This is a genomic window from Bacillus sp. FSL M8-0049, from assembly GCF_038593355.1.
Classification (GTDB): Bacteria; Bacillota; Bacilli; order Bacillales; family Bacillaceae; genus Bacillus; species Bacillus safensis.
Map to the genome: position 1 here is coordinate 1,837,838 of NZ_CP151986.1, position 57,671 is coordinate 1,895,508.

Consider the following 57,671-nt stretch of genomic DNA (forward strand, 5'->3'; position numbering starts at 1 on the left):
GCTTCTTACATGCAGGACAGTAAAGCCGATCGGCTTGCCTACTCTTATGATGCAACACCAAATTTTCAGCATATGCCAGATGTCATCGTAAGCCCGCATACGGCTGAGGAAATCCAGCAAATTGTCCGGCTCTGTGCCTCATATAACATACCGATCGTGCCAAGAGGATCAGGAACGAACCTTTGTGCAGGCACATGTCCCACTCAAGGCGGACTTGTGCTGCTGTTTACAAGAATGAACCAATTAATAGAAATAGATGAAGAAAACCTGACAGCAACGGTGCAGCCTGGTTTGATCACACAGGAACTCATTCGCCAAGTAGAGGCGAAAGGCCTCTTCTATCCACCTGATCCAAGCTCTATGAAAATCTCTACATTAAGCGGAAATATTAATGAAAATTCAGGTGGTCTCCGGGGATTAAAGTATGGAGTGACGAGAGATTATGTACTTGGACTTGAAGTCGTTCTGCCAAACGGTGACATCATCAAAACAGGCGGCAAGCTTGCAAAGGACGTGGCCGGGTATGATATGACCCGTTTGTTCGTAGGTTCAGAAGGAACGCTCGGGATTGTCACTGAAGCCACGCTGAAGCTTTTGCCGCTTCCAGAAACAAAACAAACGATGCTTTGCTTATATGAAAGTTTAGAGGAAGCCGCCGCTTCAGTGTCGGCGATTATTGCAGAGCGTATCATCCCCGCCACATTAGAATTTATGGATCAGCCAACCCTGGAAGTCGTTGAAGACTTTGCAAAAATCGGTTTGCCGACTGACGTTCAAGCAGTGCTGTTAATCGAACAGGACGGCCATCCTGAGGCGGTTTCCCGTGATATTGAGCGCATCGCAAAGGTTTGTCAGCTGCACGGTGCAAAAGAAGTGAATATCGCACATTCTGAAGAAGAGGCCAATGCCCTTTTAACAGCGAGACGATCTGCTTTATCAGCTCTCGCCCGGTTAAGCCCGACGACCATTTTAGAAGATGCCACAGTTCCCCGGTCTGAAATTGCCAGCATGGTGCGGGCGATCGAAGACATTGCGAAGGAGTACAAAGTGAAAATCTGTACATTTGGTCATGCAGGTGATGGCAATTTGCATCCTACTTGTGCAGCAGATGCAAGAAATGAAGAAGAAATGAAACGGGTGGAAGAAGCCTTTCAGGCCATTTTTGAAAAAGCAGTCTCACTTGGCGGCACCATTACGGGTGAACATGGCGTAGGTCTTATGAAAGCCCCTTACTTAGAACTAAAGGTTAAAAAAGAAGGCATTGCGGCAATGAAAGCGATCAAACAAGCGCTTGACCCGGAAAATATCATGAACCCTGATAAAGTGTTTGGAAAAGCCGCAAGAAAGCGGGTGGTGGTCTCATGAGTTCTAAACAAACAGAGATTCAGCAAGCATTTCAGCAGCAAATGGACGAAAAAGAGCTGCTCAATTGCATGCGCTGCGGATTCTGCCTTCCTTCCTGCCCGACTTATATTGAATCTGGTCAGCAAGAAACACACTCTCCCCGCGGCCGAATTGCTTTAATGAAGGCGGTGAGAGACGGCGTCATTGAGCCAGATGAAGATGTCGAGCATTCGCTGAATCTTTGTCTTGGCTGCCGTGCATGTGAACCGGTCTGCCCTTCCGGCGTTAAATATGGACGGTTACTTGAAGATGCAAGAGACATCATTCAGCAGCACAAAAAACAATCCATCCCTGTCAAACTTGTAAGACGTGTAGTGTTTAAAGGTCTCTTTCCTTCACAGAGCCGAATGCGGAAAGCGGCAGGACTTCTTCGATTTTATCAAACATCTGGTCTGCAAACGGCAGCCCGCAAAACTGGCATGCTGAAGGTGCTTCCACCGCACTTACGCCTGATGGAACAGGCGCTTCCAAAGGTGCCGCGTCAACAGAAAAGCCGTTTGACGGAATACAAAGCCGCCGGCCCAGCGAGAAAACGGGTCGCCTTTTTTACTGGCTGTTTAATGGACACGGTTTTTTCCAGTACAAACGAAGCAACCATCCAGCTTTTGCAGCTGGCAGGCTGTGACGTCTTCGTTCCTCCTATTCAGACGTGCTGCGGAGCGCTCCATGGCCATAGCGGTGAAAAAGAACAAGCGAAACAGTTAGCAAAGCGGAATATTGAAGCTTTTGAAGAGATAGATGCGGATGCCATTGTCATGAATGCGGGCGGTTGTGGCGCTTTTTTAAGTGATTACGATCATTTGCTTTGCGATGATCCGGATTTTCAAAAGCGAAGTGAAGCCTTCTCAAAGAAAATCACGGATATATCAGACATTTTAGTGGAGCTGGAATTTCACCGCCGCATGCCGCTTGCTTTGCCAGAGCAAGTCATCACCTACCAAGATTCATGTCATTTGCGGAACGGAATGGGTGTACAGCATGCGCCAAGGGTGCTGATGAAGGCCATTCAGGGTGTATCATTTAAAGAAATGAAGGATGCGGGCCGGTGCTGCGGCTCAGCTGGTATTTACAACATTTTGCAGCCAAAGATGTCGATGCAAATTTTAGATCATAAAATGACAGAAGCCAGCCAAACAAAGGCGGCTGCCATCGTTACATCTAATCCAGGCTGTCAGCTGCAAATGGCAGCAGGCATCAAACGCTCAGGGCACTCGCCGAGCATGCGCGCGGTCCATTTAGCTGATTTATTATTAGAAGCCGTTCTATATGGAAAAAAAGCGTCCAGCCCATCAAGCTGAACGCTTTTTTTCATGCATATCTTTAGACAATTGGTTAGATAATAGAGGCAAATCGCCGAAGGAGCTGGTTCAAATGCTGAAGAAAAACAAACAACAAAAGGACCCGAATTCAGTATTTGAAGCATTGTCACGTTCTGCTGATTTTACAAATGAGCTGTCTCGAAATGGAGATTTTCTGTATAGGATTTCCTTTTTTCGTTCATTGATTAATGGACATCTTCTACATGAACAAATTCTCCCCTCCCTCAAACAAATGCATCTGACACCCACTCTTGAAGAGTTGAAAGAACGAATTCCCATTGAGCAGGCTGTCATCACGAGCGATCTTCAAAAAGTGGAAGAAGCCCTTCACCGGGGCAACATTGCCATTAGACTTGAGACAGACTGGGGCAAAACGCTTCTTTTGCCGATTGAAGAAAAGAAAGGCAGACAAGTAGGTCCGCCTGAGATTGAATTTGGGATTATTAGTGCACAGGAAGCATTTGTAGAGTCTTTAGATACCAATTTAAATTTAGTCAGGCGGCGGCTGCCAACGCCTAACCTAAAAGTTGAGGAAAAGACGGTTGGTACGCTGTCTCAAACAAAAGTAGCCGTGTTATATATTGAAGAAATCGCCAACCCGGAAAACATCGAAACGGTTCTTCAGCGAATTGAGGACGTTAATTATGATCAGATTTTAGATGCGAATTACCTTGCTCAAATGCTTTATGATGTGTCCAATACGATCTTTCCGTTGTTTTTGAATACAGAAAGACCCGACCGCGTGTCTTCAGGTTTATCAGAAGGGAAAATTGCCATATTAGTGGATGGTTCGCCTCATGTCTTGCTTGCCCCGACTATTTTACTTGAGTATTTTTCCACTATGGAAGACTACAATATGTCATGGATTGCGGCTTCTTGCTTTAGGCTGTTACGCATATTTGCTGTGATATTTTCCATTTTTGCGACACCTTTATATGTAGCCGTTTTAACCTTTCATTATGAGCTGATCCCAAAGGATTTATTAGAAACGATTGTGTCCTCGCGCTATCTTGTGCCATTTCCTCCGATCATTGAGGCACTATTTTTAGAGATTTCGATTGAATTACTAAGAGAGGCTGGATCCAGGCTTCCGACAAAGGTAGGACAAACACTCGGGATTGTTGGCGGGATCGTCATTGGACAGGCGGCGGTGGCAGCGGGCTTAACAAGTAATATCCTGCTGATCATTGTGGCATTGTCTGCTCTAGCTTCCTTTGTCACCCCGATCTATAAAATGGGAAATGCCATCCGGCTTTTGAGGTTCCCTTTTCTATTTGCAGCACAGGTTTGGGGAGCCTTAGGAATTTCACTGATGGGCGCTTTTCTGATCACCCATTTGATGAAATTAACCTCTATTGGGCAGCCATACCTTGAACCCATTTATCCACCTCGTCTAGCTGATTTAAAGAGCAGTTTGATTCGCCCTCAGCTTCGCTTTTTGAATAAAAGGCCGGATAATTTACGCGGACAAAATAAAACCATTCACCAGCCAAAGCCTAAGCAAGGCCGGAAGGGGAAAAATGATTTTTATGAATAAGGAAGTGAAGGCATGAGCTCTTCTTCTGTCAAAGAGAAATTTAAAATATCCCCTTTTTTTGTGTTTTTTCTCATTAATGCCAATCAAGTAGGTGTCGGCATTTTAAACTTTCAAACGAACCTTGTCCGTTCCATGAATAATGACGGATGGATCGCCATTCTAATTTCTGGCATCAGTGTCAATGTGATGATCTTTCTGATTTACTTGATGTTTAAAAAGGCTCCTTCGGATGAATTTGTTCATATTACAAAATTCGTATTTGGTAAATGGATTGGGCAATTATTCAATATTCTCTACATCTTATACTTTTCATGTTTGTCGCTTACTGTCCTCGTCCATTATATGGATGTAATCCATGTGTGGCTGTTTAAAGAAATTCCGGGTTTTTTGTTTGCTGCTGTACTGCTTGTGCTAGTGTATTACATTCATACCGGCGGCTTTAGAACCATTGCAGGATGGGCGTTTTTTAGCATTATACTCACATATTGGATGACGTTTATTTGCTTTTACGTCATGAAATATAGTCACATTCGCTTTATGTTTCCAATGTTTGATCATACATTCTCGCAACTGGTAATGGGTCTCAAAGATGCCTCCTTACCCATGTTTGGTTTTGGAACGCTGCTTGTCTATTATCCCTTTATTAAAAAAGCACAAACGTCACAAAAATTTGCCCACATGGGAGCATTATTCACGACATGCTTAAATTTACTTGTCTTTCTCGTATCCATTGCGTATTATTCGAGTGCTCAGCTTAAATTAACAAAATGGCCAACATTGACGTTAACAAGCATTGTGAAACTTCCCTTCATTCAGCGCTTTGAATTTATTGAAGTGTCTCTTTGGCTGCTTCTTATTATTCCAAATATCGCGATTCCATTATGGGCTGCGAGCCGAATGGCGAAACAAGTATTTCATACAAGCCAGCGCGTCAATTTAATCGGTCTCAGCATTCTCATTCTAATCATGTTTTCGTTTTTTGCCGGTGCAACTTCTTTTGAAACCTTTAATCAATGGGTGGAATATAGCGGATTCATTCTGATCTATGGATTGATTGTCTGTATGGTCATTGGACTGATGCTGAAAAAAAGGTGGGTGAAAAAACGAACATGAAACAGTATGTACTCATAGGTCTCATGTTGTTTAGTCTTTTGTTAACTAGCTGTGCACAGCCCCGGCTATTAGATGAATTAAATATCTCTCAGGCGGTAGGATTTGATTTAATGGAAGATGGCGAAATGAAGGGCTTTTTTGTCTTTCCCGTCTTTAAAAGTGAAGAGCAAGGCAGCTATCAAATATTAAGTGCAAAGTCAAACACGATTAGTAATATCCAATTTCTCGTGTCAGAAAAATCGCCTTTTCCGGTGGTTATGGGCCAGGTGCTCGTTATTTTAGTCAGTGAAAAGTTAGCAAAAGAAGTCGGCATGATCGATTTAATGAATTACATTTATCGTGATCCTATTATTGGTTCACGCCAAGTGTTTGCGATTGTTGGCGGAGAAGTCGAAGAATTATTATACACAAAAATGAATCAAACGAACTTAAATATAGGTGTATATCTCTCTGATCTGTTAGCGCAAAATATGCGAAATGGCAATGAGCCGGTCACAAATCAGCATATTTTTATGAATCAGATGATGGCAAAAGGGGTCGATGCTTATCTCCCTTACATTGAAAGAACAAGCAATGCCATCAAGGTCTCGGGCGTTGCTCTATTTGATCAAGAAAAAATGGTGGGTCATATTCCAGGAGAAGACACGTTCACATTTAAAGCGATGATTGAAAATCATAAAAATGGCATCTATGAGTTTCAATTGCATGATCGAGCAAAGACTCATGTTGTCATTGAAAATATCAAATCACATGTGTCTTACCAGATCAAACCGACGAAAAACCTAACAAAAAAGCCTCATATCACGATTGATATCAAACTAAAAGGCGAATTAAAAGAATTCATGAAGTCCAAAAAAATTGATAAACCGAATATATTGGACCAAGTCGAAAAAGAAGTTGAAAAACGTATCACTCAGCAAGGAGAAGATCTTGTACAGTCCTTTAAAAAGCAAAACATAGACCCGCTTGGACTGGGCCTTAGGTATAGATCAAAAGACAAGGCAATGACACCAGAAAAATGGCAAGACATTTATCCTGATGCGGATGTAAAAGTGAAATGCCGCATGAAAATTGTTCAAACGGGAGTCAGCCAATAAAAAGGCTTATTCAAATATGTCTTGTTTGTTCTCCAAGATTTTGGACACTTTCATTTTCACTCGTGGAACCTGATCTTTTTGATTAACATCATGTAAAATCTTCTCTACTTCATTTTTATCAGTTTTAAGGATTTTAGGTGAAAATTGTTCCACTAGGGCCGGTCTATTTCCTGCACAGTTTGCCATTGTATCTAGTGCAATTAAGCTGAAAGGCCTTCCTTTGTTTAGCCAAGATTTCATTCTTTCCCAGGTTGGACAGCTGACGGCTGCCAGCCTTCCCCACTGATCGTGAAATGGGTGCAATTTGACTCCATCCAATCCAATATTTTGTGAGAACGGAAACGGTGCAGGCAAATAAAAGCCTCTAACGGCAATTCTTTTTCACTGATCGATTTCATTTTTTTCAATATATGGTGTAATCCCTCATCTTCTGGCAAACAGCTGGCTGCTGCCCACGAAAGCGGATAAAGGAATTCTTCGTCCGCCTGATTCAAAAGTTCCCTTACCCATTCAGCGGCAACTGTACCTAGAACATCAGCTGCGATTTCTAACATTCGTGATTTCACTTCAGCATGCTCCGTTTCATAAAACCTACTATGAACGAAATCCAAGATTTTTTGCTGGTCGTGCTGTTTCAGCGCATCGATGACATCATCCTCAAGAAACCATCTAGTAATTGAAAAGTCTATTAAAGACGCCAAATCATGCCTAACGACGTGTAATGTTGGTGCTTTCTCACTTTTGGTGACGATGACGTCCTTCTCTGATTGGAAAGCCTGTCCATCCTCTCCATAAAAATCATCGTGCAGTAAAAATTGATTTGGAGAATGGAGAACGGCTAAGTGATACCATTCAATAGGTCGTAATGAATTGGTGAGTAGTCTTTCGTGGCATTGATGGCATAATTGATAAGGCTGTTTCGGTTCATCAGACGCTTCTACAACATTCATTTCGTTTTTTTGACAGGCTTCACATAAAGTAGTTGTCCCCACCATTTTCACTTCCTTTTACTGCTAATGATTGTCATTCGAGAAAGAGCGGGAACCATTTGAGCATAAGTTAATATAAAGATTATTCTTTCTACATTGATCCATGTTGAATCAATTGAAAAAATGACAATATTCTAATCTTCATCCTTTACATCGGGGTCTTCCGGAATCGGTTCATTTAAGATCTCTTGGACGAGCTCTTTATATTGTTCGAGCTGCTTTAAATGCGTTTGAAACTGCCCTTGATAAATAAGATAAGATTCCCCGTCAAATACGCAACGGATCTTTTTTTGCTGGATTAATTTTTTAATATACGCTTCTGATACTTCCAAGTATTCAGCTGTTTCTGCAATTGTTAAATACATGTTTGTGCACCACCCGTTCGTTTCATCTAGCAAATTATATCATGTTCTGCTGAAAAAACGGATGCAGCCTATTCTTTTATGGTGACTATTTTTCACATAGCAAGTAGATCGTCTAAATGCCGGCAAATATGGTATGATAAAATCTGCTAGACGAGAGCTTTTTAACATAGACTTGATGAAAAAGGCAGGTTCAGTGGTGTCTGTATGAGCCGCAAGCCATCCTGGCATATATAGAAAGCATACTCATGAGAAAAGCAAAACAAGCATAGGCTCTTATAAGGATACTTGAAGAAAAATCGTATTTAAAGGCAGAGTGAAATGAATGGGAACCTTTTTTAATGAAATTTTAACCTGGCTGACAAGCCTTGGTTATGTAGGTGTAGCACTAGGGCTGATGATTGAAATCATTCCGAGTGAAATTGTACTTGCCTATGGCGGATATATGGTGTCAACAGGCACAATTGGTTTTGTAGGAGCTGTGATTGCCGGCGTCATCGGTGGTACGCTCGCCCAGTGTTTTATTTACTGGATCGGTCTGTACGGCGGAAGACCTTTTTTAACAAAGTATGGAAAGTATTTGTTCATCCATGAACATCATATCGCGACTGCAGAGCGCTGGTTTGACCGGTATGGAACCGGTGTAGTTTTTACCGCCCGCTTTATCCCTGTTGTCCGTCATGCCATCTCGATTCCAGCGGGTATTGCCAAGATGCCTTTTTTGAAATTCGTTTTCTTGACAGGATTAGCTGCCATCCCTTGGTCTATCTTATTTATCTATCTTGGCATGCAGCTTGGGACAAAATGGGATCATATTCAAAGTGTTGCTCATGCTTATACAACCCCTATTATGGTCATTGCCATTGTCCTGATTGTTCTCTACTTTGTACTCAAAAAAATTCGGACGAATCGAAAACGGACAATCTAACCAAAACGCCTTTCACTGATCTGGTGAAAGGCGTTTTTTTATGAGTGTGCTGATTGTTTTTCCATATATCGAGATAGCTCTATTATCATTGCACCCATTCTCTCAAGTGACGGGGCAAGAATTCGGTCTATTCCCTCTTCTTTTAAAGCTTCAGCAGTGACTTTCCCGACGGCTACTGCAAGCACGTGCTGCTCGAATAATGCTTGCAATTCTTCTTTTCTTCCCCATTCTGCAGCTAGTTTGAAAAAGGCGTGAACTTGGACAGCGGTTGTAAAACAAACGGCATGAACTTGTCCATCTTTCATTTCTTTCAGCAGCGTTTCAGCTGCCTCTGGTTCAGGAGGTGTGTGCTGATATGGTAAAAGCGGCAAAACATCTGCCCCTTTTTCATGTAAAAACTGAATGAGAGCTGGTGCATTTTCACCATGAAGCTGCACCATCACACGTTTGCCTTGAAATTCCTTGTCTTCAAGCTTTGAAATCAAGTCACGAACTGTACCGTCTTCATCAGAGACCTCAGGCTGAATTCCGCGTTTTTTCAAAGCAGCAAAGGTTTTGTACCCTCTTGAAGCAATATGGGCATTTGATAGAATGTTCATAAATTCTTTACCAAGCTGCAGCTCTTCTGCACTCTCAATCAATGTATCTGTACCGATGCCTGTTGTCAAGATCACCCAGTCGGCCCCTTGTTTCACAAAGGTTTCTATGCCTGGCTTTAATTCCTCTTTGGCTAAAAATACGGTTCCTTGAAGAGAGCGAATAACGGCTTGTCCCCCTTGCTTTTCGACAAGTGTACGCATTTCTTCTGTTTTTCTCGTTCCACAAATGGCAATCGTTTTTCCAGATAAGCCCTTCCTCATTTTATCCCTCTTTTTCTATCACATTTGATATGTATTAAATATAGATTTATTTGGAAGACGATGCAAGTGTCTACTAAAAAAGAGCTTGACGTTTCTATCGAATTCGAGTATCTTTTGTAAGTGCAAATTGTAGGAGGTCATTATGGAAAAACAGAATGTTCAAGCAATTCGATTATCAATTGCAGACCCAACACCACTTGGTTTGTTTGGTTTAGCAATGGTGACGCTCGTTGCGTCCTCACAAAAACTAGGAATCACAGATGGCACTTCCCTTATTTTACCTTGGGCTATCTTCCTTGGAGGAATCGCGCAGCTGATCGCGTCCATACAAGATTCAAAGCATCATAATATTTTTGGAGCCACTGCTTTTGGCGCATTCGGTCTTTTCTGGATGGGCGTTGGAACAACTTGGCTCATTCAAGCCGGCGTTTTTGGGAAAACGCTTGCGGGAGCAGCAGATCCAAAACAGTTAGGTTTTGCGTTTATTGGTTATTTGATTTTCAGCTTGTTTATGACGATTGGTGCAATGGAAACACATAAAGTATTATTTTTGATTTTCGTCTTTATTGATTTCTTATTCATTGGTCTTTCCCTTAGCACTTTTGGTGTGATGTACGATGTGACTCATACCATGGCTGGTATTGCAGAATTGATTATTTCCCTGCTTTCATTTTATGGTTCTGCAGCTGTTGTCCTTAATACACATTTTGGCCGTATTGTTCTGCCAATCGGACAACCATTTCGCATTTTTACAAAAGCTTAAATAAAAAAGAACTGCTCTGTGCAGTTCTTTTTTTATGTTTATTTTTCTTGTGCCTCTTGAAAGATCTCTCCGATGATTTCATACGAACGCATTCTTTCTTGATGATCGAACATATCAGAATTAATCATCACTTCATCTGCTTGAGTAGCTTCTATAAAGGCTTCTAATTCTGTTTTCACCTTTTCTTTATCCCCAATGATAGTCGAGCTTAATTGTTCATCCACCATCGCCTTTTCATATGGACTCCAAAGACCGTCCATGCTGTCGACAGGCGCCTTCAGTTTTCCTGGTGTGTTGCGAATGAGACTTAAAAACCGCTGATAATGAGAGGTTGCCAAGTATTCAGCCCGTTCTGTTTGATCTGCAGCAAAAACCGTCACACCGACCATGGCATAAGGCTCTTTTAATACATCAGAAGGTCTAAATGACTGTCTGTACAACTCTAACGCGGGAATTGTATTTTTAGGTGAGAAATGTGCTGCAAAGGCAAATGGTAATCCAAGTTCTCCTGCAAGTCTGGCGCTAAAACCACTTGAACCAAGGAGCCAAATCGGAATGTCCAGACCTTCTCCTGGAACAGCTCTTACATGTTTTTTAACCTGACCGGTCGGCTTGAAATATTGACGAAGTTCTTCAAGCTGCTCTGGGAAATCTTCTCCGTTATGAAGATTACGTCTAAGCGCTCTTGCTGTTAACTGATCCGTCCCTGGTGCTCTGCCAAGACCTAAATCAATTCTCCCTGGATACAATGTCTCAAGTGTGCCAAATTGTTCGGCAATGACAAGTGAAGAGTGGTTTGGCAGCATAATCCCGCCAGATCCTACTCGAATTTTTTCGGTTCCTCCCGCAATATATCCAATTAAAACAGACGTTGCAGAGCTCGCTACCCCTTCCATGTTATGGTGTTCTGCCAGCCAGTATCTATGATAGCCCCACTTCTCCGCCTTCTTTGCTAAATCCATACTACGATCAAAAGATTCTTTAATGGTACCTCCTTCTGTCACTGAGGATAAATTTAAAACGGAATAGGCTTTGCCTTGTAAAACTGATTGACTCATAAATGATGTCCCCATTTCTGTCAAAAATCATACTATTTTATACTTTCAACACCATAACACAAATCCATGAAAGATTTAAATGATTTGATTCGATGATTTTCGAAATGATGATTTCCTAGGTTTTACTTCCAATTTGAAAATTTGCACATAGAATGAAATATCAATTCTAGGAGATGGGCAATTTGTACAATCAATTCGAACACAAATGTCCCTTTTGCGGTAAATACCATGAACAGCCTCATTACAAAAGATCACGTCATGACCGTCCTCGAAAAAGAGACTGTCCATTCATTAAACAAGAATATCCAACACAAAAGATATCTCAAGGGAATCAACCTTGCCAGATTGCAAAAGGAATAAAACAATCAAAACCAAATCAAAGAGCTGGACCAAGAGGCCCGGCAGGCCCAGCAGGTCCCCCTGGACCAACCGGACCTACTGGACCTGCTGGCGGGTTAACCGGCGCTCTTCCTTTTGATCCCTCACAATCACAAGATTACGATGCAGGGCAAGTGGTCACGTTTAATGGCAGTACTTACATTGCCAATGTTGACGATCCATCAGGAATACCTGGACTCTCCCCCGACTATACCCTTTTGGCTGCTTCTGGAGAAACTGGGCCTACGGGGCCTACTGGGATCGGATTAAGTGGTGTTGAAGCCTATGATCCTGTTATGGCAACAACATATTCAGTAGGGCAAGTGGTCACTTATGGTGGTGGTACGTATATAGTGGATTCTGCACCACCTTCAGGTACGCCAGATACGTCGTCAGATTACACACTTTTAGCAGCACCAGGTGAAACTGGGCCTGCAGGCGCTACGGGTATTACTGGATCTACCGGTCCTACTGGCGCCACGGGGATCACCGGTTCAACCGGATCTACCGGTCCTACTGGTGTCACTGGTATTACTGGACCAACAGGTCCTACTGGCGCCACGGGGATTACCGGAGCTACGGGTCCTACGGGTGCGACAGGGATTACCGGAGCTACTGGTGATACAGGGGCCACGGGCATCACTGGAGCTACCGGACCTACTGGTGCCACGGGCATCACTGGTTCAACTGGACCTACGGGTGCCACCGGTATGCCCGGATCTACCGGTCCTACGGGTGCCACGGGGATTACTGGAGCTACCGGTCCTACGGGTGCCACGGGGATTACTGGAGCTACCGGTCCTACTGGCGCCACGGGGATCACCGGTTCAACCGGAGCGACCGGTCCTACTGGTGTCACTGGTATTACTGGACCAACAGGTCCTACTGGCGCCACGGGGATTACCGGAGCTACGGGTCCTACGGGTGCCACTGGGATTACCGGATCTACCGGTCCTACGGGTGCGACAGGGATTACTGGTTCAACTGGCTCTACCGGCGCGACGGGCATCACTGGAGCTACGGGTCCTACGGGTGCGACAGGTATTACTGGATCAACTGGCTCTACCGGCGCGACGGGCATCACTGGTTCTACTGGACCTACGGGTGCCACCGGTATTACCGGATCTACCGGTCCTACTGGTGTCACTGGTATTACTGGACCAACTGGTCCTACTGGTCCTACTGGTGTGACGGGGATCACTGGAGCTACTGGGCCTACTGGTGCGACAGGGATTACTGGTTCAACTGGCTCTACCGGCGCGACGGGGATCACTGGTTCAACTGGACCTACTGGGGCCACGGGGATCACCGGTTCAACTGGACCTACCGGGACCACGGGGATCACTGGAGCTACCGGACCTACGGGTGCCACGGGCATCACTGGGGCTACTGGACCTACCGGTGCCACGGGGATCACCGGTTCAACCGGATCTACCGGTCCTACTGGTGTCACTGGTATTACTGGACCAACAGGTCCTACTGGTGTGACGGGTATCACTGGACCTACCGGACCTACCGGTGCCACGGGCATCACTGGATCAACTGGACCTACTGGGGCCACGGGGATCACCGGTTCAACTGGACCTACCGGTGCCACCGGTTCAACCGGATCTACCGGTCCTACTGGTGTCACTGGTATTACTGGACCAACAGGTCCTACGGGTGCCACGGGGATTACTGGAGCTACTGGCTCTACCGGCGCAACGGGTATCACTGGTTCAACTGGACCTACTGGTGCGACAGGGATTACTGGTTCAACTGGCTCTACCGGTGCCACGGGGATTACTGGAGCTACGGGTCCTACTGGCGCGACGGGCATCACTGGTTCTACTGGACCTACTGGTGCCACCGGTATTACCGGATCTACCGGTCCTACTGGTGGCACTGGTATTACTGGACCAACAGGTCCTACTGGTGCCACGGGGATTACTGGATCAACTGGCTCTACCGGCGCAACGGGTATCACTGGATCAACTGGACCTACTGGTGCCACCGGTATTACCGGATCTACCGGTCCTACGGGTGTCACTGGTATTACTGGACCAACTGGTCCTACTGGCGCCACGGGGATTACCGGAGCTACGGGTCCTACGGGTGCGACAGGGATTACTGGAGCTACTGGTGATACAGGGGCCACGGGGATCACTGGACCAACTGGTCCTACTGGTGTGACGGGTATCACTGGAGCTACCGGACCTACTGGTGCCACGGGGATTACTGGATCAACTGGCTCTACCGGTGCCACGGGGATCACCGGTTCAACTGGACCTACCGGTGCCACCGGTTCAACCGGATCTACCGGTCCTACTGGTGTCACTGGTATTACTGGACCAACAGGTCCTACGGGTGCCACGGGGATTACTGGAGCTACTGGCTCTACCGGCGCAACGGGGATTACCGGATCTACCGGTCCTACTGGTGTCACTGGTATTACTGGACCAACTGGTCCTACTGGTGTGACGGGGATCACTGGATCTACCGGTCCTACTGGCGCCACGGGCATTACTGGTTCAACTGGACCTACTGGTGCCACGGGGATTACTGGAGCTACTGGTGCGACAGGGGCGACGGGCATCACTGGATCAACTGGACCTACTGGTGCCACCGGTTCAACCGGATCTACCGGTCCTACTGGTGTCACTGGTATTACTGGACCAACTGGTCCTACTGGTGCCACCGGTATGCCCGGATCTACCGGTCCTACGGGTGCCACGGGGATTACTGGAGCTACTGGTGATACAGGGGCCACGGGGATCACTGGACCAACTGGTCCTACTGGTGTGACGGGGATCACTGGATCTACCGGTCCTACGGGTGCCACGGGGATTACTGGACCAACAGGTCCTACTGGTGCCACGGGGATTACTGGATCAACTGGCTCTACCGGCGCAACGGGTATCACTGGATCAACTGGACCTACTGGTGCCACCGGTATTACCGGATCTACCGGTCCTACGGGTGCCACGGGGATTACTGGACCAACAGGTCCTACTGGTGCCACGGGGATTACTGGATCAACTGGCTCTACCGGCGCAACGGGTATCACTGGATCAACTGGACCTACTGGTGCCACCGGTATTACCGGATCTACCGGTCCTACGGGTGCGACAGGGATTACTGGATCAACTGGCTCTACCGGCGCTACGGGGATCACTGGTTCAACTGGACCTACTGGTGCGACAGGGATTACTGGATCAACTGGACCTACCGGTGCCACGGGGATTACTGGAGCTACTGGGCCTACTGGCGCCACGGGGATTACTGGAGCTACTGGAGCTACCGGCGCAACGGGTATCACTGGTTCAACTGGACCTACTGGTGCGACAGGGATTACTGGAGCTACTGGCTCTACCGGCGCAACGGGTATCACTGGTTCAACTGGACCTACTGGTGCGACAGGGATTACTGGATCAACTGGACCTACCGGTGCCACGGGGATTACTGGAGCTACTGGGCCTACTGGCGCCACGGGCATTACTGGTTCAACTGGACCTACTGGTGCCACCGGTATTACCGGATCTACCGGTCCTACTGGTGTCACTGGTATTACTGGACCAACAGGTCCTACGGGTGTGACGGGTATCACTGGAGCTACTGGGCCTACTGGGCCTACTGGTGCGACAGGGATTACTGGATCAACTGGCTCTACCGGCGCAACGGGTATCACTGGATCAACTGGACCTACTGGTGCCACCGGTATTACCGGATCTACCGGTCCTACGGGTGCGACAGGGATTACTGGATCAACTGGCTCTACCGGCGCTACGGGGATCACTGGTTCAACTGGACCTACTGGTGCGACAGGGATTACTGGATCAACTGGCTCTACCGGCGCAACGGGTATCACTGGATCAACTGGACCTACTGGTGCCACGGGGATTACTGGAGCTACGGGTCCTACGGGTGCCACGGGCATCACTGGTTCTACTGGACCTACGGGGGCCACGGGGATTACTGGAGCTACTGGTGATACAGGGGCCACGGGGATCACTGGACCAACAGGTCCTACTGGTGTGACGGGGATCACTGGAGCTACCGGACCTACTGGTGCCACGGGGATTACTGGAGCTACTGGAGCTACCGGCGCAACGGGTATCACTGGTTCAACTGGACCTACTGGTGCGACAGGGATTACTGGATCAACTGGACCTACCGGTGCCACGGGGATTACTGGAGCTACTGGGCCTACTGGCGCCACGGGGATTACTGGAGCTACTGGAGCTACCGGCGCAACGGGTATCACTGGTTCAACTGGACCTACTGGTGCGACAGGGATTACTGGAGCTACTGGCTCTACCGGCGCAACGGGTATCACTGGTTCAACTGGACCTACTGGTGCGACAGGGATTACTGGATCAACTGGACCTACCGGTGCCACGGGGATTACTGGAGCTACTGGGCCTACTGGCGCCACGGGCATTACTGGTTCAACTGGACCTACTGGTGCCACCGGTATTACCGGATCTACCGGTCCTACTGGGACCACGGGCATCACTGGTTCAACTGGACCTACGGGGGCCACGGGGATCACTGGAGCTACTGGGCCTACTGGGCCTACTGGTGCGACAGGGATTACTGGATCAACTGGCTCTACCGGCGCAACGGGTATCACTGGATCAACTGGACCTACTGGTGCCACCGGTATTACCGGATCTACCGGTCCTACTGGTGCGACAGGGATTACTGGATCAACTGGCTCTACCGGCGCGACGGGGATCACTGGAGCTACGGGTCCTACGGGTGCGACAGGGATTACTGGATCAACTGGCTCTACCGGCGTTACGGGGATCACTGGTTCAACTGGACCTACTGGTGCCACGGGGATTACTGGAGCTACGGGTCCTACTGGTGCGACGGGGATTACTGGAGCTACGGGTCCTACTGGTGCCACGGGCATCACTGGTTCAACTGGACCTACTGGTGCCACGGGGATCACCGGTTCAACTGGACCTACGGGGGCCACCGGTATTACCGGATCTACCGGTCCTACTGGGACCACGGGCATCACTGGTTCAACTGGACCTACGGGGGCCACGGGTATCACTGGAGCTACTGGGCCTACGGGGGCCACGGGGATCACCGGTTCAACTGGACCTACGGGTGCCACCGGTATTACCGGATCTACCGGACCTACTGGTGCCACGGGGATTACTGGATTAACTGGCTCTACCGGCGCTACGGGGATCACTGGTTCAACTGGACCTACTGGTGCGACAGGGATTACTGGATTAACTGGCTCTACCGGCGCTACGGGGATCACTGGTTCAACTGGACCTACTGGTGCGACAGGGATTACTGGATCAACTGGCTCTACCGGTGCCACGGGCATCACTGGTTCTACTGGACCTACCGGGACCACGGGCATCACTGGAGCTACCGGACCTACGGGTGCCACGGGGATCACCGGTTCAACTGGACCTACTGGTGCCACCGGTATTACCGGATCTACCGGACCTACGGGTGCCACGGGGATCACCGGTTCAACCGGAGCTACCGGTCCTACTGGTGTTACTGGTATTACTGGACCAACAGGTCCTACTGGTGCCACCGGCATCACTGGATCTACCGGACCTACCGGTGCCACGGGTATTACTGGACCAACAGGTCCTACTGGCGTGACAGGTGTCACTGGGGCTACTGGAACAGGTGGTTTTACAGATACAGCACTTTATGCTGCTAATAGTTCTGGCCCTACCATCGTTACTGTAGCAGGAGGAACGAATATTCCTTTGCCAAACTTTCAAAACATTACTGGTTTTACAGCAAACGGCACTAGTACTGTTTTTACCGTTCTGCAAACTGGTAAATATTATATTACGTATCAAATCAACACCACTACAGCTCTTTTGATTAATACACGTTTGCTTTTAAATGGAACAACTACTATTTCTGGTTCTGTTCAATCACCTGTTATCTCAACTTCATTAATCAACAACACTGTTATTGTTAATTTAACAGCTGGTAATACCATCTCACTGCAGTTTTTTGGGGCGGTTGTCACAGCTATTTTAGTTGGCGGAGGTGGTGCTGCTGGAGCAGCCTTGACCATCATACGTCTTAGCTAAACTAAAAAAGAAAGGCTTTTTCAGCCTTTCTTTTTTATGTCTTCTATTACATTTATACACTGTTCAATATCATACGATTGCAAAAGATGAAAAATAGATTGGATGATTGAAAACTCTAAATTCCACCATTCTAATAACTGCAGTTTTTCGATTATTTCGGATGAAAATCGATATTTCATGAGCTGCTGGGGATTTCCTGCGGCAATTGCATATGGCGGCACATCTTTTGTGATCACACTATTTGCCCCGATCACGGCCCCGTTTCCTATACATACTCCTGACATAATCGTCGCACCATATCCAATCCATACGTCATGTCCAATATGAACATCTCCCTTCGATTTGGGATGTCCTTTAATATGGACAGCTTCTTTAAAAATTTGATTAAACGGATACGTTGTGACCCAATCTGTACGGTGTTCCCCGCCTAGAAAAATTTTCACTTCGTTTGCGATGGAACAAAACTTCCCAATATTTAATGTCGTTCCTTCCCCCCACGTCAACACTTGGAAATCTGGTCCGGCATAAGAAAAGTCACCGATATTGTACGAGCTCAGTTCACTTCTTTGATTCAAAAACATAGAAGATCCGGCCTCCTTAAAGTGAGAGATCTTCGTATGTATATGCTGCTTTAACCCTTTACATTATGATTGAACAAGCGCTACAATTTGTTTTTTCTTCCATACGAGCTGATAGTAGCTGTATTGGAGGAGTAAGTTTACAAAGAAAGCTGCAGGGTAGCCAATCCATATTCCTTTAATGCCAAGAGATGTATAGTGCGATAGCACATAAGCGACTGGTACTTCTACAAGCCAAATGGAACAAATACTAAAGATCGTCGGCCAAAGAACCGTCCCGCTTGCTCTCATTGTGGCTGCAACAATTTGGGCCGTTCCAAAAATGAGATAGCTCCATAATGTAATGACGACCAAACTATAGGCAATATCTATCGTGCCAGGGTCTGTTAAAAAGATAGATAAAATCTGCGGTGCAAAAATATAAACGAAAATAATGATACATCCGCCTATGGCAAAGTTAAGACCTAACCCAATTTTAATGACATCTTTCAGTCGATTCATATTTCCTGCGCCAATGAATTGAGCTGCAAAGATCGAGACCGCAATGCCAAGGCTCACTGCCGGCATCTGCACATAACTCACGACTTGATTGACAACACCATAGGCAGCTGTTGCCTGTGATCCATAATCGTTGACGAAAGAAATAACGGCAATTTCTGATAAAGAAATGAGGATCATATTAATGCTTGATGGGATACTGAGCTTTAATAACGTTTTTAATAGATCCCCTTTCATCAATAAATGCTTTCTCACCGATGCATCAATGCGAAGCGGGTGCTTTGTCTTATATAAGTAGATGTGTAGAATGATAAATGTCACAATTGTTGAAATCACAGAAGCATACGCAGCGCCGTATAAGCCGAACGCTGGCAGTCCCAGCCATCCAAATAATAAAATGGGCAGCATCAAAATATTCGTTGCAGTACTAATCATTAAGAAATAAAATGGCGTTTTCGAATCCCCTGTCCCTCGCAAGAAGGTCGTATAAACAAAATAAAGAAATAAGATCGGCATTGAGATGAATAGAATTCTAGCATAGCCCGCACTTTCCTCCACGATATTAGCGGGTGTTCCCATAAGGTTTAAGATGTCTGTTGCGAAAAAACCTCCAATGATCGCTAAAGATACTCCGATCAAAAAAGTGAATGAAAGCGTTGTGCCAATAATTTCTTTTAATTTCTGTTCATTTTTTGCTCCATACGCTTGTCCAATAAGGATCGAGCTTCCCGATCCAATTCCAATGGAAAAAGAAACGAGTAAAAAGAAAAGCGGAAAGAATGCAGAAATGGCAGCTACTGCATCCTCTCCAATCCATCTTCCGACAAGAACAATAGACACTAATTGTCCGATCGATTGCAAAATATTACTTAGCAAAAGCGGGATGAGAAAAATGGACATGGTTTTTACTAAAGATTGATTATTATCTAACGTCATGATGGTTCTCCTTCTCTCTCTAAATCTAAAGATTCTCAGCTAGTATGCTGACAATACGGTCTTCTATCTCTTTTCCTTTTTCGTCATCAACAAGGTGATTTAATAAGATGGAAAAAGCGAGCGTTTTCCCGCCCTGCGTGTCAATATATCCAGAAAGTGTGCTGACCGTTGTTAACGACCCTGTTTTTGCACGTACTTTTTCTAGTGTAGCTGGTTCCTTCAATCTGTTCCTTAACGTTCCCCCCACCATTCGTTCACTTGCCCCTGCTAAAGGGAGCGCATGTTCATAGGTTTTAAACCATTTTTCCTTTTGAATGTTTGTCAAAAATAAAGTGAACTGGTTAGCAGAGATAAGGTTAATAGGTGATATGCCCGATCCGTCACGCAGCACTGCAAGCGAAGGATCGATGCCAAACGCAGGAAGCCGTTCATTCATGACGTCCAGCCCAGCTTCAAAGCTCCCTTTGTTCTTCACTTTTTTCCCTAGTTCCTTTAGCAAAATTTCTGCATGGGTATTGTTGCTTAATTTCATCATAGGAACAAGCAGCTCTGATAATGGCATCGATGTATGGGAGGCAATTTTTTTGGCTTTTTTAGGAACTTGTTTTGATTTCAGCGGTCCCTTTACTTGAATCCCTTCCGCCTTTAACGCTCGTTTCATTAAGTCTAAAGCATAGACGGACGGATCCCATAAAGCTACCCATTGTTTAGATGAGCTCGCTTTAACAGGAATAGTCCCAGTCAACGTAATCTTGTTGGTTCCGTGAGAGCGCTTAAAAGAGATTTTCTTTTTTTCACCTTCTGGAACTGTTTTCACTTGATTGATGACTTGAGCGACATCCGTCTTTGGGATCATATCATATGCGGCTTTCTGTCCTGCTCTTTTTCCTGGTTTTACTTCGAGAATCACGGTCCCTGCATCATAATCTTGATTCGGTGAAGCCGTGAGAGCAGAAATTTGTGCCCCGTAATATTGATCCTCATCACTCCAAGGCAGGTCAATGGAGTATCTCGTGTCATCAAACCAAGTGTCATCTGCCGCAAGCTGCCCGCGAATGGTATGTATTCCGGCCTTTTTGACTTGTTTGGCAAGTGCTGCAAAATCCTCCTCTAATAAAGCCGGATCGCCGGTGCCACGAAGATAAAGGCTGCCATGTAGCGTTTTCTTTTGAATGGAACCATCCATCCAGATGTCTGTAGGGAATGTGTGTGTTTCTCCAAGTATATCAAGTGCGATGGCTGATGTGAGCAGTTTCATATTAGAAGCAGGAGTAAGACGAATATCGGCTTGATGTTCATAAAGAAGAGAGGTGTCAGAAGTATCGCGGACGCTGATGCCAGTGATCGCGCCCTCTAAATCAGGTGCTGTTCGTATGAATTCGTCTAAAGCTGTCATCCATTGAAGTGAATCGTCACGAGCTTTGAGTTGTTCATCTTTCGCTGAAAAAGGGAGAAATAAAATCGACAGGATGCATATTTGTAAAAACATGAGCTGTGAAAAACGCTTCACGCAATCCCTCCTTTTTGTTGCAGCCAATTTTAGAAGAATATGTTCATTATACACAAAAGAACGTTTGTTCTCAAAGGTTTTTTAAACAGAAAAGTCAGCTTTCTTTGACGAAAACTGACAAGCCCCTTACCTCTTTTCTGGATTCCAGCCATCGGTTCCGCGAAGAACAGCCTGAACCGTGATTTGACTTGCTTCATTTTGGGTTAAAATGGTTGACCATTTTACGCGGTTTGCTGGACTGCTTCCCGCTCCTGTCGATCCAAATTCTTTATATCTGGCCGTTCTTTCATTGTCACGGTTATCCCAGTTATGCCATCCCTCTGCTTTCACATGATCATCCATTTTTGTATGAAGGAATGTTACAGCCGAATAAGGTCTCCACGGACGTCCTAAATAAACCGATTGCGCAGCTGCCGTCCCCTTTTTCAGCGTAGAGTCCATGAATACGTAGCCGTACCTTTGCGCTTCTGTTGTGGATGCTGCAGTAATATACCCGTTTCCAAGGCTTTTTATTTCAGCTCTTTTAAACACAGCTGTGGCTGATCCAAAAATAAAATCGACCGTGCCCTCAATATAGCAGTTTTCATAATATTGCCGCCCTGTGCCTGTTGCATAAAGTGTATCTTGATAGCCTAACACGCGTATTTGCTTGAACACAGCCCGGTCGCCAGACACATACAGCGCAACTGCCTGACCAGCATGTCTGCCAGCTGTATTTTGAAAGGTGATATTTTCTGCATAAAAATCGTTTGCACGAATCATTGTGCTTGAGCTGTTTGTTGTACTCCCAGTGCTTGCGTTTGTATCATCATACGTAAGGATCGTCTTGTGCTGGTTTTCGCCAATAAAGGATACGTGTGGTTTATTTTGCGGAAGCAAAATTTTTTCTTTATATACGCCATTTTTAATATAGATCGTTGCCGGTTGTTGATTGTTTGCTGGAATCGCATCAATGGCAGACTGAACGGTGCGGTATGTCCCGCTTCCCTTTTGATCAACGACAAGGACGCGGTTATGCCCGGCTTCTGCTGCTTGAAGTGAAGCGAAGTCAAAAAGAATGAAAGACAAGACCATAACAATCCATACGTTTCTATATTTCATCACATATCTCCTCCTCATTTTGTGAACGTTTTCATCAAACATTCTTTTTGATCCTATTCCATACACGCACAAAAAAACACCCACGTTTTTATGTTGTGGATGTTTTTTTAGACTTTTCATATTGCATCGCATAAATCCCTTCATTTTCAACCCATTCACAAAATAGAACGTCTCGATAAGAGGAAATATGCTGCTTTTTTAATTGCTTATTCAGCCAGGATTCATCAAAGCCGGCTTCTTGTAAATCATCTTTTAAGATTTCGCCGTCAATAATAAATGTTCTAGGCAATTTCACTTCTTTTCCCTTCACGTTCACATCTTCTGCTGTGGCTGGCGCGTATTTCATTTTCGGAAGAACACTGACAGAACCGTCCGTTTCCAAAATGGCATATTCAATTTCATTCAGTGCAAAATGGCCTTTTGCGCGAACCAGTGTCTGCAGCTGATTGATATCAAGCATATTCTTCTTCAACCGATTGTAGTGAATCTTCCCCTTATCAATCACAAGAGTAGGTCTTCCTTCTAAAAAAGCGCGAATGGATTTAAAGCGCTGTGAAAGCCATTCAACTGTATAAATAAGTACGCCCCATACCGCAACAGCAAATAAAATGTGCTGAATCCTGACTTCTGGGTCAAAAATGGCGTTTCCGACCATTTCGCCTAAAATTAGTGCAGAAATAAAATCAAACGGTGTGATTTGTGCAAATTGTGTTTTCCCTAATAATTTTGTAATAAAAAATAAAGCGAAAAATCCAATTAAGAGTTCAATCAAAATATTAACGAACGGCACAAAAATTCCTTCCTTTCTTGCTGCATTTATATACAGCATATACATGAAAGGAAGGATCTAAACCATTTATGAAGGCAATAAAATAAAGACATTGTCCCCTTCAACGAATGTTTCATATGTTTTAACGCATCCGTGATCTGGTGCTTGCACGTTTCCTGATGAAAGATCAATTTTCCAATCATGCATTGGGCAGAAAACGTGATTCCCGCTGACCATGCCTTCAGCCAGAACGCCGCCTTTATGAGGACAGCGATTTTCAATGGCTTTAAACTGCTTATTAGAGGTTTGAAAAACAGCTAATTCAAGTGTACCGGCTTCAACTGTTTTACCTAGCTGTAGCGGAAAATCTGATAGGGTGCCAATGTGAACTTTAACAACTGAAACTGTCATATGATCTCATCCCTTCAATTGATTTATACGGAAGCCGTCGCTTTTTGAAATAATTGTCTCGTGTCTTTTTGACTCTCGCGAAGCTCCTGCCAAGGCTCTTCATATGTTGAAAGCGCAATGTCCATTCTTTCGATTAAGGCTGCTCGTTTTTCATCATCCAGGAGTACTGATTGAATATGATCTAACCCAAGTCGCTCAACCCAAGCAGAGGTTCTTTCTAAATAATTTGCCGTTTCTCTGTAATATTGCAGGTATGCTGCGGCCATTTGCTCTACTTCTTCTGCTGTACTGACCTTCATTAATAAATCTCCAGCCCGCAGGTGTGTGCCGCCATTTCCGCCGGCGTACAATTCAAACCCTCCATCTATCCCCACAATACCGAGGTCTTTAATTCCGGACTCTGCACAGTTTCTCGGACAAGCAGAGACGGCCATTTTTACTTTATGCGGTGTCGCAAGACCTTCAAATTTCTTTTCAAGTGCAATTCCAAGAGCCATGGAGTCCTGCGTGCCGAATCTGCAAAATTGTTCTCCAACACATGTTTTAACTGTTCTTAAAGATTTTCCATATGCATAACCCGATGGCATATCTAGATCCGCCCACACTTTAGGTAAATCTTCTTTTTTGACACCTAGAAGGTCAATACGCTGACCGCCAGTCATTTTCACAAGCGGTATTTCATATTTGTCGACGACATCGGCTATTTTTCTCAAGTCATTTGCATTGGTGACGCCGCCGTACATTCGCGGAACAACTGAATAGGTGCCATCGTTTTGAATATTGGCATGCATGCGTTCATTTACAAAGCGTGAGCTCTTTTCATCTTTGTATTCAAGTGGATGAAGCATGCCTAAATAATAATTCAGTGCAGGGCGGCATTTTGAACAGCCCTCTTCTGTATTCCAGTCAAGTACATTCATCACTTCTTTGACATGCTGCAGCCCTTTCTCTTTGATTTCATGAATGACTTCATCTCGTGAAAGGGTAGTGCAGGCGCAGATGGTTTCTTTTTGGGCTGTCCGGCTTGCATCCTCACCTAGCGTATGCCAAAGAATCTCTTCGACAACAGGCTGACAGCCTCCGCAAGATCGTGAGGCACTTGTACATTGCTTGACTTCCTGAAACGTTGTTAAGCCTTCTTTCTGAATGGCTTCCACAATCTGCCCTTTTGACACGCCATTACAGCCGCAAACGATATGGTCGTTTGCCATGCTGTCAATCGTGCTTTCTTGCGCCGGATCATTGGAGGTTAAGACAGATACCTTCTCCATATCCGACATATCTATTCCTTCTTTAATGTACGAGAATAAACGAGGTCCGTCGCTTGTTTCTCCAAACATGACGGCGCCTACTAATCGGTTTTGCTGGAAGACGAGTTTTTGATAGATGCCTTTTTGTTCGTCAAAAATCTTAATCGCTTTTTTCTCATCGTTTTCAATAAAATCACCAGCTGAAAATACATCAACTCCTGATACTTTCAGCTGTGTTGACAGAACAGAGCCTTCATATGGAGCAGGGTTCAAGCCGCATACATGCTTGGCAAGTACAGTCGCTTGATCGTATAAAGGAGCAACTAATCCGTACGTTTGTCCCCTGTGTTCCACACATTCTCCGACGGCATAAATGCCCGGGACACTTGTCTCCATAAAATCATTGACGATAATCCCACGGTTCACTTCAAGCCCGCTTATTTCTGCAAGCATTTTACTTGGTTTAATTCCCGCAGCCATGACGACTAGGTCTGTCTCAAGTGTAGTGCCGTCTGAAAATGATAATCCTTCTACTCTTGTATCTCCTAAAATCTCATTTGTCTGTTTTCCTAACAGGAATTTCATCCCCTGTTCTTCTAATGCTTTTTGAAGAAGCTGGCCTGCAATAGGGTCTAGCTGGCGTTCCATTAAATGAGAGCCGAGGTGGATGACATTCACTTCCATGCCTAAGTTTAATAGACCGCGTGCTGCTTCAAGCCCAAGGAGTCCACCTCCGATGACTGCTGCTTTTTTGTACATAGTAGAGGCATTGACCATTTCCTCAGTGTCTTGCAATGTACGAAAAGCCGTCACGCCTTTTTTATCACTCCCTGGAATTGGAAGGATGAATGGAAGTGACCCTGTTGCTAAAATCAATCGGTCATAATGCACGGTCCGTCCTTGATCACTGGTGACTGTTTGGTTCTCTGTATCGACCTTCACTATGGTCTCGTTTGTAAACAGCTGAATATCATGCTCATGATACCAGTTCCAATCGTTTAACGTAATATCTTCGACCTTCGTATCCCCTTGAAGCACTTTCGATAAAAGAATTCGGTTATAGTTAGGATGCGGTTCAGTCCCAAATACCGTCATGTCGAACCGTTCGCTGTCTGTTTTTAAAATGTTTTCAAGGCTTCGAATGCCGGCCATACCGTTCCCCACTAATACGAGTTTTTCTTTCATGATAAAACACCCCTCATGTGATCATTTTTTAGAAAGTACCATAATCTAAACATAGATGGAAAATACATGTTAAAATTTCTCACATAGTTTTTCATTCACGTAGGCTGACAGCTGTACAGGACAATATTTAAAGCCTGGCATTTTACTTTGCGGATCTAGTTGGTCATCAATTAATTGATTAATTGATTGATGTTTGCTCCAGTGAAATGGAACAAATACGGTATCTTTTCGAATGGTGTCTGATATGCGGCATCTGATGATGACACTTCCTCTTTTTGACTTGATGGTCACGAGCTCCCCGTGCTGAAGTCCATACGTTTTCGCTGTGTCAGGGTGAAGCTCTGCATATGCTTCAAACTGTCTGGCAACAAGAGAGGTGCTCCTTCTTGTTTGAACGCCTGTTTGGTAATGAGCCATCACCCTGCCGGTCGTTAAATAAAGAGGGTATTCTTGACTGACGGGTTCCTTTGCAGCTTTTTTTCCATGTGTGACAACGGCAAACTTCGCTAAACTGTCAGAATGTGAGAATGCATGTTCAAATAATCTTTCAGTTCCCGGGTCTTCTAAATGAGTACAAGGCCACCTTATGCCTTGTTCCCTCCTCAGCCTTTCATAGGTTATGCCTGAATAATCAGCCTTTGCACCTTTCGTAACGGCTCTTATTTCCTCAAAGATCTCTTCTGCGGATGAAAAGGAAAAATGGCTGCCTTTTCCTAATACAGCTGCTATTTCACAAATGATTTGCCAATCGTGCTTTCTTTGGTGTTTAAGTGGATATGTTGCTTCTCTAAGCGTAACGCGCCCCTCTATGTTTGTCACGGTACCTTCATCCTCTAAATATGACGAAGTCGGTAAAATTACATCTGCCAGCACAGCTGTCTCAGACATAAATAAATCAACGGCAACAAAAAAGGACAAGTTCTTGATGGCTTGCTGAATCAAGTGCGCGTTCGGCCCTGACTGGACAGGATTTGAGCACATTAAAAAGAGCGCTTTGATCTCACCTGCATCCATTTTTTCAAACATCTCAAAAGCAGACACGCCCTTTCCTGGGAGTTCTTTTTCATCAATGTTCCATCGTTCAGCCATTTCTTTTCTGTGACCAGGGTTTGAGATATCTCGATATCCTGGAAGCTGATCTGCTTTTTGCCCATGCTCCCTTGCTCCCTGGCCATTTCCCTGGCCGGTTATTGCGCCATAGCCGCATCCAAAGCGGCCGATCTTCCCAGTAACAAGCAGAATATTCAGGAAATTACGCACAGAAGCTGTACCGTCTATTTGCTGCTCAATGCCTCTTGCTGTAAAAATCATGCCTGTCTTTTCTTGTGCGAATTTCCTTGCTATTTTCTGCATCACATCAATCGTCACGCCGGTTTGCTCAGCAATGTCTGGCAGGGAGATGCGTGAGATATGCTCCTTTAGTTCTTGGAAACCTGACGTTCGTTGATGAATAAATGATTCATCGATTAAATGCTCATGCAGCATGATGTGCAATATGCCGTTTGCCAGTGCGGCATCTGACCCTGGTTTTAGGCTGACATGTAAATCGGCTAATTGGGCAGTCGGAGTTTTGCGCGGATCAATGACGATGAGAAATGCGCCATTGTTTTTCGCCTCTTCGATGTAGGGCAGGAAGGTTGGCTGACATTCCGCTATATTCGTTCCAACCAATATCAACACTCGTGCATGCTTGATGTCGCTTAGAGGAAAGGTCAGGCCACGGTCAAGTCCGAATGTTTGATTTGCGGCAGTTGCTGCCGAAGACATACATAGTCTCCCGTTATAATCGATGTATTTTGTTTTCAGCGCCACTCTTGCAAATTTCCCGAGTAAGTACGCTTCCTCATTTGTAATTGATGCGCTTCCGTACACACTGATCACATCATGGCCATGTGACAGCTGAAGGGATTCTATGTTTGTTTTGATTTCCTCAAGAGCCTCCTGCCATGTCGCTTTTACAAACTGTCCGTTTCTTTTGATCAGCGGGTGATTCAGGCGATCTTTATGGAGCGCGTGCTGATGTGCATGCTGTCCTTTCATACAAAGTCTTCCGTGCGAAGTTGGATTGTGTACACCAATCGTTTGGTAGCGTGTTCGCCCTTCCACATGCTGCTCGATTAATTGCATTTTGCACTGCATACTGCAAAAAGGACATTGGGCTGGAAACACTCGCTTTTGTTCTTCCTGCATTGATTTTTGCTGGGCATATTGTAAAAAAGATTGACTCATACCTTCACATCCTTATGACTTACATTTTCTTGTCTGCTTTGGTCAAATTGCGCACAGAGCTCTTCTCTTATTTCCTCATCAAGCAACTTTTCTCGAATAGAAATGTTTCCATGCCGGGAAAGCCAATCGCCAATAGATTCTTGAAAGTAAGCATTTTTCCTATACTCTTCAAGCAGCGCTTTAAAAAGTGGGATAAGCTCACTTGAATGAGCCAAGGTGTAAAAAAGCTGGCCTCCTATATAAATATTCCATTCACCCAGCTGCTTTTTCAGACAGATGTCATCAATTGGAGCAAGTTTACACGTGCAGGAAGCACCGGTGATATGAATGGAGGTGACAGCTGGTAAAAGTGTATCTTCCACTTGTCTTTCCAGCTCTATCACAAGTGACGTGACTGCTGGATCACTGCAGTTGCATGAAAGGATATGAGATAGTCTTCTTTTCTCATTGGGCATAATTGGCCAATGATTTTTGACGATTTGTGCCGCCTGTTTTGACACACCGATAAGCCGTATTCGTTTATGCTTTGTCAGCTCTGCCTGCTCAATCAGCCTGTTCTCTAACAAAGACGTAATGATTTTCAAAAAATCCAAATCAAGCCGGCCTCCATATAATTGAGGAATCAACATGTCTTCCTGCTCAGCAGCGCCGATTTTTTCCACCGATCCTTGAAATTGCTCGAGATAGTATTGAATGGCCGGCCGGCAGATGCCGCAGCCGTGATTCGTTTTCCATTGAAAATGTCTTCTTATTTCTTCAGCATTCACCGGCTGCTGCTTTTTAATAAACGAAAAAATGGTCTGCTCATCTGCTTCTGTACATGGACAATAAAAGGCCTGCGATTCCGTTTGTTCATGTGATGATAACTGGCAGCAAGCACGGACGAGCTCTTGACACCCGCCGCACCCGGTTGCTGCCCCTGTCTGTTTTTTCACCTCTTCTAAGTTTGTCAGCTGATGAACCGAAATGCTTTTTAAAATCGTCCCTTTTGTAACGGTTTGACATTGGCAGACGAGATCTTCCATTTTTAATGAATCTAGTGGGGATGCTTGCTTTTCATAAAGGGATTTCATGACCACACTTTTATCACGTCCCACTTTCACATCTTGCAAAAGCTGATCGGCATGCTCCAGCTCTCCGACGAATAAAATGCCTGCCAGCGCCTCACGTTCAAAGACGAATTTTTTATATACCTCTTGCTCTTCATCTAAATAAGTCACAGCTGACATAAACGGAGAATGATGTTCAATACATCCAGCAGAATAAATCGGCAAATCAGGTACTTTTAATTTTGTTGAGTAAATGGGCTTGGGTGTATGTGTGATTTTTTCCCCTAAAAGATGCTTAGCGAGCACGCTTGCTTGTTCATAAACGGGCTGAACAAGACCGTGCACCATCCCTTTGTGCTCTGCACATTCTCCAATCGCATAAATATTTGGGATATTTGTCTCCATCACGTCATTGACAACAATGGCTTTTCTCGTGTGTATGCCATGATTCTCTGCAAGCTGTATATTCGGACGGATACCTGTTGTAAAAACAACAAGATCAGCCTCCACGATGTCGCCATTTTTCAATAGAACGCCTTCTACCCTCTCACCGCCTAAGCATGCAATGGTATGGGCATTTGTTTTCACCTGAATCCCTTTTCGTATAAATTGTCGCTGTAATAATCCGGCGGCTGTTTCATCTAATTGTCGCTGCATGAGCCGCTCCGTATGATGAATGATGGTGGTTTCCAGCCCCGCAATCTGCAGACCAGCTGCCACCTCCACACCAAGCACGCCGCCTCCGATCACTGCTGCTTGTTGATAATGCACCGCATCCGCACAAATGGCCTCATAATCATCAATTGTCCGAAAAGCGTATATCCCTTTTTTGGACACACCCTGAATAGGAAGAAAATTCGGCGATGAACCCGTTGCAATGACGAGCTTGTCATAGGAAATTTCCCGGCGCGCATCTGTCATGACACATTTTCGATTTGTATCGATATGTATAACTGATTCTCCTTTGTACAATGTGATGTCATGCGCGGTGTACCATTCTTTATCCTTTAGTTCAATTTGAGCTAATGATTCGCTTTTTTGTAGAATGGGCGAAAGTTTTATTCGATTGTAGGCAGAGTGCTTCTCTTTTCCAATGACTGTTATGGCGTAATGTTCTGGCTGCTTTTGAATGATCTCTTCGATACATTTCATACTCGCCATGCCGTTTCCGATAAACACAAGTTTGCGTTTTGCCATCTGAAATCAACCTTTCTAAGCCTCTTGCTCGAGCACATTGTATGGATTGATTATGGCACACACTTGTAAAAAAGTGTTTATTCATGTCAATTTTTCTCACATAATACTTTCATTACATAAGTGAACTCGCTATCTTTAAGTCAGAAAATTCAATAGAGGAGGCGTTTTATGAAACTCTCAGAATTAAAATCAAGTGGTCATCCTAAGACATTGTTTGGTTCCTTTTTATATTTCGATGTGAGCTTTATGATCTGGGTTTTGTTAGGAGCGCTGGGTGCTTTTATTGCGCAAGATTTTGCTTTATCAACCGTAGAGAAAGGCATGATTGTCGCCATTCCAATTCTATCTGGTTCTTTTTTTCGGATTGTGCTCGGTTTATTCACCGATCGAATAGGACCTAAAAAGACTGCAGTGATGGGAATGCTTTTAACGACCCTTCCGCTCATTTGGGGGTTTATCGCTGGTACAACCCTTTCAGAGCTCGTACTGATTGGGATTTTGCTTGGAGTAGCAGGAGCAAGTTTTGCTGTTGCTCTGCCAATGGCAAGCCGCTGGTATCCCCCTCACTTACAAGGAGTAGCTATGGGGATTGCAGGCGCCGGGAATAGTGGAACACTGATCTCCACATTATTTGGTCCAAGGCTTGCGGAGATTTACGGGTGGCATGCCGTAATGGGGCTCGCTCTGATTCCGTTAAGTCTTGTCTTTTTGTTCTTTATTTTCACTGCAAAAGATGCACCAAATCAGCCCGCTCCTCAGCCGATTTGGTCGTACTTTTCAGTATTTCAAGTGAAATCGACATGGTTTTTCTGTCTGCTTTATGCGATCACATTCGGAGGGTTTGTCGGGCTTTCCAGTTTCCTCAGTATTTTCTTTGTGGATCAATATGGGGTTTCGAAGATTCATGCTGGTGATTTTGTGACCCTTTGTGTGGCGGCAGGCAGCTTCTTTCGTCCTGTGGGCGGTCTCATTGCCGATAAAATAGGTGGAATGAAAGTACTGCTTGGATTATTCGGAATCATCGGCATCTGCTTAGGGGGAGTGAGCAGTCTTCCAGCTTTACCTGTGGTCATTGCGCTTTTATTTGCCGGGATGATGTGCCTTGGGATGGGAAATGGCGCTGTTTTTCAGCTGGTGCCTCAAGTATTTCATAAAGAAATTGGGATTGTGACCGGAATTGTTGGGGCTGCTGGAGGCATTGGCGGATTCTTTTTACCTAATATTCTTGGCAGTTTAAAAGAATTGACTGGCTCATATACGTTTGGCTTTTTGACCATTTCTCTTTTTGTTCTGATTGTCTTCCTCTGTTTAGTCGTATCGCAGCTTAAACGTAAAAAAGTGTTGATCAACCATACCATTTCTGAATCATAAAAAGCCATGACCACACGTTGGTCATGGCTTTTCTTTATATTGTAACACCCTTTGTTTGACCTATTTTGGCAGAACCGAACTCCCCATTAAATAACGGTCTACCTCGTGCGCCACTTGTCTGCCTTCATTAATTGCCCAGACAATCAAGCTTTGCCCGCGTCTTGCATCTCCCGCTGCAAATACGCCTTCTACATTTGTTGTATATTCCCCATATTTTGCGTCAATGCGATTGTTTTTGCTGTCCACGCCAAAGTGTTTCACAAGCGGCTGTTCAGTTCCCTCAAAACCAATTGCAATAAAGACGAGCTGAGCAGGCCATACCTTCTCTGTTCCTGGAATCTCATGAAATTCAAACTTCCCTTGTTCGTTTTTCACCTTTTCCATTTGAATGGTATGAAGCTCTTTTAATTTCCCATTTTTATCTGCCACAATTTTTGTGGTTTGAATTGAATATTGACGCGGATCTTCTCCGAATTTGGCTTGTGCTTCTTCATAAGCATAATCCAGCGAGAAGACATAAGGCTGTTCTGGCCACATGTTATCCCCTACACGTGTATCCGGAAGCTTTGGATGCTTCCCGAATTGAACAACACTTTTTGCTTTTTGGCGAAGTGCAGTTGCAACGCAGTCTGCACCTGTGTCTCCTCCGCCAATCACAATTACGTCTTTTCCTTTTGCATCAATGAAGTTTTTGTCTTTAAATCCTGAATCAAGCATGCTTTTCGTTGCCAGGGTTAAATAATCCATCGCAAGGTGAATCCCTTTTGCTTCCCGGCCTTCAATCAATAGATCACGCTGCTTTTGTGCACCTGTACAAAGGATAACGGCATCAAACTGCTCTTTCAGTTCATCAGCAGTAATATCCACACCGATTTCTGTGTTCGTCACAAAGTCAATGCCTTCTTGTCTTAGAAGTTTGACTCTTCGCTCGACCACTTCTTTATCGAGCTTCATATTCGGAATCCCGTATGTCAGCAGTCCGCCAAGACGGTCAGAACGCTCGAACACTGTTACAGCGTGCCCTGCTTGGTTTAATTGATCAGCACTTGCAAGTCCTGCTGGTCCTGAGCCGACAATGGCAATTTTCTTCCCTGTACGGCTTGAAGGGATTCTTGGTGTGATCCATCCATTTTCAAAGCCTTTATCAATGATCGTACGTTCGATATTTTTAATCGAAACAGCTGGATCATTGATAGCGACTGTACATGACCCTTCACAAGGTGCCGGACATACTCTCCCAGTAAACTCAGGGAAATTATTTGTTTTTTGAAGTCTTTCGAGAGCTTCTTTCCATCTTCCGCGATAGACAAGATCATTCCACTCTGGAATTAAATTGTAGATCGGGCAGCCAGACACGCCGCCCCTGATCTCCATCCCAATTTGACAAAACGGTGTTCCGCAATCCATACATCTAGCGCCCTGCTTCTTCAATACGTCATCTGTATAAGGAGCTGAATATTCTTTCCAGTCATTTTGACGAGTGAGAGGGTCACGTTCATTTGGCTTTTCTCTTTTATAATCCATAAAACCTGTTGCTTTGCCCATTGTCCTCTCCCCTTTCTTAATGAGCGAGGGCTGCTTTTTGCCCGTTTGCCGTTTCTTGATTTTTCGGTTTTGTGTTTGCTTCAAAGGCATACATCACCGCTTCTTCATGACTGAGGCCCGCTTGTTTTTGTTCTTCAATGCTTTGAAGCATCATTTTGTAATTTCTCGGAATGACTTTGATGAATTGATCCTTTTCTTGCTCCCAGTTTTCAAGAAGTGCTGCTGCTTTTGAGCTGTTTGTATAATCAAGGTGTTCCTTGATCATTTGTTTCACTTCTTGTTCTTCTTCATGATCTGTGAGCTTTTCAAACATGATCATTTCCATATTGCACATTCTTTTGAACTGTTTTGCATCCGATGTATGGATGTAAGCCACACCGCCAGACATACCTGCACCAAAGTTTTTCCCAACGTCTCCTAAAATAACGACACGTCCGCCAGTCATGTATTCACAGCCGTGATCTCCGATTCCTTCAACAACCACATGTACACCTGAATTACGAACAGCAAATCGTTCACCAGCACGCCCGTTAATATAAGCTTTTCCGCTAGTTGCGCCGTAAAATGCAACGTTCCCTACAATGACGTTTTCATGTCCATTTTGTACAAAATGATCAGACGTTTTAACAGCAATTTTGCCTCCTGAGAGTCCTTTGCCGATATAGTCATTTGAATCACCTGTTAAATAGAGAGACATGCCCTTTGGCACAAATGCGCCGAAGCTTTGTCCAGCTGAACCAGTGAACCTTAGTGTGATGGTATCCTCTGGCAAGCCCTCTTCCCCGTAGCGCTTAGACACTTCACTGCCAGTAATGGTTCCGGCCACACGGTTGATATTGCGAATGTTCAATGATAGATCAACCGGTGTTTGATGATTCAGCGCTTCTTGCACATAAGGAAGGATTTCATTCATATCCAGTGATTCATCAATTTTATGATTTTGCGGTGTTCTGAATGTCCGCGCTCCTTCTGGCTGATAAAGCAGTGTTTCAAGGTTTAGCTGGCCTGCTTTCCAGTGAGCTTTTGCTCGTTCACTGACCGCTAGGACGTCCGTGCGTCCGATTAATTCATCCATTGATGTAAAGCCGAGTTCCGCTAAGATTTCTCTGACTTCCTCTGCAATAAACATCATGAAGTTCACAATGTGATCGGGGTTACCCATGAATTTTTTGCGGAGCTCTGGATTTTGTGTGGCTACACCGACTGGGCAAGTATCTAAATGACATGCTCTCATCATCACACAGCCCAGCACGACAAGTGGAGCTGTCGCAAAGCCATACTCTTCTGCTCCTAAAATCGCAGCCATCACAACGTCGCGGCCAGTCATTAACTTTCCGTCTGTTTCAAGAACGACTCTCTCGCGAAGACCATTTAACACAAGGGTTTGATGCGCCTCTGCCAATCCAAGCTCCCAAGGAAGTCCTGTGTGTTTAATACTCGTTTTCGGTGAAGCGCCTGTACCGCCGTCATAACCACTGATGACAATGACATCCGCAGTTCCTTTTGCTACACCTGCTGCAATCGTGCCAACGCCGGCTTTAGATACAAGCTTGACACTGATGCGTGCATCACGGTTCGCGTTTTTCAAATCATGAATCAGCTGTGCCAAATCCTCAATGGAATAAATATCATGATGCGGCGGTGGTGAAATCAATCCGACACCTGGCGTAGAACCACGTACATCGGCAACCCAAGGATACACTTTATTTCCTGGCAGCTGTCCGCCTTCTCCAGGTTTTGCTCCTTGCGCCATTTTAATTTGCAGTTCATCTGCATTGACCAAGTAATGACTTTTCACACCAAATCGGCCAGAAGCGATTTGTTTAATTGCACTTCTGCGGTCATCACCATGTTCATCTACTGTAAAGCGGGCAGGATCTTCTCCGCCTTCTCCGCTGTTACTTTTACCGCCAATTCGGTTCATCGCAATCGCAAGTGCCTCATGCGCTTCTTTACTTAAAGATCCAAATGACATGGCACCTGTCTTAAAGCGGCGCACGATGGATTCAGCAGATTCAACCTCTTCCAGACGAACCGGCTTTTGTTTTGGCTGAAATGCAAACAAGTTTCTGAGGAAGCCGATTCTTTCTTCATCCGCTGCTTTTGTATATTGTTTAAATAGATCGTAATCTTCATTACGGCATGCCCACTGGAGCGTATGGATCGTTTTTGGGTTAAAAGCATGATGCTCTCCATTTTTTCTCCACTGGAATTCACTGCCTGATTCAAGTGTCTGGTCAGTTGCTGCTTGATACCCTGCTTCATGGCGGAGTTTTGCCTCATGAGCAATGGTGTCAAGATCAATTCCGCCAAGCTGAGAAGCTGTTCCTGTGAAATACGCTTGAATGACGTCTTCACTAATCCCGACTGCTTCAAAGATTTGCGCGCCTCTATAGCTTTGCACAGTGGAAATCCCCACTTTGGACATGACTTTGACGACACCTTCTGTCACGCTTTTACCAAACTTTGTAACAGCTTCATCAAAGCTGATCGAAATCGCTTCGTCTGCAATCAGCTGTTTGTACGTTTCATAGACAAGGTAAGGGTGAATCGCATCTGCGCCGTAGCCAATTAGTGCGGCAAAATGATGGACCTCTCTCACCTCTCCAGATTCAACGATCAGACTGACCTTTGTCCGCAGGCCTTGACGCACAAGATGCTGATGAAGTGCACTTAGCGCAAGAAGTGGTGGAATCGGTACTTTTTGTTCTGTCATTTCACGATCTGAAAGGATTAATAAAGAGACACCTTCTCTGATCGCTTTTTCCGCCTCTTCAAACATAGCATCCAGTCCGCGTTTTAAATCATCGGTGAAAAGTGTATGGATTGTTTTGCTTTTAAAGGCATTATGAACAATCGTTTTCAAGCCGTTAAATTGCCCGCTCGTTAAGACCGGTGTATAAAGTTTAATTCTTCGGCATGAATATTCATTCGGATGTAAAATATCGCCTTCGGCACCTAACCAAGTCATGGTTGATGTCACGAGCTGCTCACGAATGGCATCAATCGGCGGGTTCGTGACTTGTGCAAACAGCTGCTTAAAATAATGAAAAAGAGACTGCGCACGATCTGATAACACAGCAAGCGGTGTGTCACTTCCCATTGAACCGATTGGATCCTTGCCTTCCTCTAGTAAAGGAATTAAATACTTTTGAATGTCTTCATACGTATAATGGAACGCACGCTGACGCGTCAATAAATCATCCATTATACTAGAATTTTCTGAATTTTCTTCCGAGCGATTGACGTGGACCATTTCTTCATCGAGCCATTTTTGATAAGGCAGTTCATTCGCAATGGTCGATTTCACTTCTTCGTCAGAAATAATTCGTCCTTCTTCTAGATCAATGAGCAGCATTTTACCAGGCTCAAGTCGATCTTTATACTTAACATCTTCTTCATTTGTGTCGATTACGCCAACCTCAGAAGAGAAAATGATATGATCATCATTCGTGACATAATATCTTGCCGGTCTTAATCCATTTCGGTCTAAGATGGCCCCGATTTGTTTCCCGTCAGTAAAGGAAATGGCTGTTGGTCCATCCCACGGCTCCATGAGAGAACTATGGTATTCATAAAATGCCCGTTTCTCTTTCGACATGTGCGTGTTTTCCGTCCAAGGCTCAGGAATCAGCATCATTGCTGTATGAGCAGGTGTACGGCCTGCAAGCACAAAGAATTCAAAGGCATTGTCTAAAATGGATGAATCACTTCCGTCTGCATTCAGCACTGGCAAAATCTTGTCTAAATCGTCTCCGAAGGCTTCAGATACGAATTGTTGCTCTCTTGCTCTCATCCAATTGATGTTCCCTCTTAATGTGTTGATTTCTCCGTTGTGAATTAAGTAACGGTTTGGATGGGCTCTTTCCCATGTAGGAAATGTATTTGTACTAAATCTTGAATGGACGAGTGAAAATGCAGAAACAAATGTTTCATCCTGTAGATCAAGATAAAAAGCATCGACTTGATCTGATGTTAAAAGCCCCTTGTATACGATGGTTTGACTCGACAGGCTGACAAAGTAAAATTGTTTTTCTTCTCTTGTTCCCCAGTTCTCAGCCTGTTTACGGATGACATATAATTTTCGTTCAAATGACAAACGATCTGTGATCTTGTCGTTTGCTCCGATAAAGACCTGTCTCACAACCGGACAGCTCTTCGCTGCGACAGTACCAATTTTTCCGGCATCGACAGGAACCGTTCTCCAGCCAATTAATGTTTGGCCTTCTTGTTTAATGAACCCGTTGATTTTCTGTTCGATGGCTTGACGCGTTTTTTCGTCATCATCTTTTGAAAAGAAGACCATTCCTACCCCGTAACGGCCTTTTTCAGGAAGTGCAAATTCTTTGCAGTTCTTTCTAAAGAAAGCGTCTGGCAGCTGTACCATTAAACCGGCACCATCACCTGTATACGGATCACTGCCTTGCCCGCCGCGATGATCAAGCTGGCACAGCATTTGTAATCCCTTTTTGACGATGCTATGTGTCGCCTCCCCTTTTAAATGGGCGTACAGTCCGATTCCACATGCATCATGTTCAAATTCAGGACGGTAGAGACCTTGTGGTTGTGGTAGTTGATTATAAGTCATCGTTTCTCTCCCCCGTTTAAAAGATCCGTTTTTTCACAGTAATAAAATCTCACAAACTCTGTAACTTATTTTAAGTTTTCAAATTGATATAAACAATATATAATTTAGATCAAAACAATCTCTTTTTGAGATAGATGGGTGTGAAGTGCAAAAATGGAGCTTCGTCAGTTACGTTATTTTGTAGAAGTCGCAGACCGTGAACACGTGTCAGAAGCGGCTGAAAACTTACATGTTGCCCAATCTGCTATCAGCCGGCAGATTGCGAATTTAGAAGAAGAACTTGGAGTGGCCTTATTCGAACGAGAAGGACGAAATATCAAATTAACGAAGATCGGCAGGCAATTTTTAGATCATGTCAGAACTGCACTCAAAGCCATTGATTATGCGAAAGAGCAAATTGATGAATACTTAGATCCGCACAAAGGAACGGTGAATATTGGCTTTCCTACAAGTCTAGCAAGCCAAGTACTCCCTTCTGTCATCTCCGCCTTTAAGCAGGAATATCCAGAGGTCGATTTTTTACTTCGTCAAGGGTCCTATAAATTTCTCATTGAAGCGGTCAAAAACCGAGATATCGATCTCGCCTTTTTAGGACCCGTACCGACAAACGATTCTCAAATAGAAGGAAATATTTTGTTTTCCGAAAGCATATATGCCCTTTTGCCGGTTAGCCACCCCTTTAGTGGACAAAGGAGTATTCATTTAAGTGATTTAAGAAAGGATCATTTCGTGTTATTTCCTGAAGGGTATGTGCTGAGACAAATTGCGGTTGATGCTTGCAAGCAGGCAGGCTATGAGCCTACCATTTCATCTGAAGGAGAAGATTTGGATGCCATTAAAGGTCTCGTATCTGCAGGTATGGGCGTTACCTTATTACCCGAAAGCGCCTTTTATGAAACAACACCGCGATTTACAGTGAAAATTCCGATCGATTTCCCTCAAGTGAGAAGAACGGTTGGAATTATTGCATCTAAAACGCGCGAAATGTCTCCTTCTGCCCATGATTTTTATGTGTTTGTGAAGGATTTCTTTTCTAAAATTGAACAATATAAATAATTCACTAAAACAAGACATTTCATTTGTAGAAATAATCCCACTTTGTATATGATGGGTTACAGAACAAAAGACTATATGGAAGAAAGGTATTCATATGAAATCAATTTTATCGTTTTTAAAGCCGTATCGGCTGTCCGTTGTGTCCATTGTCATTCTCACCTTTTTAAGCAGTATGCTCCAGCTGTATTTACCGACGTTAACAGCAGATATCGTTGATGTCGGTATCGTCCAGGGAGATATTGCTTACATATGGAAGGTTGGCGGCTGGATGGTGGCTTGTTCTTTACTCGCCATTTTGCTCACCATTTGGAAGTCTTACTTGTCATCAAAAACAGCACTTGGCTTCGGGCGTGATATGAGAAGACAGCTGTTTGTACATGTCGAAAAATTTTCATTAGAAGAATTTCAAAAGATCGGCACGTCTTCCTTTATTACAAGATCAACAAATGATGTGAAACAAGTCCAAGATGTGACGATTATGATTTTACAAATGATGACGCGGGCCCCGCTCATGCTTGTAGGCGGAATTATTTTGGCTGTTTCCAGGGATGCTGTCCTGTCTCTTATCTTTTTAGCGGCCCTCCCCCTTCTTGGCGGATTTATCTATTTGGTGTCAAGAAAAGCCATCCCGCTATTTGGCCAGCTTCAGAAAAAAACAGACCGGCTGAATTTAATTATGCGGGAATCTCTTTCAGGCATCCGCGTTATTCGTGCATTTAACCGTGTGGATGATGAAAAGGAGCGATTCCAAGAAGCCAACACGTCCTATAAGGATACTGGTCTTAGAGTCAACCGATTAATGGCTTACTTGTTTCCATTTATGCTGATTATCATGAACTTCACGAATATCGGCATTGTCTGGCTTGGCGCAAACCGAATTGATGCCGGAGAAATGGAAGTTGGAAATCTCATTGCCTTCATTCAATATGCGATGATGATTTTAATGGCGCTTATTATGCTGTCGATGAGCTTTATTATGGTCCCAAGAGCACAAGCGTCAGCTAAACGCATGAATGAAGTGTTAAACATGGAACCAAAGATTAAAGACAAAGAAGAGTCTATAACTGACCTTCACGAGCCCGCCCAATCCATTCGCTTTGAGGATGTGTCATTTTATTACTCAAATGCTGAGAAACCAGCCGTTCAAGGTATCACGTTTGAAGCCAAAACTGGTGAAACGACAGCCATCATCGGAAGTACGGGTTCTGGGAAAACAACACTTCTCCAGCTGATGACGCGCTTTTATGAAGTGACTGAAGGCCGGATTACACTAGATGGTGTAGACATTAGAGAACTGCCTCAGGAGAAACTGAGAAACCAAATGGGCTATGTCTCTCAAAAAGCTGTTTTATTCAGCGGAACCATTGCCGAAAATGTGCGCTTTGGCAATCAGGATGCAAGCGATGAAGACGTCTGGCAGGCGCTGCGAACTGCGCAGGCCGAAGAATTTGTTTTGCAAAAAGATGGCGGAATTGATGCAGAAATTGATCAAGGTGGTTCCAATCTATCCGGCGGCCAAAAGCAGCGGCTTTCCATTGCAAGGGCGCTAGTGAGAAAACCATCATTCTATCTGTTTGACGATAGCTTTTCAGCACTTGATTACAAAACAGATGCAAAGCTGCGGGCATCATTAGAAGCAGAAAAAGCTCATGCAGCCCTCATCATTGTGGCTCAACGAATCAGCACAGTGAAGCATAGTGATAAAATCATTGTACTTGATGAAGGAAAAATCGCAGGTATCGGAACACATGAACAATTAATAAAGGATAATTTTGTATATCAAGAGATTGTCGCATCTCAGGAAGGTCAGGAGGTGAGCGAGGATGAGTAAAAAAATGTCTTCTGGCATGGGCCATAAAGGCGGCCACCCTAAAGGGCCAGCCGCAAAACCGAAGGAATTTAAGAAAACACTGCTTCGTTTGACAGGCTATTTAAAACCAAGGAAATTTCAGCTGATCATCGTCCTTATTGCAGCGATTGGTTCAACTGTCTTTAACGTCATTAGTCCAAAGCTGCTTGGGGATGCCACCTCTTCCTTATTTGACAGCTTTACGAATGGAACAGGCGTTCAATTTGATGTCATTTCACGAATTCTTTTGCTGCTTGTCGTGCTGTACGTCGTTGCTTCCCTCTTTTCATTCGTTCAGCAATATGTCATGGCTGGTGTCTCTCAACAGACCATTGCTGAATTACGGCAGGAAGCAAATGACAAGCTCACACGTCTCCCCCTTCGTTATTTTGATAAAACAACCCACGGGGACACGCTGAGCCGTGTGATGAATGATATCGATAATATTAATACATCGCTTCAGCAGGCGCTCACCCAAGTGATTACATCTGTGATTACAGTCATTGGGATTGTCGTGATGATGCTCTTCATCAGTCCGCTGCTTACGTTGCTTGTTTGTTTGACGCTGCCACTCAGCCTGTTTGCGATTCGCGGCATTACGTCATTTTCTCAAAAGCATTTTAAAGCGCAGCAAAAAGAGCTTGGCACGATCAATGGACATATTAATGAGATGTTCACAGGACATCAGACAGTTCGTGCGTATGGCTACGAAAAGAAAGCGATCGATACATTTGATCAATTAAATGAAAAGCTGTATGAATCATCAAGGAAAGCACAGTTCATTTCTGGTTTAATGATGCCAATGATGACCTTTATCGGGAACCTTGGCTATGTGGCAGTCAGTGTAGCCGGCGGGATTCTTGTCATTAATGGGAATATTCGTGTCGGGGATGTGCAGGCGTTTATCCAATACACACAGCAAATGTCTCAGCCGCTTGTGCAAGCATCAAGCGTCGCAAACTTAGTTCAATCAGCGATCGCTTCTGCTGAAAGGGTCTTTGAAATCCTTGATGAGGAAGAAGAAAGTACCGAAGAAGATGCGGCAATTGATCTTGCATCACTCTCAGGCGATGTGAGCTTTGAACAAGTTCAATTCGGATATGAAAAAGATCATCCGATTATTAAAGATTTGGATTTAGATGTGCAAGAAGGTCAGACGGTTGCCATTGTTGGGCCAACAGGTGCAGGAAAAACAACCATCATTAATCTTTTAATGCGTTTTTACGAATTAGATCAAGGCTCCATACGCATTGGCGGTGTCAAAACAACTGACCTCAGCCGTCAGCAAGTACGAGACTTATTTGCGATGGTTCTTCAAGATACATGGCTCTTTGAAGGAACGATTTACGACAACATTGCCTATGGCAGGCAGCACGTTTCCAAAGAGGATGTCATCAAAGCCGCCAAACATGCCTATGCAGATGATTTCATCCGCACGCTTCCAGATGGATATGACACACTGTTAACAGAAGATGCAGGCAACCTGTCTCAAGGTCAGCGCCAGCTGTTAACCATCTCCCGTGCCATTTTATCTGATCCAAAGATCTTGATATTAGATGAAGCAACAAGCAGTGTGGATACACGGACAGAGATGCATATTCAAAAAGCAATGAATGAATTGATGAAAGGCAGAACGAGCTTCGTGATTGCACACAGACTTTCAACGATTAAGGATGCAGACCTTATTTTAGTCATGAAGGATGGAAGCATCATTGAAAAAGGATCGCACAGCGAACTTTTAAAACAAAAAGGCTTCTATGCAGACTTATATATGAGTCAATTTGCCGAAAATCAAGTGGGATAACATCAAAAAAGAGGATAGACACGCATGTCACATGCTGTCTATCCTCTTTTCAATTGTCATCTGCTCGCTTCTTCACTTTTACACTGAGCTTCGTTATATACTCTGCTTCATCTTTAGACATGAGCGAATGAAGTAAATACTCCTCAAATACATCTCCATCCAGCATCATGCCCTCTTTCTCGATTTCATCTAACAAATGCGAATAAGCAGACTCAATCTCTTCATATGTTCCTTGATCATACATCACCGCATAGAGCCCGCCAGGTTTTTTGACTGCCCCCGGGCCATCCATTCGGCAGAACAGCTGATCTGACTGATGATAGTGCCGCTTACGGAACTGCTCCTTTTTTAAGACAGAACCATTTGCCGCAGCGCCTTTTATGCCAACTCCCTTTAAAAATTCTCCTACAATACGTGATATTTCTTCTACAGGTGTATTGAAGTCGATCGGGTTTGATGCACTTAGTACAACGGGTTCTTCTGGCAGCTCTTGAAACAGGACCTCCCCTATTTTCACATTTGCTAATTCATGCGTCGTCTCCATCACCCGCATAAGAAAAGCCTGGATGTCTTGAAGTTTTTCAATCTCTTGTTTGACCTTTTTTATTTGGTCGGCCGCTAGGCTTTGCAGTCTTTCGCGGGAAGGTTCTGTGAAATATTGTTTTAACTCTTTGATCGGAAATTGAACAGCCCGCAAGGATTGAATCGCAATAAAATGGTCAAATTGCTCAAGTGTATAGTAACGGTACCCATTTTTATGCACACCAGCCGGCTTAAATAAATCGATTTTATCATAATACAGAAGCGTATCCTTTTTGACATCAAATAGCTTGGCAAATTCTCCAGTGAAAAACGTTTTTTGCACATCATTGATCATGATGAAGGCTCCTTTCTTGACTATGGAGTAACTCCATCCTTTATCATAACATCCAGAAACACCACTACGCAGGGAAAGGATAAGAAAATGAACAAAATAACTCAACATGAAGTAACATTAGCACAAGCAAATAAAGAGGACTTCCCTTCTATGAAAAAAGAGCTTCAGAAAGCTTTTACAGCAGGCGTGATCGACGCATTTGGCGATGCGCAGAATGGACCAATTCCTCCAGATGAAGTGATTGATGAATCCTTTCATTCAAATGAACACATTGTTTATCATATTATGCTAAATGATGAAAAGGCAGGCGGCGTTGTGATCAAAATCAACCAAGAAACACATCACAACTCGGTTGATTTGCTATACATCTCATCATCCTCTCACGGCCGGGGCATTGGTCAGGCAGCATGGAAAGCCATCGAGGCGCAATATCCAGAAACGATTGTATGGGAGGTTGTGACTCCATACTTTGAAAAACGCAACATTCATTTTTATGTCAATAAATGCGGTTTTCAAATAGTTGAATTTTATCACTTACACCATCCAGATCCAAACGCACATCATGAAGCACATCATGAAGCACATCAAGAAAACGCGCCTTTAGCACCTGAGGAATTTGAATTTTTTAAATTTGAGAAGGTCATGAAGAAAAATTGTGCAAACGTAGGATAACGTGTATTTCTTTTAAATAAAGTTAAAAACACTACCTCATAAAAAGGTAGTGTTTCTTGAATCTTTCTAGCTTCTAATCTGACCGTCACCACTTAGAAGCAGCTTAGTTGTCGTAAGTGCAGGAAGTCCCATTGGCCCTCTGGCGTGCAGCTTTTGCGTAGAGATGCCGATTTCAGCTCCATAGCCAAGTGCGCCGCCGTCTGTAAAGCGAGTCGATGCGTTATGGTAAACGGCTGCCGCATCGACTTCGTTTAGAAACGTGAGTGCATTTTTTTCATCTTCTGTCACGATGGCTTCTGAATGCTTTGTGCCGTACTGATCGATATGGCTGATTGCTTCCTCAATTGAATCGACTACCTTTACTGCAAGATCCAGACTTAAATACTCATCTGTCCAATCCACTTCTCCAGCAGGAACCGCGTTTGAGAAGTAAGACTCTGCTGCCTGGTCGCCATGTACAGTGACACGATGCTCCTGCAAAGCTTCATTTAATGAGACTGCATTCTCTTTCAGCCAATCGCGATGAATAATCAGCGTCTCAAGTGCATTACATACGGCCGGACGATTCGTTTTCGCATTGATTACAATCTCAATGGCTTTTTTCACATTCGCGGTTTGATCAATAAAGACATGACAGTTTCCTGTCCCTGTTTCAAGCACTGGGATAGTGGATTCTTCTACCACTGTTTTGATTAAGGAAGCTCCGCCTCGCGGAATTAAAACATCGATCCATTCTTTTAGTTGAAACATCGCCTGAACCGATGAACGGTCTGTTTGTTCAATCAATTGCACCGCATCACGAGGAATCTTTGTTTGATCCAATGCTTCATGGATCACACTGACGATGGCTTTGTTGGAAGAAATAGCGGAGGAACCGCCTTTTAAAATCACTGAGTTGCCTGCCTTAAGGGCAAGGCCTGCTGCATCGACAGTGACATTCGGTCTCGCTTCATAGATCATCCCGATCACGCCGAGCGGTACTCTTCGGCTTTTCACGTGTAAGCCGTTATCAAGAGTCCATTCATCCAATATTTCTCCAACAGGATCTGTTAATCTCGTCACAAGCCGCAAACTTTCAGCAAACTCGTGAATTCTTTCTTCATTTAACATTAATCGATCCATGAGTGCCTCTGAGAAGCCCTTTTCTTTCCCAGCATCTAAATCCTTTTGATTCTCCTGTAAAATGAAACGGCTGTTTTGCTCTAACGCTTCTGCCATTTTAAGCAGCGCGTCATTTTTTTCCTCTGTCTGAAGTAAACCGAGTTTTTTTGAAACATGCTTTGCTTTCTTCGCTTTTTCTTTGACCGATGTGACAACTTCAGCTGTCAGTGTCATGGAATTCCTCCCTTTTGGTTAACAAACTGGAATCGATAAATCTAAATGACAAACAAATGCTTCTAGATCGACGACATGCACGATTTCATCTTGTAACAAGTCACTCTTACGTGCGAGTTCATCTGATGCATAATTCACAACGCCAAGCCCTATTTCTCTTTTATCTTGATCTAAAATACGGACCACATCGCCTTTTTTAAATGAACCTTTCACATTGACAATCCCATCAGAATCAAGACTTCCCTCACGGTGCATGAGAAATTCCTGTGTTTTCTCTTGAACCACGATCTCACCCTTTGGTCCAGAATGAAAGGCAATCCACTGCTTCTTATAATTGAGCGGCGCTACATTTTCGTCAGCGGTAAAATAAGTGCCGTCCTCTGTCCCATTGATCGCTTTGTCTAAAATGTGAGGCGTATCTGCTTTTCCTAAAAAGCCGTTGATCCCTGCGGCCATTGATATTTTAAAGGCATCGAGCTTTGATTTCATTCCGCCTGTACCTACGCTGCTTCCTGCGTCTCCAGCAGCTGCTTCGATGTCTTCTGTGATGTCTGTCACTTCAAGAATTCTCTTCGCATTTGGATTTGTATGAGGATTATCTTCATACAAGCCATCAATATCAGATAAAATAGCAAGGAAATCCGCATCAATGAGTCCAGCTACTTTTGCAGACAATGTATCGTTGTCTCCAAACTTCAACCGATTGATCGTCACTGTATCATTCTCATTAATAATTGGGATGATGCCTCGATCCAATAACACGTTCATTGTGTTACGCACATTTTGATAGCGCGTTTCATCAGAAAAATCACTTCTTGTGATTAAGAGCTGTGAAGCAATATAACCATGTGATAAAAATAAAGTAGAATATGATTCCATTAATAGCCCTTGCCCAATTGAGGCAGATGCCTGCTTTTCCGGCAGTGTTTTGGGTCTATCGATAAATCCTAGTTTTCGGTAACCAGCTGCAACCGCACCAGATGAAACCAAAATGACTTCGTGTCCTTCATCTTTAAGTTTCACAATTTGATTGACGAGGTTTTCTAGTTTTTTCAAACTAATCTCACCTTGAAAGCTAGTAAGAGAGCTGCTTCCGATTTTCACAACAATTCGTTTTCTCTCTTTATCTGCGTACACCTTATCACTCCTGTACTTGAGCTCTATTTATATAGATACTTTTTGTTTTTGCTGATTGCTTATCTCTTTTGAACGATTGGCAGCATGTTTGACAGCTTGCTTGATCGCTTCTCCCCCGCCAAAATCATCTAATGCATTCAGTCCTGCAGCAGTTGTTCCATTTGGTGACGTAATTTTCTCTCTTAGGACAGAAGGATTTTCCTCTGTTTCTTGCAGCATTTTTGCCGCACCGAGGAGTGTCTGCGCGCCAATTTGGCGAGACAATTCCTTTGATAAACCTGCCTCTTCTCCTGCTTCTTCGATTCTTTCCATTAAGAAATAAAAGTAGGCGGGCCCGCTTCCAGCAATTCCAGTGAAAATATCCATTTGCTCTTCCTGAATGGTATAGACTTCGCCCATTTCAGACAAAAGAGCCTGACTTATGCTCATATGGTCGTTTTTCACGTAACGTCCAGCAGATAAAGCAGTCGCTGACGCCCCGATCGTACTTGATGTATTTGGCATGACCCTCATAACAGGCTGCCCTTCATGCAGCATGTCTTCAATATACGATAGCTTAACACCTGCAAGGACAGACATGATGAGCTGATCTGGCTGAATACGAGGTTTTAATGATTCAAGGGCTGCTTCAGCATCCTTTGGCTTCATGGCCAGGATCAACATATCCATTTCTTCAAAAGGAAATGAATCCATTGCGGCTGTTTGGATGCCGTATCGTTTCGTTAGTTCATTCAATCGAAGTTGATTTTGTCTGTTTGTTGCGTAAATTTGGCCTAGCGGCATCTGTCCTGATCGCACAATCCCTGCGATCATTCCTTCCGCCATAGAACCTGCTCCAATGAAAGCAACTTTCTTTTGATCAATGATATTGATCCTCTCCCTTGTTCGCTTTTTGTTCGTGTTTTTCGCACGTTAGTTATCGTAACATGATGAGAAATCGTGTCAAGAAAGAGCCTGCACTTTTCAAAAGTCCCGAATGCATGGCCGGCAGCTTGCTGCAAGTATGTTAGCCGTGTTTTTCAAATACAGCATTTTAGATCAAAAGAACTATGATCATTTGAATCATAGGACCCTTTCGTTCGACTAAATTCACCATTTTATTTTTGGTTTCGGTGACTTCAATTCTATTTTTTAGAAAGCGCTCTCATTTTAATGACTTTCTATTTTCCTATATGGTGAATGTGCTTGAATCTTTCGATTAGACTATTGACATATTTTAGAAAACATGTCCGTTGAAATGATATTTTACTGGTGATACCGTGAAAGAGAAATCATGTGAAAAAGGAGCGTTCATAATGAAAGTGAAAGAAAACTATGTCAATGTGATTCCAATGAAAGAAATCCGTTCTACCGATGACCTTCTTTTCCCATTCCCTATTTACAATGAGCTGCGTGCAGAGAGTGATATTAGATATGATGAGACAAGAAAGTGCTGGGATCTTTTTCGATATGCGGATATCCAGTCTGTTCTAAAGCAGCCTAAAGTGTTCTCTTCACAGCGAGGAAGAAGCACGTCTAAAACAAGTATTTTAACGATGGATCCTCCAAAACATACAAAGATGAGAGCGCTTGTGAATAAAGCATTCACCCCAAAAGCGATCAAGCAATTAGAAGATAAGATCAAAGACCTGACACATGATCTATTAAATCAAGTAAAGGATCAACGTACGTTTGATATTGTGCAAGATTTAGCAGCTCCCCTGCCAGTGATGATCATCGCTGAGCTTCTCGGTGCAGAGGTGCAGGACAGAGAGCTGATTAAAAAACATTCTGATGCCCTTGTGGCAGGTGCTAAGGATGAATCAAAGGAAGCCATTCAGGCTGTTGTAGATATGCAGAAACGCGCTGAAGAGGAGCTGTCCATTTATTTTGCTCATTTGATCAAAAAAAGAAAAGAAACGCCTGCCGATGACTTGATCTCGCTTCTCATTCAAGCAGAAATTGATGGAGAGCGTTTAACCGAGAATGAACTGCTTGGCTTTTGTATTCTATTACTCGTTGCAGGCAATGAGACAACGACCAATTTAATAACCAATGCCGTACGACTGCTGACAGAGCAGCCGCATATTGCTGAATCAGTTCGGCAGGACCCCTCTCTTATTCCTCAATTGACTGAGGAAACGCTGCGGTATTATCCCCCTGTTCAAGCCATTGGCCGAATCGCCGCAGAGGATGTTGAAATTGCAGGCGCGCACATTCAAAAAGGAGACTACCTCATCAGCTGGGTTGCTTCAGCAAATCGGGATGAACAGAAGTTTGAAGATCCAGATACGTTCCGGCTTGACCGAAAATCAAATCCGCATATGAGCTTTGGATTTGGCATTCATTTTTGTCTCGGTGCACCGCTTGCCCGGCTTGAAAGCAACATTGCGCTTGACGTTTTACTCCATACGTTTCAAGACATCACCTGCGTGGCAGAACAGCTAAAACCTATTCAAAGCACGTTTGTTTTTGGGGTAAAAGAATTTCCTGTACATGTCACCCGTTTTTAAAAGTCCCTTTTTCAGGGGCTTTTTTTCATTTTCTTCAATTCATCATCTCTTTCTTACCTTCCACCTCCGAACATGCTAAAATAAAGTCCATACAAAGTGATAACGGAATGAAGAAAGGAAGCCAAAAACTCATGACCGATTATACAGCGATGAAAGACGGAATATTCAAATCAGTTTGTTCGTTAGACTGCCCGGATCAGTGCGGTCTTTTAATACATAAAGAAAATGGAAAGATCGTGAAAGTGCAGGGAGATCCGGACCACCCTGTCACACAAGGAAACATATGCAACAAAGTGCGTAATGTCACAGCCCGTTTATATGATGAAAAAAGACTGACCACTCCGTTAAAACGTGTTGGCCAAAAAGGCGAAGCACAGTTTGTGCCGATTACGTGGGAAGAAGCCATTGAAACCATTCGTCAAAAATGGACAAAGCTGATCGAAGAAAAAGGACCAGAAAGCATTCTGCCTTACAGCTTCTATGGGAACATGGGCAATCTCAACGCAGAAGGAATGGACCGCCGCTTTTTTTATCGTCTTGGTTCAAGCCAGTTAGACCGGACGATCTGTCAGTCAGCAGGAACGACTGGCTATAAATATACAATGGGCGCAAGCATTGGGACAGATCCTGAAGACACCATTCATACGAAACTATTTATCTTTTGGGGCATCAATGCTGTGTCGACCAATATGCACCAAATCACCTTGGCACAAAAAGCGCGAAAGCAAGGAGCTAAGATTGTCGTGATTGATGTTCACAAGAACCAAACCGGCCGGATGGCAGATTGGTTCATTCCGCTTCGTCCTGGTACTGACAGTGCACTTGCCCTTGGCATCATGCATGTCCTTTTTAAAGAGGAACGTACAGATGAAGCCTTTTTAGAGACTTACACGGTCGGCCATAAAGAGCTGCGCGAGCATGTAAAGCAGTATGATCCAGACACAGTTGAGCGAATCACGGGTGTCCCTAAAGGCGACATCATTACACTTGCAAGAATGTACGCTGAGACATCGCCCTCTCTCATTCGCATTGGGAATGGTTTACAGCACCATGATAATGGCGGGATGAGTATTAGAACCATTTCCTGCCTCCCTGCCCTGACTGGTCAATGGCTGCACAAGGGCGGCGGCGCGATGAAATCAAACTCTTCTTTTCTCAGCTATAATGAAACAGCTCTTCAGCGGCCGGATTTATTAAAAGAACGCACGCCTAGATCATTTAATATGAATCAGCTAGGCAGTGTGCTGACAAGCGCAGAGCCTTCCGTTGATTCTCTCTTTATCTACTCGTGCAACCCAGCGGTTGTGACACCTGAAGCGAATAAAGTCAGAGAAGGTTTGCTGAGAGAGGACTTATTTACAGTGGTTCATGATTTATTCCTGACAGAAACAGCGGCGTATGCAGACATTGTCCTGCCGGCGACATCTGCCTTTGAAAACGAGGATTTCTATACATCGTACTGGCATCATTATATTCAAATTCAGGAGCCAGTGATAGAACGCTACGGAGAAAGCAAATCCAATACTGAAGTATTCCGCCTGTTAGCCCATGCGATGGGCTTTGAAGATGAAGCCTTCCGCGAGACAGATGCTGAACTCATGGAACAAGCTCTTCATCATCCAGAAAATCCGCATTATGAGGACATTTCATACGAAGCATTAAAAGAAAAGAAATGGATCAAAGCAAAACGTGGACCTTTCCAGGAATTAAAGCTTCAAACCCCAAGCGGGAAAATTGAGCTTTATTCTGAACAAATGAAAAAAGACGGGTATCCAGCACTTCCAACCTATGTGCCCCTTTATCAGGAAAGCGATTATCCGCTTACCTTTATACCGGGACCGAACCATAATTTTCTGAACTCCACCTTCTCACTTCATGAAAAGCATCAAAAGCTTGAGAAATTTCCGAAGCTTCACATGAATGAACAGGATGCAAAGGAAAGAAAAATTGAAGATGGTGACATGGTGCGTGTGCTAAACGACCGAGGAGAGTGTGAGCTTGTCGTGTCAGTCGGTCAAAATGTATTATCTGGTGTTGTGGTCAGTCAAGGATTATGGGCAGATCAAAAAGGCAAAAAGCATTTAGTGAACGGATTAACACCTGATCGATTGGCAGATATGGGCGGCGGCGCGACGTTCTTTTCTGGCAGAGTGGAAGTTGAAAAATTATCATAGAAAAAAGCCAGCCGTTTTTTGCTGGCTTTTTTCATATGCTTTTATCGAATCATCAGCTGATTCGTCATGACATTCGCACTTCCGTTGCTTCGGTAGCCTTCTACAGTTAATGCTGTTTCATACATTTTTCCCATTGGCATGCCTAAGCTTTCCCATTTTTTAAAATGCTCACTGACGGAGACAGTTCCGCTTGTGCGTTTTGTTTGACGTACACTCCAATATTGTTTGAAGGTAGCGTCTCCAATGATAGAAGGCTGATTGACACGGAGCGTTTCATATATGTCATATGTGCCTCCATCGGCATAAAATGATCCTTTATACGTTCCTGTTGGACGATATGTGCCCCATGACTCAACAATGTAGTATTCAGCTAATGGAGATTGTGTCCAGCCATAGACACATAAATAGGAATTCCCGCCCGGGTTAAAGGCTGCGTTGTAGTTGATGGAGATGTTGCCAAGTTGATGATGAGTTTTAGTGGAATCAAACTTCTTTCCTTTTCGAAATAAGGCATTTCCAATATTGTTCCAGCTTGCACTAAATGCCCCGCCGTTATTGAGTGTCATCGAGGTATTTCCGTAATCCTTCCATAATTCAAAATCGTATCCGCTGTGTGTCCCTATCCTATTATCATAAATCGTTTCCGCATGAGCTGGCACAGCCGTCAGTGTCAGCACAAATCCAATACACATCACAAACAACAGCCTCAATCTTTTCAAATTCATTTTCCATCCCTCTCCTTTTTTCATCCGTATTGTTCTGTCATCCCTAAGGTGAAAAACCCATCACCTCCTTTCATGCAGCCCTTTCTGCTAGATGGAACGATACTGCTTTAACCCGGCATGGATGTCTTTTGTTTGTGTATAAATCCTTTGATACAAATGAAATAGATCGGCATATACTTCTGCGTGCGGCTGATTTGGCTCATAAACAGCAGCTTGATGGATCAACTGATGTGCACATACTTCAAGTGACGGATACCATTCGCAGCCAACTGCGGCAAGCATCGCTGCACCTAAAGCGGGCCCTTGTTCATTGTCTAACTGGATGACTTCAGCCTGAAAAATGTCTGCTTGCATTTGAAGCCATGTCCGGCTTCTCGCACCGCCGCCAATAGATACAATAGAATCTATGTTTTTTCCTGCCTGCCGGAATAATGCGATAGATTCATTTAGCGAAAAGGTAATTCCCTCTAAAACAGCTCTGACAACATGTGCCCTTTCATGCCTGCTGTCTAATCCAATCAAGCTGCCGCGAATGATCGAATCCGCATGAGGTGTTCTTTCCCCAACTAAATAGGGTGTAAAGAGCAATCCTTTCGCTCCTGGTGCAACATGAGCCGCACCTTCTAAAAGTGACTGAAACGATTCCTCAGGAGCCAGTAAGTGTTTTGCCCAGTTAAGGCTATATCCTGCTGAAAGGGTGACACCCATTGTGTAAAAAGCGTCTTTTTTTGCATGATGAAACAAATGCAAATTCCCTTGAAGCTCCCTTTCATGATCCTCTTCATAGGAAAGAATGACCCCAGATGTGCCGATACTGCATAACGTGCGGTCAGAGGACAAGATGCCAGCACCAATTGCTCCGCAGGCATTATCTGCCCCGCCGGCAAAAACCTTTGCGCCTTCTTTCATCCCAACTTCACGTGCAATGTGCGGCAAAAGTGTACCAACCTCCGCCTCTGATGTGACAAGCGGCGGGCAAATGTGAGGAGAAATATCAAACGCCTGACAAATCTCCTCACTCCACGTCTGTTCACCGATATTTAACAGCAAGGTGCCAGCCGCATCAGAATAATCCATATGGACTGCGCCTGTTAAACGAAATCTGACATAATCTTTTGGGAGTAAAAACATGTCGATTTGCAGATCAATATGTGGTTCATGTTCCTTTACCCATAATAATTTTGGCAGTGTGAATCCTTCTAACGCCTGGTTTTTTGTGATCTTTTGCAGCCGGTCTCCCAGCTTTTTTGTCATGTGCGTACATTGTGCTGTCGTCCGTGTATCATTCCATAAAATTGCAGGGCGGAGCACTTCGCGAGATTCATTTAATAGAACTAATCCATGCATCTGGCCGGAAAAGCTGATGCCTTCAACTCGTCTTGAATGAACAGGCTGCTTTGCCATCAGTTCTTTCATCGCAGCCATTGTCTGCTTTACCCAATCCTCGGGGTGCTGCTCACAATATCCAGGCTTCTCTTGAATGAGGCGGTACGGCTTAGAGGCTTCGCAGCACACCTTTCCGCTCTCATCCACTAATATCGCCTTGACCCCGCTTGTTCCCAGATCAATTCCCATCACATATTTCATGTTTTCACTCCTTCAAAACAGGTCAGCCCCTTCAATTAATCTTCTAACAAGTATTGATTCAAACGGGCTTTCAGCTGTTCCTCTCTTCCCGATTCGTTTCTGATCAAAGGATGTTTCAGCGCATATTCTTCTAATGTATGAAAGTTTGCCTTTCCTTCTGAAATATCACGTCCAATTCCTTCAGAAAAGCTGCGATACCGGTGCTTTATAACATCTTCAAACACACGGTCTTCTATGAGTCTATGAGCGACCCGCAGTCCTTTTGCGAATGCATCCATCCCGGCAATATGGGCATATAAAATATCTTCAAGTTCAAAGGAAGCTCTTCTCACTTTTGCATCAAAATTAAGACCGCCAGACCCTAGACCGCCATTTTGCAGAATTTCATACATGGCAAGAGTTGTGGCATACAGATCGGTTGGAAATTCATCTGTATCCCACCCAAGAAGCGAATTTCCTTGGTTTGCATCAACAGAACCGAGCAGCCCATGAATTCTTGCGACACGTAATTCATGCTCAAACGTATGGCCGGCCAGTGTCGCATGATTGGCCTCGATATTTAATTTGAAATGGGAATCTAATCCGTATTGTTTTAAAAAGGCGATGGATGTCGCTGCATCTGTGTCGTATTGATGAGTGGTTGGTTCCTTTGGTTTTGGTTCGATTAAAAATTGGCCAGTGTACCCAATTTCTTTTGCATAATCAACAGCCATATGCAAGAAAGCCGCCATGTGATCAAGCTCTCTTTTCATATCTGTATTGAGCAGCGTATCGTACCCTTCTCGTCCACCCCAGAAAACATAATTTTCTGCACCGAGTTCTTTGGCGGTTTCAATGCCTTTTTTGACCTGTGCGGCCGCATAGGCAAAGACATCTGCATGACAAGATGTCGCAGCACCGTGTACAAATCTAGGATGCTTGAACATATTGGCCGTGTTCCACAGCAGCTTTACTCCGCTTTGCTTCATGTATTCTTTCATTCTTTCTAAAATGATGTCTAATTGTTGATTGGTCTCTTGAAGCGTCTCCCCCTCTGGCGCGATGTCACGATCATGGAATGAAAAATACGGAACATCCAACAGGTCAAAAAGCTGAAAGGCGACTTCCAATCTAGCTTTTGCTAAATCCATTCCGCTATAAGAGTCCCACGCTCTTTGCATCGTGCCAGTTCCAAACATGTCTGTTCCATCAGCAGTCAATGTATGCCAATAAGCAACTGAAAAGCGCAGGTGGTCTTTCATTGTTTTTCCGCCAATCACTTCGCTTGGATTATAGTATTGAAAAGCGAGTGGATTTTTTGATTGTTTTCCTTCATATTGAATTTTGCCGATTCCTTCTAAGCTGTATAACGTTTTCATATTTGATTTGGTCATGCTTCATTCCTCCTGAGTACACTTTGTAAGTTTATTCAACAAACTAATGATCAATCTATGAAAAAATCATTTTGAATTTTCCATATTTTTTAGTTTTTTAAAAATATTTTCGTTATAATAAAGTTAAAATCATTTATCTTACTAAATACATGCTGAAAAAAGCAGCTCTTCTCAACTTAATCTAAAGACGAAACAAATGGAGTGGATAACGTGGATATCGCTGATCAGAACTTTGTAAAAAAAATAAATCAAAAACTATTATTAAAAGAAATTCTCCAGCATGCGCCCATTTCGAGAGCAAAATTATCTGAACGCACTGGATTAAATAAATCGACTGTTTCTTCTCAGGTAAGTACGTTAATGAAAGAACATCTTGTCTATGAAATCGGTCAAGGTGAGTCTAGCGGCGGGAGAAGACCGGTTTTACTAATGTTTAATAAACGTGCTGGCTGCTCCATTGGGATCGATGTCGGCGTTGATTATGTCAATGGCATATTAACTGATCTTGAAGGATCCATTCTTTACGAAGAGCAGATCAAGCTCCCACCCAGCTCTCCTGAGGTCACAATACGTAAATTAATTGAATTAATACAGCAGCTCATCTCACGAATGCCCTCTTCCCCATACGGGCTCATTGGCATTGGCCTATGCATACATGGTTTAGTGGATGCAGGTGAACAAATCGTGTTTACGCCTCATTCCAAATGGAAAAATGTTGATCTGAAAACCACGCTGCAAGAGACATTCCAAGTACCGATCTTCATTGAAAATGAAGCAAATGCCGGTGCATATGGTGAAAAAATCTTTGGTGCCGCTAAACATTATGACCATTTGATCTATGCAAGCATCGGCACTGGCATCGGGATCGGAATCATCATCGATCATCATTTATACAGAGGGGCATACGGCTTTTCTGGTGAAATGGGACATATGACAATCGATTTTAACGGACCAACATGCAGCTGCGGGAACCGTGGATGCTGGGAATTGTATGCTTCTGAGAAAGCCTTGTTTCAGTCTCTTCAAACAGATGATCAGCACATCTCCCATCAAGACCTGGAACAGCTGGCCAAGTTAAATGATATGAAAACGCTCAATGCCCTGCGCAACTTTGGCTTTTACCTTGGTGTCGGTCTCACAAACGTCCTGCATACCTTTAACCCGCAAGCCATTATTTTAAGAAACAAAGTGATCGAATCACATCAGGCGGTTCTACATGTGATTGAGGAGGAGGTATCCTCGCGAATGGATACGCAATTCAGCTCACATGTAGAGCTGCTCCCTTCATCATTAGGATACAATGCGCCAGTATTGGGGATGACATCTCTTGTCATAGAAGCTTTTCTGCAAGATGCCACCCTCACAACATGACCTATTTGTTTTTCAATTAGAGACAGCTCGTAGCGAGTTGTCTTTCTTATTCGTCTGTTTCCTCATAGCGAAAATAGTGAAAATCAGCAGGAAGACGCTCGCCGCTCGTATCTTGGCACTGCATACCGACAAATGCCCCTGTAAAAAACCCCCCGCCTCGAATAAAATCATCGGATAAATGGATGGATTCAAGCGGTACATCAATTTCCTTCCACTCTTTTTGGTCAAAAGAATAAGAATATTTATATGTCTCTTTCCGAACGGTCACTTTTAAATAGACATAAGTGACCTCGTCAGGAATGATGATTTTATGTGTCAATGGCTGAGAAAAGGCAAGATTTTGACAGACAGATAGTTCAAGCGTGCGGCCAAGTTCCTCATCATATGTCACCTGGAGTGCTGTCCAGTTTTCCGTATTATAATAATTCACAAGACCAGCTGCTTGCTGAAAGTTTTCTGGGAAGAACGAAACAGCTGTCTCTGCTTCAAAATAAAAGCTTTGCCAGCGTCTTGCAACAAATGCTTGGGTAAACTTAGACGTTAAAGATTCGCGGCCGAATAACCTTAAATGCTGAGGTTTCTCCTTTAACGAACCAATCTGATCGGTAAACGGAATTCTTAATGTTTGGAAGTGTCTATTTAGTGTTGATTCTTTAAATTCATCGACTGTATGATAGGTTGGTGCAAAAACCTTTTCTTCGATCTTTGGCGCTTCAACCTCAAGCGTCCCCTCCTTTCCGCCTACAACATAAGGCCAGCCATCCTTCCATTCAAGCTTTTGTATCGCTGTTTCTCTTCCTAAAGGACACCAACCTCTCTGTTGAAAAATAGATTCCTTGTTTGATTGAATCGGACGGCCAGTGAGATGAGCGAGATACCATTCATTTGTATGCGTTTGAACGATTGAAGCATGCCCGCATTTTTGAAGCGGATGTTCAGGCGCGTGGAAGGCACTTAAGATCGGGTTATCAGGATGAACCTCATAAGGCCCTTCAATATGTGAGGAACGGGCGATCGTTGCTGCATGCTCATACCTGGTACCTCCTTCTGCCGTTAATAAATAGTAGTAGTCACCGATATGATACAGATGCGGCGCTTCTGTCAGTTTAATCGGTGTGCCTTTAAAAAT

Annotated in this window: 39 protein-coding genes (2 of these 39 running past the window's edge); 16 read left to right on the forward strand and 23 right to left on the reverse strand. The window is 44.2% G+C overall.

Translation table 11 applies throughout. The features are described from left to right. From glcD to NSU13_RS09380, 5 genes are all read left to right on the forward strand, one after another. On the forward strand, window positions 1–1,365 hold the 3' portion of the coding sequence (glcD, locus tag NSU13_RS09360) for a glycolate oxidase subunit GlcD (protein WP_342489469.1). It extends 45 nt beyond the left edge of the window; 1,365 of the gene's 1,410 nt are visible here — the last part of the coding sequence; its start codon lies off the left edge, out of view; it ends in the stop codon at window positions 1,363–1,365. Further along, window positions 1,362–2,702 carry a (Fe-S)-binding protein gene (locus tag NSU13_RS09365; protein WP_342489470.1) on the forward strand — a complete coding sequence of 447 codons (1,341 nt, stop codon included), beginning with the start codon at window positions 1,362–1,364 and terminating at the stop codon, window positions 2,700–2,702. The genes glcD and NSU13_RS09365 overlap by 4 nt, the downstream gene beginning before the upstream one ends. Window positions 2,703–2,775: 73 nt before the next feature. Next, a complete protein-coding gene (locus NSU13_RS09370) occupies window positions 2,776–4,260 on the forward strand; it encodes a spore germination protein (RefSeq protein ID WP_342489471.1) in 1,485 nt (494 codons plus the stop codon). 12 nt (window positions 4,261–4,272) lie between these two features. Then, complete coding sequence (locus NSU13_RS09375) at window positions 4,273–5,373, forward strand: GerAB/ArcD/ProY family transporter (protein WP_327827878.1); 1,101 nt, start codon at window positions 4,273–4,275, stop codon at window positions 5,371–5,373. Beyond that, entirely contained in the window at window positions 5,370–6,470 is a 1,101-nt protein-coding gene (locus tag NSU13_RS09380) for a Ger(x)C family spore germination protein (RefSeq protein WP_342489472.1), read from the forward strand. The genes NSU13_RS09375 and NSU13_RS09380 overlap by 4 nt, the downstream gene beginning before the upstream one ends. 236 nt (window positions 6,471–6,706) lie before the next feature. Here NSU13_RS09380 and NSU13_RS09385 read toward each other — a convergent pair whose 3' ends face one another. Then, window positions 6,707–7,462: a hypothetical protein gene (locus NSU13_RS09385; RefSeq protein WP_342489473.1), complete on the reverse strand. Its 756-nt coding sequence runs from the start codon at window positions 7,460–7,462 to the stop codon at window positions 6,707–6,709. A gap of 131 nt (window positions 7,463–7,593) precedes the next feature. Continuing rightward, entirely contained in the window at window positions 7,594–7,824 is a 231-nt protein-coding gene (locus NSU13_RS09390) for an excisionase family DNA-binding protein (protein WP_342489474.1), read from the reverse strand. A 322-nt stretch (window positions 7,825–8,146) separates the two neighbouring features. Here NSU13_RS09390 and NSU13_RS09395 point away from each other — a divergent pair, with 322 nt between their 5' ends. Next, the gene (locus NSU13_RS09395; protein ID WP_034284052.1) at window positions 8,147–8,749 is read left to right on the forward strand and encodes a DedA family protein; all 603 of its coding nucleotides are present in this window, start codon (window positions 8,147–8,149) and stop codon (window positions 8,747–8,749) included. 38 nt (window positions 8,750–8,787) lie between these two features. On the opposite strand, the gene NSU13_RS09400 is transcribed toward NSU13_RS09395, so the two are convergent. Further along, a complete protein-coding gene (locus tag NSU13_RS09400; RefSeq protein WP_101676655.1) occupies window positions 8,788–9,609 on the reverse strand; it encodes a uroporphyrinogen-III synthase in 822 nt (273 codons plus the stop codon). 142 nt (window positions 9,610–9,751) lie between these two features. Here NSU13_RS09400 and NSU13_RS09405 point away from each other — a divergent pair, with 142 nt between their 5' ends. Further along, window positions 9,752–10,372, forward strand: coding sequence for a GPR1/FUN34/YaaH family transporter (locus tag NSU13_RS09405; RefSeq protein ID WP_024425703.1), 621 nt, complete (start codon window positions 9,752–9,754; stop codon window positions 10,370–10,372). A 38-nt stretch (window positions 10,373–10,410) separates the two neighbouring features. On the opposite strand, the gene NSU13_RS09410 is transcribed toward NSU13_RS09405, so the two are convergent. Then, window positions 10,411–11,430 (reverse strand): LLM class flavin-dependent oxidoreductase, encoded by a 1,020-nt coding sequence (locus tag NSU13_RS09410; protein ID WP_024427753.1) that lies wholly within the window; start codon window positions 11,428–11,430, stop codon window positions 10,411–10,413. Window positions 11,431–11,603: 173 nt separating this feature from the next. On the opposite strand from NSU13_RS09410, the gene NSU13_RS09415 reads away from it, so the two are divergent. Further along, a complete protein-coding gene (locus NSU13_RS09415) occupies window positions 11,604–17,873 on the forward strand; it encodes a hypothetical protein (protein WP_342489475.1) in 6,270 nt (2,089 codons plus the stop codon). A 20-nt stretch (window positions 17,874–17,893) separates the two neighbouring features. On the opposite strand, the gene NSU13_RS09420 is transcribed toward NSU13_RS09415, so the two are convergent. From NSU13_RS09420 to NSU13_RS09460, 9 genes are all read right to left on the reverse strand, one after another. Further along, the gene (locus NSU13_RS09420; RefSeq protein ID WP_342489476.1) at window positions 17,894–18,454 is read right to left on the reverse strand and encodes a CatB-related O-acetyltransferase; all 561 of its coding nucleotides are present in this window, start codon (window positions 18,452–18,454) and stop codon (window positions 17,894–17,896) included. A 63-nt stretch (window positions 18,455–18,517) separates the two neighbouring features. Beyond that, window positions 18,518–19,885 (reverse strand): MATE family efflux transporter, encoded by a 1,368-nt coding sequence (locus NSU13_RS09425; RefSeq protein WP_029708164.1) that lies wholly within the window; start codon window positions 19,883–19,885, stop codon window positions 18,518–18,520. A gap of 25 nt (window positions 19,886–19,910) precedes the next feature. Then, entirely contained in the window at window positions 19,911–21,395 is a 1,485-nt protein-coding gene (gene dacB / locus NSU13_RS09430) for a D-alanyl-D-alanine carboxypeptidase/D-alanyl-D-alanine-endopeptidase (protein ID WP_342489477.1), read from the reverse strand. 126 nt (window positions 21,396–21,521) lie between these two features. Further along, the gene (locus NSU13_RS09435; protein ID WP_342489478.1) at window positions 21,522–22,496 is read right to left on the reverse strand and encodes a pectinesterase family protein; all 975 of its coding nucleotides are present in this window, start codon (window positions 22,494–22,496) and stop codon (window positions 21,522–21,524) included. 88 nt (window positions 22,497–22,584) lie between these two features. Beyond that, window positions 22,585–23,286 (reverse strand): DUF421 domain-containing protein, encoded by a 702-nt coding sequence (locus NSU13_RS09440; protein WP_101676952.1) that lies wholly within the window; start codon window positions 23,284–23,286, stop codon window positions 22,585–22,587. Window positions 23,287–23,352: 66 nt separating this feature from the next. After that, complete coding sequence (gene nirD, locus NSU13_RS09445) at window positions 23,353–23,676, reverse strand: nitrite reductase small subunit NirD (RefSeq protein WP_024422642.1); 324 nt, start codon at window positions 23,674–23,676, stop codon at window positions 23,353–23,355. A gap of 23 nt (window positions 23,677–23,699) precedes the next feature. Next, the gene (nirB, locus tag NSU13_RS09450; protein ID WP_342489479.1) at window positions 23,700–26,111 is read right to left on the reverse strand and encodes a nitrite reductase large subunit NirB; all 2,412 of its coding nucleotides are present in this window, start codon (window positions 26,109–26,111) and stop codon (window positions 23,700–23,702) included. A 69-nt stretch (window positions 26,112–26,180) separates the two neighbouring features. Beyond that, entirely contained in the window at window positions 26,181–28,340 is a 2,160-nt protein-coding gene (locus NSU13_RS09455; RefSeq protein WP_342489480.1) for a molybdopterin oxidoreductase family protein, read from the reverse strand. After that, complete coding sequence (locus NSU13_RS09460) at window positions 28,337–30,586, reverse strand: FAD-dependent oxidoreductase (RefSeq protein WP_342489481.1); 2,250 nt, start codon at window positions 30,584–30,586, stop codon at window positions 28,337–28,339. Before NSU13_RS09460 ends, NSU13_RS09455 begins: the two co-directional genes overlap by 4 nt. Before the next feature lie 168 nt (window positions 30,587–30,754). On the opposite strand from NSU13_RS09460, the gene NSU13_RS09465 reads away from it, so the two are divergent. Further along, the gene (locus NSU13_RS09465; RefSeq protein WP_081124491.1) at window positions 30,755–31,957 is read left to right on the forward strand and encodes a nitrate/nitrite transporter; all 1,203 of its coding nucleotides are present in this window, start codon (window positions 30,755–30,757) and stop codon (window positions 31,955–31,957) included. 60 nt (window positions 31,958–32,017) lie between these two features. Here the strand turns inward: NSU13_RS09465 and gltD are convergent, their stop codons facing one another. Continuing rightward, on the reverse strand, window positions 32,018–33,502 hold the full coding sequence (gene gltD / locus NSU13_RS09470) for a glutamate synthase small subunit (protein ID WP_024428371.1): 1,485 nt from the start codon (window positions 33,500–33,502) through the stop codon (window positions 32,018–32,020). A gap of 16 nt (window positions 33,503–33,518) precedes the next feature. Further along, window positions 33,519–38,090 (reverse strand): glutamate synthase large subunit, encoded by a 4,572-nt coding sequence (gltB, locus tag NSU13_RS09475; RefSeq protein WP_101676948.1) that lies wholly within the window; start codon window positions 38,088–38,090, stop codon window positions 33,519–33,521. A 153-nt stretch (window positions 38,091–38,243) separates the two neighbouring features. On the opposite strand from gltB, the gene NSU13_RS09480 reads away from it, so the two are divergent. The 3 genes from NSU13_RS09480 (at window position 38,244) to NSU13_RS09490 (ending at window position 42,799) form a co-directional block, all read left to right on the forward strand. Beyond that, complete coding sequence (locus NSU13_RS09480) at window positions 38,244–39,146, forward strand: LysR family transcriptional regulator (RefSeq protein WP_034280677.1); 903 nt, start codon at window positions 38,244–38,246, stop codon at window positions 39,144–39,146. A 94-nt stretch (window positions 39,147–39,240) separates the two neighbouring features. Beyond that, window positions 39,241–40,977, forward strand: a complete 1,737-nt coding sequence (locus tag NSU13_RS09485) for an ABC transporter ATP-binding protein (RefSeq protein WP_065214748.1) — start codon at window positions 39,241–39,243, stop codon at window positions 40,975–40,977. Continuing rightward, window positions 40,970–42,799, forward strand: coding sequence for an ABC transporter ATP-binding protein (locus tag NSU13_RS09490; RefSeq protein WP_144496147.1), 1,830 nt, complete (start codon window positions 40,970–40,972; stop codon window positions 42,797–42,799). The genes NSU13_RS09485 and NSU13_RS09490 overlap by 8 nt, the downstream gene beginning before the upstream one ends. 49 nt (window positions 42,800–42,848) lie before the next feature. On the opposite strand, the gene NSU13_RS09495 is transcribed toward NSU13_RS09490, so the two are convergent. Next, window positions 42,849–43,676, reverse strand: a complete 828-nt coding sequence (locus NSU13_RS09495) for a MerR family transcriptional regulator (protein ID WP_342489482.1) — start codon at window positions 43,674–43,676, stop codon at window positions 42,849–42,851. Window positions 43,677–43,763: 87 nt separating this feature from the next. On the opposite strand from NSU13_RS09495, the gene NSU13_RS09500 reads away from it, so the two are divergent. Beyond that, window positions 43,764–44,348: a GNAT family N-acetyltransferase gene (locus tag NSU13_RS09500; RefSeq protein WP_144496149.1), complete on the forward strand. Its 585-nt coding sequence runs from the start codon at window positions 43,764–43,766 to the stop codon at window positions 44,346–44,348. A gap of 66 nt (window positions 44,349–44,414) precedes the next feature. Here NSU13_RS09500 and NSU13_RS09505 read toward each other — a convergent pair whose 3' ends face one another. The 3 genes from NSU13_RS09505 to proC are packed head-to-tail and all read right to left on the reverse strand — an operon-like array spanning window position 44,415 to window position 47,693. After that, entirely contained in the window at window positions 44,415–45,683 is a 1,269-nt protein-coding gene (locus NSU13_RS09505) for a glutamate-5-semialdehyde dehydrogenase (RefSeq protein ID WP_342489483.1), read from the reverse strand. Window positions 45,684–45,701: 18 nt separating this feature from the next. Then, window positions 45,702–46,820, reverse strand: coding sequence for a glutamate 5-kinase (gene proB / locus NSU13_RS09510; protein WP_046311412.1), 1,119 nt, complete (start codon window positions 46,818–46,820; stop codon window positions 45,702–45,704). Between the two features lie 27 nt (window positions 46,821–46,847). Next, on the reverse strand, window positions 46,848–47,693 hold the full coding sequence (proC, locus tag NSU13_RS09515; protein WP_076841053.1) for a pyrroline-5-carboxylate reductase: 846 nt from the start codon (window positions 47,691–47,693) through the stop codon (window positions 46,848–46,850). 422 nt (window positions 47,694–48,115) lie between these two features. Here proC and NSU13_RS09520 point away from each other — a divergent pair, with 422 nt between their 5' ends. Together NSU13_RS09520 and NSU13_RS09525 are read left to right on the forward strand one after the other, a co-directional pair. Next, window positions 48,116–49,312 (forward strand): cytochrome P450, encoded by a 1,197-nt coding sequence (locus tag NSU13_RS09520; protein ID WP_070326580.1) that lies wholly within the window; start codon window positions 48,116–48,118, stop codon window positions 49,310–49,312. Between the two features lie 131 nt (window positions 49,313–49,443). After that, window positions 49,444–51,486: a molybdopterin oxidoreductase family protein gene (locus NSU13_RS09525; protein WP_120208070.1), complete on the forward strand. Its 2,043-nt coding sequence runs from the start codon at window positions 49,444–49,446 to the stop codon at window positions 51,484–51,486. 41 nt (window positions 51,487–51,527) lie between these two features. Here the strand turns inward: NSU13_RS09525 and NSU13_RS09530 are convergent, their stop codons facing one another. The 3 genes from NSU13_RS09530 to xylA form a co-directional block, all read right to left on the reverse strand. Further along, window positions 51,528–52,211: a glycoside hydrolase family 11 protein gene (locus tag NSU13_RS09530; protein WP_024422656.1), complete on the reverse strand. Its 684-nt coding sequence runs from the start codon at window positions 52,209–52,211 to the stop codon at window positions 51,528–51,530. A gap of 87 nt (window positions 52,212–52,298) precedes the next feature. After that, a complete protein-coding gene (gene xylB, locus NSU13_RS09535; protein WP_327826370.1) occupies window positions 52,299–53,798 on the reverse strand; it encodes a xylulokinase in 1,500 nt (499 codons plus the stop codon). Window positions 53,799–53,833: 35 nt separating this feature from the next. Beyond that, window positions 53,834–55,171, reverse strand: coding sequence for a xylose isomerase (gene xylA, locus NSU13_RS09540; RefSeq protein ID WP_024428359.1), 1,338 nt, complete (start codon window positions 55,169–55,171; stop codon window positions 53,834–53,836). Between the two features lie 210 nt (window positions 55,172–55,381). Here xylA and NSU13_RS09545 point away from each other — a divergent pair, with 210 nt between their 5' ends. Further along, the gene (locus NSU13_RS09545) at window positions 55,382–56,542 is read left to right on the forward strand and encodes an ROK family transcriptional regulator (RefSeq protein WP_101676943.1); all 1,161 of its coding nucleotides are present in this window, start codon (window positions 55,382–55,384) and stop codon (window positions 56,540–56,542) included. 46 nt (window positions 56,543–56,588) lie between these two features. Here the strand turns inward: NSU13_RS09545 and NSU13_RS09550 are convergent, their stop codons facing one another. After that, window positions 56,589–57,671, reverse strand: partial view of a glycoside hydrolase family 43 protein gene (locus NSU13_RS09550; RefSeq protein WP_342489484.1) — the 3' portion only. Its footprint extends 525 nt past the window's final position; only the last 1,083 of its 1,608 coding nucleotides appear in the window; the start codon falls outside the window, past its right edge; its stop codon occupies window positions 56,589–56,591.

Excerpts from the sequence above, each read along its gene's own strand:
- NSU13_RS09420 (WP_342489476.1), bottom strand. The coding sequence starts at position 18,454 with ATGTTTTTGAATCAAAGAAGTGAACTGAGCTCGTACAATATCGGTGAC.
- NSU13_RS09530 (WP_024422656.1), bottom strand. The coding sequence starts at position 52,211 with ATGAATTTGAAAAGATTGAGGCTGTTGTTTGTGATGTGTATTGGATTT.
- nirD (WP_024422642.1), bottom strand. The coding sequence starts at position 23,676 with ATGACAGTTTCAGTTGTTAAAGTTCACATTGGCACCCTATCAGATTTT.
- NSU13_RS09425 (WP_029708164.1), bottom strand. The coding sequence starts at position 19,885 with ATGACGTTAGATAATAATCAATCTTTAGTAAAAACCATGTCCATTTTT.
- NSU13_RS09370 (WP_342489471.1), top strand. The coding sequence starts at position 2,776 with ATGCTGAAGAAAAACAAACAACAAAAGGACCCGAATTCAGTATTTGAA.
- NSU13_RS09505 (WP_342489483.1), bottom strand. The coding sequence starts at position 45,683 with ATGACACTGACAGCTGAAGTTGTCACATCGGTCAAAGAAAAAGCGAAG.
- NSU13_RS09390 (WP_342489474.1), bottom strand. The coding sequence starts at position 7,824 with ATGTATTTAACAATTGCAGAAACAGCTGAATACTTGGAAGTATCAGAA.
- xylA (WP_024428359.1), bottom strand. The coding sequence starts at position 55,171 with ATGACCAAATCAAATATGAAAACGTTATACAGCTTAGAAGGAATCGGC.
- NSU13_RS09365 (WP_342489470.1), top strand. The coding sequence starts at position 1,362 with ATGAGTTCTAAACAAACAGAGATTCAGCAAGCATTTCAGCAGCAAATG.
- NSU13_RS09520 (WP_070326580.1), top strand. The coding sequence starts at position 48,116 with ATGAAAGTGAAAGAAAACTATGTCAATGTGATTCCAATGAAAGAAATC.
- NSU13_RS09525 (WP_120208070.1), top strand. The coding sequence starts at position 49,444 with ATGACCGATTATACAGCGATGAAAGACGGAATATTCAAATCAGTTTGT.
- NSU13_RS09460 (WP_342489481.1), bottom strand. The coding sequence starts at position 30,586 with ATGGCAAAACGCAAACTTGTGTTTATCGGAAACGGCATGGCGAGTATG.
- NSU13_RS09400 (WP_101676655.1), bottom strand. The coding sequence starts at position 9,609 with ATGAGGAAGGGCTTATCTGGAAAAACGATTGCCATTTGTGGAACGAGA.
- nirB (WP_342489479.1), bottom strand. The coding sequence starts at position 26,111 with ATGAAAGAAAAACTCGTATTAGTGGGGAACGGTATGGCCGGCATTCGA.
- NSU13_RS09435 (WP_342489478.1), bottom strand. The coding sequence starts at position 22,496 with ATGAAATATAGAAACGTATGGATTGTTATGGTCTTGTCTTTCATTCTT.
- NSU13_RS09480 (WP_034280677.1), top strand. The coding sequence starts at position 38,244 with ATGGAGCTTCGTCAGTTACGTTATTTTGTAGAAGTCGCAGACCGTGAA.
- NSU13_RS09465 (WP_081124491.1), top strand. The coding sequence starts at position 30,755 with ATGAAACTCTCAGAATTAAAATCAAGTGGTCATCCTAAGACATTGTTT.
- NSU13_RS09490 (WP_144496147.1), top strand. The coding sequence starts at position 40,970 with ATGAGTAAAAAAATGTCTTCTGGCATGGGCCATAAAGGCGGCCACCCT.
- NSU13_RS09415 (WP_342489475.1), top strand. The coding sequence starts at position 11,604 with ATGGGCAATTTGTACAATCAATTCGAACACAAATGTCCCTTTTGCGGT.
- NSU13_RS09500 (WP_144496149.1), top strand. The coding sequence starts at position 43,764 with ATGAACAAAATAACTCAACATGAAGTAACATTAGCACAAGCAAATAAA.
- NSU13_RS09395 (WP_034284052.1), top strand. The coding sequence starts at position 8,147 with ATGGGAACCTTTTTTAATGAAATTTTAACCTGGCTGACAAGCCTTGGT.
- NSU13_RS09375 (WP_327827878.1), top strand. The coding sequence starts at position 4,273 with ATGAGCTCTTCTTCTGTCAAAGAGAAATTTAAAATATCCCCTTTTTTT.
- xylB (WP_327826370.1), bottom strand. The coding sequence starts at position 53,798 with ATGAAATATGTGATGGGAATTGATCTGGGAACAAGCGGGGTCAAGGCG.
- NSU13_RS09455 (WP_342489480.1), bottom strand. The coding sequence starts at position 28,340 with ATGAGTCAATCTTTTTTACAATATGCCCAGCAAAAATCAATGCAGGAA.
- NSU13_RS09495 (WP_342489482.1), bottom strand. The coding sequence starts at position 43,676 with ATGATCAATGATGTGCAAAAAACGTTTTTCACTGGAGAATTTGCCAAG.
- NSU13_RS09485 (WP_065214748.1), top strand. The coding sequence starts at position 39,241 with ATGAAATCAATTTTATCGTTTTTAAAGCCGTATCGGCTGTCCGTTGTG.
- NSU13_RS09380 (WP_342489472.1), top strand. The coding sequence starts at position 5,370 with ATGAAACAGTATGTACTCATAGGTCTCATGTTGTTTAGTCTTTTGTTA.
- gltD (WP_024428371.1), bottom strand. The coding sequence starts at position 33,502 with ATGGGCAAAGCAACAGGTTTTATGGATTATAAAAGAGAAAAGCCAAAT.
- NSU13_RS09405 (WP_024425703.1), top strand. The coding sequence starts at position 9,752 with ATGGAAAAACAGAATGTTCAAGCAATTCGATTATCAATTGCAGACCCA.
- NSU13_RS09410 (WP_024427753.1), bottom strand. The coding sequence starts at position 11,430 with ATGAGTCAATCAGTTTTACAAGGCAAAGCCTATTCCGTTTTAAATTTA.
- gltB (WP_101676948.1), bottom strand. The coding sequence starts at position 38,090 with ATGACTTATAATCAACTACCACAACCACAAGGTCTCTACCGTCCTGAA.